The 55,380-nt window shown below is 65.4% G+C and carries 56 protein-coding genes (1 of these 56 only partly in view); 27 read left to right on the top strand and 29 right to left on the bottom strand.

Annotated features, from left to right (window positions below; translation table 11 throughout):
• From cpaB to BUE39_RS11945, 5 genes are all read right to left on the bottom strand, one after another.
• On the bottom strand, positions 1–293 hold the start of the coding sequence (gene cpaB, locus BUE39_RS11965; RefSeq protein ID WP_073428878.1) for a Flp pilus assembly protein CpaB. The gene continues 541 nt to the left of window position 1, outside the view; the window shows 293 of its 834 coding nt (coding positions 1–293); the start codon lies at positions 291–293; its stop codon lies beyond the left edge, outside the window.
• 37 nt (positions 294–330) lie between these two features.
• Positions 331–1,728, bottom strand: coding sequence for an ATPase (locus BUE39_RS11960; protein WP_073428877.1), 1,398 nt, complete (start codon positions 1,726–1,728; stop codon positions 331–333).
• Between the two features lie 90 nt (positions 1,729–1,818).
• The gene (locus BUE39_RS11955; protein ID WP_073428876.1) at positions 1,819–2,352 is read right to left on the bottom strand and encodes an A24 family peptidase; all 534 of its coding nucleotides are present in this window, start codon (positions 2,350–2,352) and stop codon (positions 1,819–1,821) included.
• A gap of 27 nt (positions 2,353–2,379) precedes the next feature.
• A complete protein-coding gene (locus tag BUE39_RS11950) occupies positions 2,380–2,565 on the bottom strand; it encodes a Flp family type IVb pilin (RefSeq protein ID WP_073428875.1) in 186 nt (61 codons plus the stop codon).
• A 108-nt stretch (positions 2,566–2,673) separates the two neighbouring features.
• Complete coding sequence (locus BUE39_RS11945) at positions 2,674–2,844, bottom strand: Flp family type IVb pilin (RefSeq protein ID WP_073428874.1); 171 nt, start codon at positions 2,842–2,844, stop codon at positions 2,674–2,676.
• Positions 2,845–3,923: 1,079 nt separating this feature from the next.
• Between BUE39_RS11945 and BUE39_RS11940 the strand changes: the two genes are divergently transcribed.
• The 7 genes from BUE39_RS11940 (at position 3,924) to BUE39_RS11910 (ending at position 10,536) form a co-directional block, all read left to right on the top strand.
• On the top strand, positions 3,924–5,165 hold the full coding sequence (locus BUE39_RS11940; RefSeq protein ID WP_073428873.1) for a glycosyltransferase family 87 protein: 1,242 nt from the start codon (positions 3,924–3,926) through the stop codon (positions 5,163–5,165).
• Positions 5,162–6,436: a glycosyltransferase family 87 protein gene (locus BUE39_RS11935; protein WP_073428872.1), complete on the top strand. Its 1,275-nt coding sequence runs from the start codon at positions 5,162–5,164 to the stop codon at positions 6,434–6,436. Before BUE39_RS11940 ends, BUE39_RS11935 begins: the two co-directional genes overlap by 4 nt.
• Positions 6,437–6,494: 58 nt before the next feature.
• Positions 6,495–7,544 (top strand): glycosyltransferase, encoded by a 1,050-nt coding sequence (locus BUE39_RS11930; protein WP_073428871.1) that lies wholly within the window; start codon positions 6,495–6,497, stop codon positions 7,542–7,544.
• A gap of 15 nt (positions 7,545–7,559) precedes the next feature.
• Positions 7,560–8,294 (top strand): class I SAM-dependent methyltransferase, encoded by a 735-nt coding sequence (locus BUE39_RS11925; RefSeq protein ID WP_073428870.1) that lies wholly within the window; start codon positions 7,560–7,562, stop codon positions 8,292–8,294.
• A gap of 19 nt (positions 8,295–8,313) precedes the next feature.
• On the top strand, positions 8,314–8,691 hold the full coding sequence (locus tag BUE39_RS11920) for a GtrA family protein (RefSeq protein WP_073428869.1): 378 nt from the start codon (positions 8,314–8,316) through the stop codon (positions 8,689–8,691).
• A gap of 194 nt (positions 8,692–8,885) precedes the next feature.
• Positions 8,886–9,821 (top strand): YihY/virulence factor BrkB family protein, encoded by a 936-nt coding sequence (locus tag BUE39_RS11915; RefSeq protein ID WP_084561397.1) that lies wholly within the window; start codon positions 8,886–8,888, stop codon positions 9,819–9,821.
• A 103-nt stretch (positions 9,822–9,924) separates the two neighbouring features.
• Positions 9,925–10,536 carry a ParB/Srx family N-terminal domain-containing protein gene (locus tag BUE39_RS11910; protein WP_073428868.1) on the top strand — a complete coding sequence of 204 codons (612 nt, stop codon included), beginning with the start codon at positions 9,925–9,927 and terminating at the stop codon, positions 10,534–10,536.
• Positions 10,537–10,579: 43 nt separating this feature from the next.
• Here the strand turns inward: BUE39_RS11910 and BUE39_RS11905 are convergent, their stop codons facing one another.
• On the bottom strand, positions 10,580–10,795 hold the full coding sequence (locus BUE39_RS11905) for an HlyU family transcriptional regulator (RefSeq protein WP_073428867.1): 216 nt from the start codon (positions 10,793–10,795) through the stop codon (positions 10,580–10,582).
• 195 nt (positions 10,796–10,990) lie between these two features.
• On the opposite strand from BUE39_RS11905, the gene BUE39_RS11900 reads away from it, so the two are divergent.
• From BUE39_RS11900 to BUE39_RS11890, 3 genes are all read left to right on the top strand, one after another.
• Positions 10,991–12,091, top strand: coding sequence for a glycosyltransferase family 4 protein (locus BUE39_RS11900; protein WP_073428866.1), 1,101 nt, complete (start codon positions 10,991–10,993; stop codon positions 12,089–12,091).
• Positions 12,092–12,174: 83 nt separating this feature from the next.
• Positions 12,175–13,962 carry an HAD hydrolase family protein gene (locus BUE39_RS11895; RefSeq protein ID WP_073428865.1) on the top strand — a complete coding sequence of 596 codons (1,788 nt, stop codon included), beginning with the start codon at positions 12,175–12,177 and terminating at the stop codon, positions 13,960–13,962.
• Between the two features lie 100 nt (positions 13,963–14,062).
• Positions 14,063–15,307 carry a phosphatidylserine decarboxylase family protein gene (locus BUE39_RS11890; protein ID WP_073428864.1) on the top strand — a complete coding sequence of 415 codons (1,245 nt, stop codon included), beginning with the start codon at positions 14,063–14,065 and terminating at the stop codon, positions 15,305–15,307.
• 51 nt (positions 15,308–15,358) lie between these two features.
• Here the strand turns inward: BUE39_RS11890 and BUE39_RS11885 are convergent, their stop codons facing one another.
• Positions 15,359–16,351: a chemotaxis protein CheB gene (locus BUE39_RS11885; RefSeq protein WP_073428863.1), complete on the bottom strand. Its 993-nt coding sequence runs from the start codon at positions 16,349–16,351 to the stop codon at positions 15,359–15,361.
• A gap of 301 nt (positions 16,352–16,652) precedes the next feature.
• Between BUE39_RS11885 and BUE39_RS35410 the strand changes: the two genes are divergently transcribed.
• The 3 genes from BUE39_RS35410 to BUE39_RS11870 all read left to right on the top strand — a co-directional run bounded on the left by BUE39_RS35410 (position 16,653) and on the right by BUE39_RS11870 (position 17,871).
• Positions 16,653–17,066 (top strand): DUF6566 family protein, encoded by a 414-nt coding sequence (locus tag BUE39_RS35410; protein WP_235004864.1) that lies wholly within the window; start codon positions 16,653–16,655, stop codon positions 17,064–17,066.
• Positions 17,063–17,539 carry a hypothetical protein gene (locus BUE39_RS11875; protein ID WP_073428862.1) on the top strand — a complete coding sequence of 159 codons (477 nt, stop codon included), beginning with the start codon at positions 17,063–17,065 and terminating at the stop codon, positions 17,537–17,539. Before BUE39_RS35410 ends, BUE39_RS11875 begins: the two co-directional genes overlap by 4 nt.
• An 86-nt stretch (positions 17,540–17,625) precedes the next feature.
• Complete coding sequence (locus BUE39_RS11870; protein WP_073428861.1) at positions 17,626–17,871, top strand: hypothetical protein; 246 nt, start codon at positions 17,626–17,628, stop codon at positions 17,869–17,871.
• 9 nt (positions 17,872–17,880) lie between these two features.
• Here BUE39_RS11870 and BUE39_RS11865 read toward each other — a convergent pair whose 3' ends face one another.
• Positions 17,881–18,579 carry an extensin-like domain-containing protein gene (locus tag BUE39_RS11865; protein ID WP_073428860.1) on the bottom strand — a complete coding sequence of 233 codons (699 nt, stop codon included), beginning with the start codon at positions 18,577–18,579 and terminating at the stop codon, positions 17,881–17,883.
• 24 nt (positions 18,580–18,603) lie between these two features.
• Positions 18,604–18,921, bottom strand: coding sequence for a four-helix bundle copper-binding protein (locus BUE39_RS11860; RefSeq protein WP_073428859.1), 318 nt, complete (start codon positions 18,919–18,921; stop codon positions 18,604–18,606).
• Between the two features lie 325 nt (positions 18,922–19,246).
• Between BUE39_RS11860 and BUE39_RS35155 the strand changes: the two genes are divergently transcribed.
• The 4 genes from BUE39_RS35155 (at position 19,247) to BUE39_RS11850 (ending at position 22,810) form a co-directional block, all read left to right on the top strand.
• Entirely contained in the window at positions 19,247–19,399 is a 153-nt protein-coding gene (locus BUE39_RS35155; RefSeq protein WP_167363281.1) for a DUF6496 domain-containing protein, read from the top strand.
• A 40-nt stretch (positions 19,400–19,439) separates the two neighbouring features.
• On the top strand, positions 19,440–19,565 hold the full coding sequence (locus tag BUE39_RS35895; RefSeq protein ID WP_268801993.1) for a hypothetical protein: 126 nt from the start codon (positions 19,440–19,442) through the stop codon (positions 19,563–19,565).
• 397 nt (positions 19,566–19,962) lie between these two features.
• Positions 19,963–21,021 (top strand): ABC transporter substrate-binding protein, encoded by a 1,059-nt coding sequence (locus BUE39_RS11855; RefSeq protein WP_073428858.1) that lies wholly within the window; start codon positions 19,963–19,965, stop codon positions 21,019–21,021.
• A 103-nt stretch (positions 21,022–21,124) separates the two neighbouring features.
• Positions 21,125–22,810, top strand: coding sequence for a GMC family oxidoreductase (locus BUE39_RS11850; RefSeq protein WP_073428857.1), 1,686 nt, complete (start codon positions 21,125–21,127; stop codon positions 22,808–22,810).
• A gap of 30 nt (positions 22,811–22,840) precedes the next feature.
• On the opposite strand, the gene BUE39_RS11845 is transcribed toward BUE39_RS11850, so the two are convergent.
• From BUE39_RS11845 to BUE39_RS11820, 6 genes are all read right to left on the bottom strand, one after another.
• Positions 22,841–24,268: an aldehyde dehydrogenase family protein gene (locus BUE39_RS11845; protein ID WP_073428856.1), complete on the bottom strand. Its 1,428-nt coding sequence runs from the start codon at positions 24,266–24,268 to the stop codon at positions 22,841–22,843.
• Positions 24,269–24,295: 27 nt separating this feature from the next.
• On the bottom strand, positions 24,296–25,090 hold the full coding sequence (locus BUE39_RS11840; RefSeq protein WP_073428855.1) for an ABC transporter permease: 795 nt from the start codon (positions 25,088–25,090) through the stop codon (positions 24,296–24,298).
• A complete protein-coding gene (locus tag BUE39_RS11835) occupies positions 25,087–25,995 on the bottom strand; it encodes an ABC transporter permease (RefSeq protein ID WP_073428854.1) in 909 nt (302 codons plus the stop codon). Before BUE39_RS11835 ends, BUE39_RS11840 begins: the two co-directional genes overlap by 4 nt.
• Entirely contained in the window at positions 25,992–27,383 is a 1,392-nt protein-coding gene (locus BUE39_RS11830; protein WP_084561396.1) for an FAD-dependent oxidoreductase, read from the bottom strand. Before BUE39_RS11830 ends, BUE39_RS11835 begins: the two co-directional genes overlap by 4 nt.
• A 4-nt stretch (positions 27,384–27,387) precedes the next feature.
• A complete protein-coding gene (locus BUE39_RS11825) occupies positions 27,388–28,101 on the bottom strand; it encodes an HAD-IA family hydrolase (RefSeq protein WP_073428853.1) in 714 nt (237 codons plus the stop codon).
• 108 nt (positions 28,102–28,209) lie between these two features.
• Positions 28,210–29,286, bottom strand: coding sequence for an ABC transporter ATP-binding protein (locus tag BUE39_RS11820; protein ID WP_073428852.1), 1,077 nt, complete (start codon positions 29,284–29,286; stop codon positions 28,210–28,212).
• Between the two features lie 101 nt (positions 29,287–29,387).
• Here BUE39_RS11820 and BUE39_RS11815 point away from each other — a divergent pair, with 101 nt between their 5' ends.
• On the top strand, positions 29,388–30,362 hold the full coding sequence (locus tag BUE39_RS11815; RefSeq protein WP_073428851.1) for a LysR family transcriptional regulator: 975 nt from the start codon (positions 29,388–29,390) through the stop codon (positions 30,360–30,362).
• A 118-nt stretch (positions 30,363–30,480) separates the two neighbouring features.
• Here BUE39_RS11815 and BUE39_RS11810 read toward each other — a convergent pair whose 3' ends face one another.
• Positions 30,481–30,867, bottom strand: a complete 387-nt coding sequence (locus BUE39_RS11810) for an RcnB family protein (protein ID WP_073428850.1) — start codon at positions 30,865–30,867, stop codon at positions 30,481–30,483.
• A gap of 166 nt (positions 30,868–31,033) precedes the next feature.
• On the opposite strand from BUE39_RS11810, the gene BUE39_RS11805 reads away from it, so the two are divergent.
• Entirely contained in the window at positions 31,034–31,612 is a 579-nt protein-coding gene (locus BUE39_RS11805; protein WP_073428849.1) for a GNAT family N-acetyltransferase, read from the top strand.
• Here BUE39_RS11805 and BUE39_RS11800 read toward each other — a convergent pair.
• From BUE39_RS11800 to BUE39_RS11790, 3 genes are all read right to left on the bottom strand, one after another.
• Complete coding sequence (locus BUE39_RS11800) at positions 31,602–32,600, bottom strand: NADP-dependent oxidoreductase (protein WP_073428848.1); 999 nt, start codon at positions 32,598–32,600, stop codon at positions 31,602–31,604. The genes BUE39_RS11805 and BUE39_RS11800 overlap by 11 nt on opposite strands.
• A 76-nt stretch (positions 32,601–32,676) precedes the next feature.
• Positions 32,677–33,486: an oxidoreductase gene (locus BUE39_RS11795; protein ID WP_073428847.1), complete on the bottom strand. Its 810-nt coding sequence runs from the start codon at positions 33,484–33,486 to the stop codon at positions 32,677–32,679.
• Positions 33,487–33,614: 128 nt separating this feature from the next.
• The gene (locus BUE39_RS11790; RefSeq protein ID WP_073428846.1) at positions 33,615–34,223 is read right to left on the bottom strand and encodes a TetR/AcrR family transcriptional regulator; all 609 of its coding nucleotides are present in this window, start codon (positions 34,221–34,223) and stop codon (positions 33,615–33,617) included.
• Positions 34,224–34,353: 130 nt separating this feature from the next.
• Between BUE39_RS11790 and BUE39_RS11785 the strand changes: the two genes are divergently transcribed.
• The 7 genes from BUE39_RS11785 to BUE39_RS11755 all read left to right on the top strand — a co-directional run bounded on the left by BUE39_RS11785 (position 34,354) and on the right by BUE39_RS11755 (position 40,733).
• Positions 34,354–34,749 carry a hypothetical protein gene (locus BUE39_RS11785; RefSeq protein ID WP_073428845.1) on the top strand — a complete coding sequence of 132 codons (396 nt, stop codon included), beginning with the start codon at positions 34,354–34,356 and terminating at the stop codon, positions 34,747–34,749.
• Positions 34,750–34,921: 172 nt separating this feature from the next.
• A complete protein-coding gene (locus BUE39_RS11780) occupies positions 34,922–35,413 on the top strand; it encodes a hypothetical protein (RefSeq protein WP_318268165.1) in 492 nt (163 codons plus the stop codon).
• 301 nt (positions 35,414–35,714) lie between these two features.
• The gene (locus tag BUE39_RS11775; protein ID WP_073428990.1) at positions 35,715–36,101 is read left to right on the top strand and encodes a VOC family protein; all 387 of its coding nucleotides are present in this window, start codon (positions 35,715–35,717) and stop codon (positions 36,099–36,101) included.
• 123 nt (positions 36,102–36,224) lie between these two features.
• Complete coding sequence (locus BUE39_RS11770) at positions 36,225–36,629, top strand: DUF1801 domain-containing protein (RefSeq protein ID WP_073428844.1); 405 nt, start codon at positions 36,225–36,227, stop codon at positions 36,627–36,629.
• A gap of 324 nt (positions 36,630–36,953) precedes the next feature.
• Complete coding sequence (locus BUE39_RS11765) at positions 36,954–38,429, top strand: esterase-like activity of phytase family protein (RefSeq protein ID WP_073428843.1); 1,476 nt, start codon at positions 36,954–36,956, stop codon at positions 38,427–38,429.
• Positions 38,430–38,825: 396 nt separating this feature from the next.
• Positions 38,826–39,479, top strand: a complete 654-nt coding sequence (locus BUE39_RS11760) for a peroxiredoxin (RefSeq protein WP_073428989.1) — start codon at positions 38,826–38,828, stop codon at positions 39,477–39,479.
• Between the two features lie 243 nt (positions 39,480–39,722).
• Entirely contained in the window at positions 39,723–40,733 is a 1,011-nt protein-coding gene (locus BUE39_RS11755; RefSeq protein WP_073428842.1) for an ABC transporter substrate-binding protein, read from the top strand.
• 97 nt (positions 40,734–40,830) lie between these two features.
• Here BUE39_RS11755 and BUE39_RS11750 read toward each other — a convergent pair whose 3' ends face one another.
• The 9 genes from BUE39_RS11750 to BUE39_RS11710 all read right to left on the bottom strand — a co-directional run bounded on the left by BUE39_RS11750 (position 40,831) and on the right by BUE39_RS11710 (position 53,696).
• A complete protein-coding gene (locus tag BUE39_RS11750) occupies positions 40,831–43,818 on the bottom strand; it encodes an ATP-binding protein (RefSeq protein ID WP_073428841.1) in 2,988 nt (995 codons plus the stop codon).
• Between the two features lie 256 nt (positions 43,819–44,074).
• Entirely contained in the window at positions 44,075–44,989 is a 915-nt protein-coding gene (locus BUE39_RS11745) for a helix-turn-helix transcriptional regulator (RefSeq protein WP_073428840.1), read from the bottom strand.
• 241 nt (positions 44,990–45,230) lie between these two features.
• Positions 45,231–46,052 (bottom strand): alpha/beta fold hydrolase, encoded by an 822-nt coding sequence (locus tag BUE39_RS11740; protein WP_083082953.1) that lies wholly within the window; start codon positions 46,050–46,052, stop codon positions 45,231–45,233.
• 317 nt (positions 46,053–46,369) lie between these two features.
• Positions 46,370–48,658: a xanthine dehydrogenase family protein molybdopterin-binding subunit gene (locus BUE39_RS11735; protein WP_073428838.1), complete on the bottom strand. Its 2,289-nt coding sequence runs from the start codon at positions 48,656–48,658 to the stop codon at positions 46,370–46,372.
• Positions 48,655–49,170: a (2Fe-2S)-binding protein gene (locus tag BUE39_RS11730; protein ID WP_073428837.1), complete on the bottom strand. Its 516-nt coding sequence runs from the start codon at positions 49,168–49,170 to the stop codon at positions 48,655–48,657. The genes BUE39_RS11735 and BUE39_RS11730 overlap by 4 nt, the downstream gene beginning before the upstream one ends.
• Entirely contained in the window at positions 49,167–50,480 is a 1,314-nt protein-coding gene (locus BUE39_RS11725; protein WP_073428836.1) for a c-type cytochrome, read from the bottom strand. Before BUE39_RS11725 ends, BUE39_RS11730 begins: the two co-directional genes overlap by 4 nt.
• 105 nt (positions 50,481–50,585) lie before the next feature.
• Positions 50,586–51,803, bottom strand: a complete 1,218-nt coding sequence (locus BUE39_RS11720; RefSeq protein WP_073428835.1) for an MFS transporter — start codon at positions 51,801–51,803, stop codon at positions 50,586–50,588.
• Positions 51,804–51,897: 94 nt separating this feature from the next.
• Complete coding sequence (locus tag BUE39_RS11715; RefSeq protein WP_073428834.1) at positions 51,898–53,046, bottom strand: FAD binding domain-containing protein; 1,149 nt, start codon at positions 53,044–53,046, stop codon at positions 51,898–51,900.
• The gene (locus BUE39_RS11710) at positions 53,043–53,696 is read right to left on the bottom strand and encodes a DsbA family oxidoreductase (protein WP_073428833.1); all 654 of its coding nucleotides are present in this window, start codon (positions 53,694–53,696) and stop codon (positions 53,043–53,045) included. Before BUE39_RS11710 ends, BUE39_RS11715 begins: the two co-directional genes overlap by 4 nt.
• 118 nt (positions 53,697–53,814) lie before the next feature.
• Between BUE39_RS11710 and BUE39_RS11705 the strand changes: the two genes are divergently transcribed.
• Positions 53,815–54,735 (top strand): LysR family transcriptional regulator, encoded by a 921-nt coding sequence (locus BUE39_RS11705; RefSeq protein ID WP_090518752.1) that lies wholly within the window; start codon positions 53,815–53,817, stop codon positions 54,733–54,735.
• A 16-nt stretch (positions 54,736–54,751) separates the two neighbouring features.
• On the opposite strand, the gene BUE39_RS11700 is transcribed toward BUE39_RS11705, so the two are convergent.
• Complete coding sequence (locus BUE39_RS11700; protein ID WP_073428831.1) at positions 54,752–55,270, bottom strand: Dps family protein; 519 nt, start codon at positions 55,268–55,270, stop codon at positions 54,752–54,754.
• Positions 55,271–55,380: the final 110 nt, after the last annotated feature.

Raw genomic sequence — 55,380 nt, 5'->3', positions numbered from 1 at the left:
AGCTTCGATTCGATCACCGGCTCGCCGCGGCCGAGACTCGTGCGCACGACGCGGCCCTCCAGCGCTTTCGGATCGGTGAACGCGCCGGGCGGCACGCTGCCCGTCGGCCAGTTGACGGTGCGGATCAGGCCGGCGTTGAGCGGCTCGCCGAGATTGACGTCACCCGCGGCGACCGCGATCGGCGTGATGGCGCTCGACGAGGTTTGCATCAGCCACCGCGAGGCGAAGACCACGGCAGCGAGACCCGCCAGGACGGCGATGGCCAGCATGACTAAAGCGCGACTGTTTTTCATGGTGATACTCCTGCGTAGGTCGTTGGACACTTGCCGGTCAACCGGCGGCCAACTGTCGGCCCGGCCGGTCGGCCGTGGGTGGGTAAGAGGCGTCGTGGTCGGTCGCGATGCCGAAGTAGTTATGCCAGGCGTCGCGCAGTCCTTCTTCCGTTACTTCGCGCGCCGCGCCCCGGTAGTGCGCCGCGGCGGAAAACAGATCGAGCAGGTCGCCGGGATAGCAGGCGAGGAACGGTCTGCCGCTCGGGAAGTGCAGGTTGTGCAACAGGTAATCGAATACGGCCTGGCTCGCGGTGAGTTCGAGCGCCGCGCAGCGGGCGTTGAAGACCGCGTGGTAGTCGTCGACCGATAACGGGCCGACGTACAGCTTCGAGCCGAGCCGGCGCAGGAAGGCGTCGTCGAATTCGCTCGGCGTGAGGTTGCTGGAGAACACCGGCCAGACGTCGAACGGCGCCATGAAGCGCGAGCCGGATTGCAGCGTGAATTGATCGACGCCACGATCGAGCGGCATCAGCCAGCGATTGAGCAGTTCATGCGGCGCGATGCGCTGGCGGCCGAGGTCGTCGACGATATAGAGCCCCATGCTCGCCTTCATGTGCGGCGGCGCCTGATAGAAACCGGCCGCGGCGTCGTAGCGCAGGTCGAGCCCCTCGAGCGTCAACTCGCCGCCGGAGATCACCACCGGGCGGCGGCACATGCGCCAGCGCCGGTCGGCGGTCGACGCCGGCTCCTGCTCGGGCGCGTCGCGGTGCACGAGCGGGTCGTAAAGCTGGATGATTTCGCCGCCCACGAAGAGCGCGTAGGGAATCGGCACGTTGCCGCGCAACAGCAGGCCGAGCCGCTCCGCGAGAAAGGTCTTGCCGCTGCCCGCGAGGCCGTGCAGCAACAACGGCCGTCCCGCATTGAGCGAGGCGGCGGCGGCGTCGAGCAGCGCCGGATCGATGACCACGTTGTGGAACGCCGCCCGCACCTCCGCTTGCGTGATGCGCAGCCAGCGCACCGAATGTTCGCGCACGCTTTGCACATAGCTTTCGAAGACGACGGGTGCGGGGCCGCAATAGCGGCAGCGCGCCATGTCGTCCTGCGCGAGCGTGCGGCCGCTGTCCGTGAGACGAACCTGCACGTCCATGTCGGTCGCGCCGCGGTGTGTGATTTCCAGAAGATGCTCGCGCACGAGAAAGGCCAGCACTTCATCGAGCACGCCGATGGACAAGCGGTGCCGCTCGGCGAGTTCGGCGAAGCTCGACTTGCCGTACAGCAGCGCTGACTTGAGCACGAGGCGGCTCACGAATTCCAGAGGCAAGCCCGTTTCGGCCAGCGTGCGCGGCGCGCGCAGCGACACGGCGGATTCCTCCGCGCGACGCCCATGCGAGGGCGCCGGCTCGGGAAGGCGCGTCACCTGGGCAAGCGTCGCGCTTTCGATGTTGTGCTGGTTCATCGCTCTTTTCTCCAGCGCCGTTTGCCACTGGCGCTACAGGCTGTACCGCTGTTAGCTGCCTCGTATCGAAGGCAACCCCGGATTGCTCGGCTACGCAGCCGATGCGAACAACACACCTAATGTCCCGGCGGCAATGGCGACGCCGTAGGGCAGTGATCCAACCGATTCGACCTGCAGGTGCTCACGATTCCTCGCCCGTTGTGCGGGGCGCCACGCGCTCGTCGTCATGCACCAGAGATTCACGAGCAACTGCCGCATGCGGCCTTGACGCAAGGCGACCCACAGCGACCAGATTCCGCCGATGACGAACGTCGCCAGCGCGATGCGCACGGTCAGCGCCGGTCCGACCCAGGCGCCGATCGTCAGCAGCAGCTTGACGTCGCCGGCCGCCATGCCGCGCAGCAGATAGAACGGCAGCAGGACCGCGAAGCCGGTCAACGCGCCCATCAACCAGTCCGCGCCGCCCGCAAGCGGGCCTTGCAGCCAGAGCTGCACCACCAGCGCGGCGGCGAGGCCGAGCGCGATGATCCGGTTAGGTATGCGCCGGCTGGTGATGTCCGTGCTGGCGGTCACGATGGCCAGCGCGATCACGCATGCGGGAATGGGTTGGGGCGGCAGTAACATGACGTGTCCGGTCTCGTTCTTCTGCGTTCATGCAAGCGCCGCCGCGACCTTCGTCGCGATGCGCTGATAGAGATCGCTCACGGAGCTGCCCAGTGAAGCGACAGCGCCGAGGACCGTCACCGCGATCAGCGACGCGATCAACGCGTACTCGATCGAAGTCACGCCGCCTTCGTCTCGCAGAAGCTGCTTCACTACGTCGCTCCATGCATGCATGGCGATCTCCTGAATGGGTTCGTTGCCGGGTCCCGTTTGGCAACGGGCCCGCAACGATCTTAAGGAAGACGGGAGAGACGGAAAAACCGCTCACCCGTCAATCCCGTCTCACAGGTCGTTTCCGATCGTGGTGAACACTGAGTCCAGCTTTTCGCCAACGGTCTTGACCGCACCGATGATGACGACCGCGATCAGCGCGGCGATAAGTCCGTATTCAATGGCGGTGACACCATCTTCGTCACGAACGAAACGCTTGGCTTGGGCGATGATGTTTTGCATGGCTAACTCCTTTGGATGGCAACAATAAGCCCTTGACCTGAACAGGCTGAGGGAAGGAACTACAAAGGAACTACAGGGCACTACGGAAAAAACCGGCGTCGAATCTAGACCTGACGTGTCGGTGCGCGCGCAAGAGCGTGCAAACCGGGCGGGGCCGAGGATTCCTTGCGAGGAAACGGATAGGGGAGCGTGAGCGCGGCGATCGGCCTGGCGCACGGTCCATGAAGATCACCTTCAGCGCGTTGGTGCGCGCCGCGGACGATCGATGCAATGGCAGCAGGGAACGTAGCGTTCGAGTCGCTGTTGCGACGGTGGGTCCGCCGCTTGGTTTGATGGTTCTTCATCTCGTGGTCCTCTGCTTCGTTGCTCGTTATTGGCTTCCGGTGTGAGCTGGAGCCCGCTAGTCAGTCGGCGACCACCCTCTGTTCCATCCACACGCGCTGTGATGTTCTTGCAGCAGCGCATGCGGACGAACTTCCCCGTGGCTGACTTCCGTCGCGGTTCAGGCTCTCGCTCGTCGCTGCTGCCTGAATCGCATCGGTCGTCACGTCGTCGACTTCCGCGCTTTCCCCTTTGCAAGCTCCAGGCCAGCGACCCCAAATGCCAGGAAAGACGGCGTTGACGCCGATTCGCCCGCGCTTCGGTTGCGTTCCTGAAGCACAGGTTGTCTCCGATCTGCGACGTTTTCGGGTGCCGGCCGGCCACGCTGAAAAACCCGAAAAGGCCCGCCAATCAAGGCGCTGCGCAAAATTTCTAGCGATTTACCCTGGGACGAGTTCAACGCCTCGGCGGTCGATATCGGGAGGTTTTCAATCGGCTTGCCAGCCCAAACCGTTGCATGCGTGAAACATGACCTCTTCGGCACGCTCGAAATCGCGTCGAATTTCCGCTTCGAGGGGTTGATTTCGGACCTGCCTCGGCTGGGGAGGAAAACGATGGGTTGAAAGTCTGAATATTTCCTACAACAATGAATCGACCGTAAGCGCGCGACGTTCACTTCGTTAGCTTAGGAATAGAAAGAAAAAACGAATCGACCGGATGAGTAGAAAAACATTCGGACCTCATGTGAGGCGGGGATCATGTACTTTGCAGATCGGGGACCACTCGATGCGGACCGTCGCATCCACGGCTGGCTGACTCGCGAGCGCGTGCTGCTGTACAGTTGCGCGATGCTCGTCGTGTGCGCCATCGTATTGGCGGCCTGGGCCTGGACCAGTCACGGCTTCATGGCGGATAACACTACGCGTCCGGGCATCGATTTTTCGGTGTTCTGGACCGCGTCGCACATGATGCTGAACGGCACGCCGGCCGCCGTCTACGACTATCCGACGTTTGCACGCGCCGAGTCGGCGCTATTCGGCGCATACGTCAATCACGGTTTTTTGCCGTGGCTCTATCCGCCGACGCTGCTGCTGCTCGTCGCACCGCTTGCCCTTTTGCCGTACGTCGTTTCCTATGTGCTGTTCATGGGCGTTTGCGCATGGCTTTTCGCAATCGGCACGCTCGGCGTGAGCGGCCTCGCCGCGCACTTCCATCGCCCGCGAATCGCGGCGCTCGTCGTGCTTGCCTATCCCGGTGTGTATATCGCGGCGGTCGTCGGACAAAACGCGCTGCTCACCGCCGCGCTGATGGCGTTCGCCGTTCGCTGGAATGAGAAGAATCCGGTACTGGCCGGCATTTGCATCGGCTTGCTCGCGATCAAGCCGCAATTGGCCGTGTTGTTCCCGATCGTGCTGATCGCGACGCGCGCCTGGAAGACGATGGGCGCAGCCGCGATCACCGCCGCCACGTTTGCGGGCGTCAGCGTCCTCGTGTGCGGCACGCAATCGCTCCACGCGTTCATGGCCAGCGCCAGCTTCGCGCGAGAGATGGTGCTGGAGAGCCGCATGCTGTACTGGTTCGCGTCTCCGACGCCGTTCGCCACGATGCGTCTCGCGGAAGCATCCATCGTCATGGCTTATGTCGTGCAAGGCGGCGTCGCGCTGATCGCTGCCGCAGCCACCTGTTACGTATGGCGGCGCACGCCCGACCTGCGCATGCGAGCCGCGGTAATCGCCGTGGCGACGATGCTCGCCAATCCCTACCTGTGGTTCTATGAACTGACGTGGCTCGGCGTCGCGCTCGCCTGCCTGGTGGTAAGCGGTCTGGAAAAGGGCTGGCGGCGCGGCGAGCAGACCATGCTGGTGATCGCGTGGCTGCTGCCGATCTACGAATACCTCAATCGCCTGACACTGCTGCCGCAAATCGGACCGATGGTGCTGCTGCTGGTGCTGCTCGTCATCGTGCGGCGCGCGCGGCTTGACACAGAGGTGACGGCATGAATCCGCACGCGTTCCGTCATGCGCCGTCGAAGTCACGGCCTTTGCCCGCATTGCAAATGGCGGGTCCGCGGCGGCGTCCGCATTGGCTCAATGCAAACCGGCTGCGGCTCTATCCGCTCGTCGTGTTCGCCTGCTTCGCATTGTTCGTTGCGATCTATCTGTTCCGCCTGAACACGCAGAGCGGGATCAGTCCGCTCATGGTGGACTTCCTGCCATTCTGGAGCGCGGCGGTCATGGCTCTGCAGGGGCATGCGGTCGACGCCTATAACGTGCACGCGCTTTCGCTGATCGAGATCGGCGCGATGCCGCATTTCGCGACGGTCGACGGCATCCTGCCGTGGCTGTACCCGCCCAATGCGCTGCTCATGATCGTTCCGCTCGCGCTGCTTCCTTATAAGCTGGCGGCGGTGGTGTGGCTCGGCGGCGCGTATCTGCTGTTCGTCAAGACGATTCGCACGATCTTGCCGGACCGGCAGGCCCTTCTGCCCGCGCTGTTCTTTCCGGGCGCGCTGTTCGTCATCACCGTCGGGCAAAACGGTTTGCTGACGGCCGCGCTCGCCGGATGCGGCCTCGTGTGGCTGCGTCGCCGCCCGGTCGCGGCGGGCATCTGCTTCGGCCTCTTGTGCATGAAGCCGCAACTGGTGGTGCTGTTCCCGCTGGCGCTGCTGTGCTCTCGTTCGTGGCGCGCGCTGGCCGCGATGGTGGTGACGGCGGGGGCCACACTCGGCTTCTCGCTGCTCGCATTCGGCACCGGCACGCTGGGCGCATTCCTGCATAACACGGGGATCGCCACCTACAGCATCGAATCGGCGCACGCGACGCTCGCCCGCATGCCGACCCTCTTCGCGCTCGCGACGCTGCTGCACGCGCCCGCGCTGCTCGCTTATGCGGCGCAGGGCGCGTGTGCGCTGCTCGCCGCGGCGGCGGTCTGCTACGCATGGGGACGCGAAAGCTCGCACGCGCTGCGCGCCGCCACGCTGGTCTGCGCGAGCCTGCTCGTGAGCCCCTATCTTTACGACTACGACCTCGCCTGGTATGGCGTGTTGATCGCGTGGTATTGCCGGCATGCGCTGGCCGAAGGCTGGCGGCGCGGCGAACGCGAATGGCTGGTGGTCCTGTGGATCGCGCCGCTTGCCGGCATGCTGATCGTCGCCATGGGGCCGTTCCAGTTCATGCCGTTGATCTCGCTGACCACGCTCGCGATGCTGGTCGGGCGCATCGCGGTCGAACGGCGCGCGGCGCCGGTCTTGCAAGCTTATGTGGACGAGTGAGGAACGAGTAACGGCTCATCCGCACGAGGCGTCAAATCAGAATTACGGGGAGGTCATCATGCTTGAACATAACAATATTCCATTGATTTCACTGGTGGTGCCGTTCTACAACGAAGGCGAGGCAGTCGGCCATTTCTTTAGCGAGATCGTTCCGGTGCTCGAAGGCATCGAATCGACGCGCTTCGAAATCGTCTGCATCAACGACGGCAGCAACGACGGCACGCTCGACAAACTCATCGCCGCCAGCGTGCGCGACCCGCGCATACGCGTGATCGACCTCACGCGCAACTTCGGCAAGGAGGCCGCGCTGACGGCCGGCATCGACGAAGCGTGGGGCGACGCGGTGATTCCCATCGACGCGGATTTGCAGGACCCGCCGAGCCTGATTCCGGTGATGATCGAACACTGGCGCGCAGGCGCGGAAGTGGTGGCCGCCAAGCGGGCCAACCGCGCATGCGACACCTTCGCGAAGCGCACCGCCGCCTCGATCTACTATCGCGTTCACAATGCGCTTTCCGAAGTGAAGCTGCCGGAAAACGTCGGCGATTTCCGTCTGATGGACCGCCAGGTGGTCAACGCGCTGCGCAATTTGCCGGAGCGGCGGCGCTTCATGAAGGGGCTCTTCGCATGGGTCGGCTATCGCACCGTGATCGTCGAGTATCAACGCGAACCGCGCAGCGCGGGCCGTTCGAAATTCTCCGGATGGCGCTTGTGGAATTTCGCGCTCGAAGGCATCACGAGTTTCAGCACCGTGCCGCTGCGCAGTTGGACCTATATCGGTCTCGCGATCGCGACCGTGGCTTTCGTGTACGGCGGGTTCATCATCGGCCGCACGCTGTGGCTCGGCAATCCCGTGCCGGGTTATGCGTCATTGCTTTCCGTGATGCTGTTCATGGGCGGCATCGAGTTGATCGGCATCGGCGTGGTCGGCGAATACATTGGCCGCATCTACTACGAGACGAAGGGGCGGCCGGTCTATCTCGTGCGCCGCCGCTATCAGGAGAACAGCAAGATCAGCACGCTGCCGGTCGGGCGCAACGGTTCGCGCGCGTCGAACATGGTACGGATCGACGCGGCACGCAAGCGCGTGCGCTTCGCGAGCCGCTGAACGGAGGCGCGAATCATGTCCCCCGACGCTTATCTTCAGATGGCCGAGACCGAGTCCGAACATTGGTGGTTTCGCGGCCGGCGCGACGTGTTGCGTTCGGTGTTGCGCCGCCTCGCGTTGCCGCCGCGTGCGCGCGTGCTCGAAGTGGGTTCGGGCACCGGCGGCAACCTCGACATGCTGGCCGGATTCGGCAGCGTGAGCGGAATGGAAATGGACGAAACGGCGCGCAGGCTGACCGCGCAAAGCACCGGCGCGCGTTTCGATATCCGCGCCGGGCGATGCCCCGACGATCTGCCGTTCCACGGCGAGCGCTTCGATCTGATCTGCTTTTTCGATTGCCTCGAACACATCGCCGACGACGTCGCTTCGCTCGAACGCATGCGGGACGTGCTGGCCGTGGGCGGAAAGGTCGTGGTGACGGTGCCGGCCTATCAATGGCTGTGGAGCGCGCACGACGTGCATCTCCATCACCATCGGCGCTACAGCCGGGCGACGCTGGCGGCGTGCGCCGCAAAAGCGGGGTATCGCATCGAGCGCATCACGTACTTCAACACGCTGCTGCTTCCGCTCGCGATTGCCGTGCGTTTTGTCGATCGCCTGTTCAGGCGCGGCGAGTCGAGCGGCGACTCGGTGCCGTCCAGTGCGGTGAACGCGCTGCTTTACCGGATCTTCCGCGCCGAGCGTCACTGGGTTTCACGCGGCGCATTGCCGTGCGGCGTGTCGCTGCTCGCCGTGCTGAGCGCGAAGTGACGCACAGGGTGAAGCACCCATGACGAAGCGCACGGAGTTGATACGGCTGATGCGCTTCGGCGTATGCGGACTCTCGGCGACAGGCCTGCATATCGCGATTGCCGTGGTGTTGATCTCGCGCGCCGGTGTCTCGCCGACGCTCGCCAACACGGTCGCGTTCGCCTGCGCGACCTGTTGGTCGTATCTGGTGAATACGCTGTGGAGCTTTTCGTCGTCGCTTCGCGTGCGCAACGTTTGGCGATTCATCGCCGTGTCGCTCGGCGGTGCCGCTTTGACCGGCCTTGTATCGACGCTCGCGCAAGTTGCGGGAGCGGGGCCGTGGATCGGGATTGCTCTCGTGGTTTGCGCGGTCACGCCGCTTTCCTTTCTCACGCACCGTCGCTGGACGTATCGCTAGCGCGCGGCGGCGCGCGCTTATCTCGTTGGTCTTCAGCGCCGGCTTCGCGCGGCGGGCATGCGGGATGCTCGCCTGCCAGCCAGGTGGAGGCGAGGCGCGGCCCCGGAACGATCGTATCCGTCATGATGCGGGCGAGCAGTGCGCGGGGGTGCCAGGCGGCTCGCCCTTTCCATCGCTAGACAGTGAGCCGCGCCATGACTTCGAGACCGCTGCAATTCGCGCACAAGCCAGGAGGCACACGCAATTTGCGGGGCGTCGCCCTAACGGCGCTCAAACGCTTTTCATCCGACCGCTGCACGACACTCGCCGCGAGCATCGGCTTCTATTCGGCTTTCTCGCTCGCGCCGACGCTGCTGATCGTGCTGACGGTGGCCGGCTGGTTTTTCGGCGAGTCGGCCGCAAGCGGCAGGCTGTTCGCACAAGTGCGCGACGTCATGGGCAAGGACGCGGCAATGGCGATGCAAACCATTGTCGAACATGCTCACCGCGCGAGCGGCGGCGGTCTCGCCGCGCTCGTGTCGACGGGGCTGCTGATCGTCGGCGCGTCGGCCACCTTCAGTTCGCTGAACACCGCATTGGATGTCGTTTTCTCAGCGCGACAGCGCTCGGGCATGGCGGGGCTCGCGCTGCTCGTGCGGGCGCGGCTCATCTCAGTGGGCCTGGTGCTCGGCGTCGGCTTCCTGCTGGTCGTCTCGCTCGTGCTCGATGCGGCGATCGCTTATGTCGGACATCGGATACTCGGTGACTCGCCGCTGGCCGTCGCGGCGCAGATCGCGCAGACCGTGTTCGGCTTGCTCGTGCTATGGGCCGCCTTCGCCGCGCTATTGCGCTGGCTTCCGGATACGCGCGTGCGGTGGACTCAGGCATTGAGCGGCGCGGCGGTGTCGGCGGTTCTCTTCACCGTGGGACGGCGGCTTTTCGGCATCTATCTGGCTTATGCGGGCACGGCGAACTCATTCGGCGCGGCGGGCTCGCTTGCGGTCTTGATGATGTGGCTTTACTTTTCGGCGGCCGTATTCCTGCTCGGCGCGGAGATAGCCGCCGCGATGGGCGAGCGCCGCGACCCTCGCGACGATCGACGGAATGCGAAAAAACCTCCCGGCAAGGTAACGGGCAGCGCTCACGAGTGACGGCCGGGTGCGCCGTCGCTCGCGCTGCATGGCGTCGGGCGGGAAACCCGGCATCGGCTAAACGTTGCTTGCATGACAGGCGATAGATCACGGCGTAACACGAATGAAACCCGCGATGCTCTGGCTACCATTGATCCTCTTAAGACCGACGCAGATAACGGTGGGTCTGATCTACGTCGCCGTCAAGATCGACATCATGCGGCGGATGGAGGACGGCGCGCGCAAGCGCTTCATGGAAAAGCACGCGATCAAATGCGCGCGCGCCGCGGACGGCTCCTTGCATATCGTCGATCATCATCATTGGGCGCGAGCCTGGCATGACTGCGGCATCGAGAAGGTTCCCGTCGAGATCGTGGCGCACTTGCCCACGGATTGCTCAAACGGCATCCGGGCCGCGCTCGCTGAAAGAAGCTGGCTGCATCCCTATGACGAATTCGGGCGGCGTCGCGACGCCAGCGAGCTTCCCGTCACGGTAGGACTGATGCGCGACGATCCGTATCAAAGTCTTGCGGCGTTGACGAGACGCGCCGGCGCCTATCGCAAAGCTCACGCGACGTGCAGCAGCTTCATCTGGACGGACTTCATCCGCGGCGCCGTGCAACTGGAGGGAAGCGACACCGTTGCTTTCACGAGCGCGCTTCTGGCCTCGATAAAAGCCGCGCGCAGCGATGCGGCGCGAGCGCTGCCGGGGTTCATCGGCAATCGCGATCAGTAGGGCTTCGTTGCGCGCTACCGCTTAACCCGCGCCTAACCCGCGCTCAACCGTTCTCATCGACCCATTCGATCGCCCAGCGCCGCGCGTATTCCATCGCATCGCGTTCCGAAGGAAACTGCCCCAGGTCGCCTGACCATTTCTGCTCGACCAGTTGCGTGCCGTCGGCGGAGCGGCGCAACAGTTTCGCGCGTGCGAAGTAGCGGCCGCCTTCGCTCAACGGCGTGGCGTCGATATGAAAATCCTTGTAGTCGAATTCCATCGCTTCCCCGCCGTGCTGTTGCGATACGTGTTGGCGCAGCAAACGTTGCGCCCGTCACGGCTCTTCACCGCTGACGCGTATCTTTTTCCACCGACTCGCGGCATCCGCGCTTCGCTCGGGGCATCGCACCGCCCGCGTCGCTGGCACACGCCATGCGCGTTTGCCGGCATGGGTGGCCTTCAGCAAGGAATCGGAATGCGAGTCGCACAGGTTTCTCCGTTGTACGAGCGCGTGCCGCCGCTGGCCTATGGCGGAACCGAGCGCGTGGTCGGCTGGCTGACCGACGGCCTCGTCGAACGCGGCCACGACGTGACGCTGTTCGCCAGCGGCGATTCGTCCACCGCTGCGCGCCTCGTGCCCGGCAGCGCGTGCGCCGTGCGGTTGATCGAGAACAGCGCCGACGCGCAGGCGTTTCACTTCGCGATGCTGGAAGAGGTGGTGCGGCGCTCCGCCGAGTTCGACATCGTGCATTTCCACACCGATTACCTCGGCTTCCCGTTCGCGCGCCGGCTGGTTTGCCCGAGCGTGACGACCTTGCACTGGCGCATGGACGTGCCCGGCCTGGCCGACCTGTACCGCCAATTCGCCGACATACCGCTGGTCTCCATCTCGAACGCGCAGCGCGCGCCGGTGCCGTGGGCGAACTGGCGCGCGACCATCGGTCATGGCTTGCCCGAGCGGCTGTATCGCTTTCGCGCCGAAGCGGGCGGCCATGTCGCATTCCTCGGCCGTATCGCGCCGGCCAAGCGGCCCGACCTGGCGATCGAGATTGCCGCGCGCGCCGGTGTGCCGATCGAGATCGCCGCGAAAATCGACAACGGCGACCGCGACTACTACGAGGAGCGCATCGCGCGTCTGTTCGACATGCCGCACGTGCGCTTTCGCGGCGAGCTCGACGACGCGGGCAAGAGCGACTTGCTCGGCGGCGCGCGCGCGTTGCTGTTCCCGATCGATTGGCCCGAGCCGTTCGGTCTTGTGATGATCGAGGCGCTGGCATGCGGCACGCCGGTGATCGCGTTCGGCAACGGCTCGGTGACGGAAATCATCGAGGACGGCGTGACCGGCTTCATCGTCGATTCGGTCGAAGAAGCCGCCGCGGCGGTGAAGCGTGTCGGCACGTTGAGCCGCGTGCGTTGCCGCGAGGAATTCGAGCGGCGCTTCACGGTTCAGCGAATGGTCGACGCATACCTCGGCGTCTATGAAGAACTCCGCAACGCGCGCAGAGCCGGCGAGTCCCGGGGTACGCGCGAGGCGGACATGCCCGCGCCGATGCAAGCCGCTGCTGCGCCTAAGTGAGTCGAATGAGTGAGTCGAATGAGTGACTCCAATGAGTGAGTCGAACGAGTGAACCGAATGAGTCAATCGAAGGAGGAAAGAGGATGCGATTTTTCGCCGTTGCGACCGACTACGACAACACGCTCGCTTCCAACGGCCGCGTCGGCGACGCGGCCTGGGCCGCGCTCGACCGGCTGCGGGCCTCGGGGCGGCAAGCCATTCTCGTCAGCGGACGGGAACTGGATGATCTTCTGACTATCTGTCCGCGGCTCGACGTGTTCTCGCGCGTCGTCGCGGAAAACGGCGGCGTACTGTACGACCCGTCGAGCGGCGAACGCCGCCTGCTCGCGCCCGCGCCGCCTCCGCGCTTCGCGGAAGAATTGTGCAAGCGCGGCCTGCGCGATTTCAGCGTCAGCGAAACGCTGGTTGCGATGATGCGGCCCAACGAACAAACCGCGCTCGCGGCCATTCGCGATCTCGGCCTCGAATTGCAGATCGTTTTCAACGGCGACGCGGTGATGATCGTTGCGCCCGGCGTCTCGAAGGCGAGCGGACTGCAAGCGGCGTTGAACGATCTCGCGCTGTCGCCGTTCAACGTGGTCGCGATCGGCGACGCCGAGAACGACCATGCACTACTCGCTGCGTGCGGTTTTCCGGTGGCCGTGGCGAACGCATTGCCGGCCTTGAAAGAACACGCGGTATGGGTCACGCGCCAGGCGGCCGGCGCGGGTGTCGCCGAGTTGGTCGACGCGCTCGTCGCCGACGATCTGCGCAGCCATGCGAGCCCCGCGATGCGCAATCAGGTGACGCTCGGCCAGCGCCGTGACACGCCCGACGAAGCGCCGCTCGGCTTCCCGGCGCACGGCACGATGGCGTTGCTGGTGGGCGAGTCGGGCTGCGGCAAGTCCACCGCGACCGCCGGCTTGCTCGAACGGTTGACCGCCGCCGGCTGCCAGTTGTGCATCGTCGATCCCGAGGGCGACTACGGCGGCGACGACAGCATCATCGCCGTGGGCGACGCGCACACCGCGCCGCCGCTCGACGAGGTATTGCAACTCTTGCGGCGGCCCAGCGTGCCGGTTGTCGCGGCCAATTTGCTGCGGGTGCCGCTGGATGAGCGGCCAGGCTTTTGCGCGGCCTTGCTGCTGCACATCCAGCAATTGCGTCTGCAAACGGGCCGCCCGCATTGGCTCGTGTTCGAGGAAGCGCATCATCTGTTTCCCGCGGACTGGGCGGGCGTCGCGCAGACGATTCCCGAGGCGCTCGAAACCGCGCTCGCGATCACGGTGTCGCCCGATCAGGTGTCGCCCGCGTTCCTGCGCCAGGTGAACACGGTGCTCGCGATGGGGCGCGACGCCCGCGCCGCATTGGCGCAATTCGCGGCGGCGGTCGGCCGTCCCGCGCCGACGTCCACGGCGTTGCCGTCCAAACCCGGCGAAGCGTTGTTGTGGCGCGTCGACGACGAGGCGCAGCCGCCTTGCGTCGTTTTGCTCGAGCCGGGCAACGAGCATCGCCGCAGACATCGCCGCAAGTATGCCGAGGGGATGCTGATTCCCGAGCGCAGCTTTTACTTTCGCGGCCCGCAAGGCGCGCTGAATCTGCGTGCGCACAATCTGATTCTGTTCCTCGAGATCGCCGAGGGTGTCGACCCGGCGACGTGGCAATTCCATCTGGAGCGCGGCGATTATTCCCGCTGGTTCGAGAACGAAATCGGCGATGCCGAATTGGCGCAGGAGGCGCGGCAGATCGAACGGGATCGTCACCTCAGCCCGGCGGAGAGCCTCGACTTGATTCGAGCCGCCGTGCAGGCGCGCTATACGCAGCCGGAAAATCCGTCGCTGCCGGCCATACTGTCCAGTTCGACGCAAACGGGACAGGCGGCGGGCGAATAGACAAACGCGCCGATAGATTTCAGCGTTCAGCGGCAAGCACATCGCCATGCGGGGAATGGATTTTGCAGCGCCTCGGCAATCTCATTGCCGGAGCCCGCCGATGACCAGTGAATCGAAGAAACCGCTCGAACAACGGCGCCGCCTCGGCGGATGGCTGCCCGATAAGGAAGCCGAACTCGTCGCGTTCAGGAAGGAACTCGCGCGGCGGGCGCGGCAACGCGCGGCCAGCGCGCCGCGCGCCCACGTGGTCGATGAACTGCGTGCGTTGATCGAAGGCGACACGGTGCTGCGAATGAATCTGAGCCGGGCGATCGACCAGGCGCAGTCGGCCGGCTACGAACTCGGCTATTCGACGATCGGCGAGCTGATCGACATCATCGACTACGTGACGACGTATGCGCCGCCCTTCAGCGAGTCGAGCCTGATTCACTGTCCGCTCAACGCGCTGCTCGACTGGCCGATGTGCATGCCCTCGGGGTATGCCGTGTTTCGCGACCCGGCGTTCAACGCGCGACTCAAGCGCGTTCTCAATGTGTGGTGCGGTTTCCTGAGCGGGCCGCATTCGAGAATGCATCTGAACGGCTCGCCGGATGGATGGTTCTGCGAGGAGGCGCAACAGCGGCTGGGCATCTCGCAGTTCCTGTGCGATCCGCACGAACCGCATTGGGGCTTCGCCTCATGGAACAGCTTTTTTACCCGCCAGTTCAAGCCCGGCGCGCGCCCGCTCGCCGAAGCGGCGGATAGCAAGATCATCGTGAGCGCCTGCGAGGCATCGCCGTATGAAGTGCGGCACGGCATCAGGTTCGAGGACAGTTTCTGGCTGAAGTCGCAGCCGTACTCGGTCAGGGAAATTCTCGAACGCAGCCCGCGCGAACTCGCCGAACGCTTCGTCGGCGGCTCGATCTATCAGGCTTTCCTCAGCGCATTCAACTATCACCGTTGGCATGCGCCCGTTGCCGGAACGATTCGTGAAGCGTACCAGGTGGATGGGACCTACTATTCGGACGCCGAGTCGGAAGGCGAGGACCCCGGCGGGCTGAACGATTCGCAGGGCTACACCACGGCGGTCGCCGCGCGCGCCGTGATCGTGATCGACTGCGACGATCCGGCGATCGGGCAGGTGGGCTGCGTTTTCGTCGGCATGGCCGAGGTGTCGTCGTGCATGATCGACGTGTTCCCAGGCCAGCACGTGAGCAAGGGCGAGGAACTGGGCTTCTTCCAGTATGGCGGCTCGACCTACTGCCTGATATTCGAACCGGACGTGATCCGCGGCTTCGTCGTGCAACCGCCTTTCGACGACGCGCAGCCGATCCGGGTCAACGCGCATCTCGCGACAGCGCGATAGCGCGATAGCACCGCGGCAGCGCTGCGAAAGCGCGCGGCCGGAGAGGCGCGCTCAATCGATTTCGGCCGCCGTCTGCGCGATGCTGCGCACGGCGCTCACCGCCGACTCCAGCCGTTGCAGGCTCGCGCGCAGCGGCGCGACGCTGCCGTCGCCGTGCTTCTCGCTGTGAGCGAGCGCCTCGCGCAGCAGAACCACGCGTTCCTGCAAGCGGCGTATCGACGCCCACAGCGCGTCTTCCGTGCCGTCTTTCTGCGCATGAGCCAGCGAGAGTTCGGAGAAGGCGTGGCCCGTATGGCACCTGAAGCGCAGCGGCTCGCCATCGTCGAGCCGCCACAGAATGCCGCCGCATTCCGGACAGGTGAGCGCGCTGCGTTTGCCGATCGCATCGAGATCGGCGGGCTCGGAGCGCAGGCCCAGCGCGATGCGGCTTTCCAGCGCGGCTTTGTCGGTCGAGTGTTCCATCGTCGGGTTCTCGGGAGCGGGGGCCTTCACCGCGGCAACGATCGCATCGCCGAGCTTGTCGATCGGCGCGATGACGTCGACGCGGGTGGCCCGCAATGCGCTGCGCGGCATCGACGGGGCGACGCAGTCAGCCGGGTCCTGAACCATCGCGACGCCGCCGGCGGCCGTGATCGCGCGCAAGCCGGCTGCGCCGTCATCCAGATCGCCGGTGAGCACGACGCCGATCGCGCGCGAGCGATATTCGACGGCGGCCGAGCGGAACAGCGGGTCGATCGCCGGCCGGGCGAAGTTTTCCTTGGGGCCGTGCGAGAGCCGCACGCGGGTCTGATGAATCAGCATATGACGGTCGGGCGGCGCGACGTAGACCGTCGACGGCAGCACCGCCTCGCCATCGCGCGTATCGGCGACGCGCAACACGGTCTCCCTCTGCAACAGTTGAGGCAGCACGCTGTCCCAACTGCCGATGTGCATCACGATCAGCATGGCCGCGTCCATGTCGGGCGGCAAGGATCCCACCAGCGTTTTCAGCGCCGCGAGACCTCCAACGGAGGCTCCGACGACGACGACTCTTTTTGCAGTCATGTCGGCCTTATGTTCGTCATCTTTGAACCGATGACTCGCAATTTTCGATCCGCCAGGTATGAACGCCGTCGGCAAGCCCTGGCAGCGCCTGAAAGCGGGAGACGCAGCCCGCCGCGGCACGCGCCGGCCATGCGCGCAGACGACTGCGGCTTGCCGGCACTTTGCAAACCTTACCCGGTTGCGGTGAGGAGGCTGGTGGAGCGGCTCCTGGCCGATCGACGGGCCGCTTTCGGGCCATCTCGGCTTCGCGGCACAAGCGTTGCTCCACGGCGGATGAAGCGACCGCAATGTGGAGATGCGCATGGCACACCGGGACCCGTCCCGCACGCAAGACGGCGCGCCGCCCATCGACGCCGCGAACGGACCCTCCGTGAGTAGGCCCGCGACGCACGACAGCCCGCGCGCGAACGAAGACCCGCCTGTCGGGCCGGCCGTCCCCGGCGAAGCGGGTGGAACGATGCATCTGACGCATCGGGGCGTCGACATGACGGTGAGCGCGCGGCAGAACCCGCAAGGCGCATGGGTGGACGTGATCGTCGCGTCGCAAGCGGGCAAGCCGTTCGCGTTGCCCGACGCGCAGCCCATCACGCCTGAATGGCTGACGCGCGAGGAAGCGTTGCGCGCGGGTGTCGAACGCGGCTGCTTCCTGATAGACCGATGCCTGCGCGACAGCGGCCCGGACCGCGACGTGCTCGATTGGGAGGCCAGGCAATGACTCTTCTCGCCAGCATCATGCGCCGCGCGCTCGTGTCGGGCAGCGCGGCGGGCAGTGCCGCGGCCGTCGCCGCCGCGGCGCGCGCGCCCGCGGAAGGCAGCACGCCCTTCGCGCCGATCAACGCGGTAACGCACAGCTTGTGGCCGCGGCGGGCCTTCAGCGAGACCGGGCCGAGCGCGCGTTTCACGCTGACCGGCCTCGCGATTCACCAGGCCGCGGCGGTGTTCTGGGGCCTGCTGTTCGAAGCCCTGCTGGCCCGCCGGCAAAACACGCACGGCGCGCGTCCGGGCGCCGCGGCGATCGCGGCGGCGGCCGGCACCACGGCGGCAGTGGCTTACGTGGTCGACTATCACGCGGTGCCGAAGCGGCTCACGCCCGGTTTCGAGGCGCACCTGTCAGGGCGTTCGATGTTTCTGATCTACGCCGCGCTTGCGGCCGGTTTCGCGGCGGCCGCGCTTCGCCGCAAAGAATAAACAGCGTCCACGGCAAAGCGGAACGCCGACCCTTCCCGCGCCGGCGCATCTTGCGATGCTTGCGGGTTCGCATCAAGGAGACCGTCATGGAGTTCAAGTACAAGTCCTGCACGATTCACGCGACCGCGAGCCTCGACGGCGACGCGATCGTCGCCAATGCGCGAATCTATATGCCGTCAGCGGACGATTGCCCGGCCGGCGATACCCATGAGATGGAGTTCCACCGCGATTTCCTCGATGAACACGAGGCGATCGAATTCGCGCACGAGCGCGCCGTCGCGTGGCTCGACGAACATTGGGACGCGGAGCTGGACCGTCCGGTTGGCGCCTAGCGAGGCGCGCTAGCTGCATAGCCGATAGGCGCCCATGTCCAGATGGAAATGCGCGCGGTGCAACGCGTCGTAGTCGGGGCCGAGCACGGCATTGAACACGCTGCAAGCGCCGTCGTGCGCAAGCTTGACGAACGCGCCCGCGCGCGTGTCGCTCGCCCAGCCGCGGGCGACCGTGATCCGCGTGCCGTCGGTCAGCACGAAGCCCTCGATATCGATCGCATTGGCGAACGCATGCTGGCTGAGCGAGCCTTGCGCGGCACGGGCGACGTTCCTGCACGCGTAGCTGCCTACGTGCAGAATCTGCCGCACGTCCTCGCCATACACCGCGCGCGCGGCCGGCTGCAAGTAGTGGCGGTCGTACATCGCAAGGCCGAGTGCGAGCGGACAGGTGGCAAGAAAACGGCTGCTCACCCGCGCTTCGTCCAGGCGCTCGACGCGCAGCGCGTCATGCAGCGCGCAACCTTCGGGCGTGGCCTGATCGGCGACCGGCGCATACGTCAGATGCGAGGTGTTCAACGCGGCGCGGCAGGCCTGCGGATCGCGCGTCGCGCGCCACAGCTTCCACGAAGTCAGCGGGCCTGGCGGCGCCTGAACGTTCAACGGTGCAAACGGATTCCAGCGCTCGGGGATCGATACGCGCTGAGTGGCGACGAGCCACGCTCCCACGAGCGCGGCGCCGGTCAATGCCAGCAGGACAAGGCGCAGCATGCGCTCACAGCGACGCGGCGGCGCTCACAGCGCGCGGCACGCTTCCGCGCACGCACGGCAGGCGTCGCTGCATGCCTGGCAATGCGCCGGAGGATGACGGCCGCATTCGTCCGCGCATGAATCGCAGATTCGCGCGCACAGGTCGCAGAAATCACGCATGAATTCGGTGTCGCGCGCGAGCGCCGCCGACGTGAACCGGCACAGCGATGCGCAGTCCAGATCCAGCCGGATGCACTTTTCCATCTCGGGCAGCGCGCCTTCGGCGATGCACGCCGAAGCGCAGTTCTCGCACGCCCTGGCGCACTTGTCGAGTGCTTCGATGCAGCGGTCGGCGTCGTTCATGGTCGACTCTCCTAGGGTTTGGCGGCGCGGGGCCGCGAGCGTTGTAAGTACTTCCCGGGCGGTTGAATATTTGACCGCGCTTTGAAATCACAGACGCGCGATCGATGTGGCGTATCGACCCACGCGGCCGATTCCTCGCCGGATGCCCGTTGCAGGCAAGCAGCATCGACTGTTCCCACGCGGCGCATCCCGCGCATTTGGCACGCGCATTGCTCGTCAACAGGCGTGACATGTCGAGCGATCGAGCGTGCCTCGCGCGCCCGACGAACAGGTGCCGGCCGGCATCGTGAAGCGCGCAGTTTGACGAACTCAACTGGAGGTCATCATGCCGTTAAAGAGAGGAACTTCAAGAGAGACCGTCTCGCACAACGTCAAGACGGAAACCAAGCATGGCAAGTCGCAAAAGCAGGCGGTCGCCATTGCGTTGAATCAGGCGCGCAAGTCGGGCGCGAAGATCCCGAAGAAGAGCGGCAAGTGAGTGCCGCCGCTCGCGCGTCATCCTCAACACGGGAGTCGTTATGAGCAATACCAAGCAGTCCAACACCCAGCCGGCCAACCCGAAGGAGCCGGCCAAGGAAAAGGCCCAGCAGCAACAGAACCAGCAGAAAGCGCCGCAGCACCAGGGCGGCCAGCGGCAGCCTTGAGTCCAACGGGGAAATGAGCGGTGCGCCGTAGCGGGCGCACCATGAGTCGCGCGCGGCGCTTGAACGGCCGCGCGTTTTTATTGGTACTTTCCCCAGCGCCGCTGGGCTCATCGGCCAACCTGGCCCAGGCATGCGTCGCACGATCCCCGCTCCTGCTTAGCAGGCTACGGGTCATTCGATCGTCATAACGTGACGTCATGGACCCTCAAACAATTCCGGCGTTGTCGCGGCAAATTAGACTCACTATATTTTGATCAAACGCGCGGTATAAGGCCCGCTCCCCTTTGCGTTTCCCGCATCGCCGCCGTTTTCGCCGCCGGCGCGAGGCGCCGACGAAAGCCGCATTACATAGACGATATTTTTCGCTCACCCGCTCACCCGTATCGAGGACAAAGTCGTGATCAAGAAGCCAACGTTGCGCCCGCTTGTCGCTGTTCTGATCCTTGGGGTCGCGAGTCTCGCGACTGTGTGTCCGACGCCCGCCTTCGCCGCGGGAAAAATCACGTTCGTCTCGCAAGGCGGCACGTATCAGGAAGCGCAGACCAAGGCGATTCTCGACCCGGCGGCGAAGCTGCTGAACATCACCGTCAACCAGGACAGCATTCCGGACGCGTGGCCGCAAATCAAGGCGCAGGCCGCCACCGGCAAGCCGATCTGGGACGTGGTGGATACGCCGACATCCAACTGTCTGCGCGGCGGCCGCGAGGGTCTGCTGGAAAAGCTCGATTTCTCGAAGATCCCGAACGGCGCCGCGATGCCGGAGAAATACCGCACGCCGTACTCGGTCGCCTATGAGTTCTATTCGACGGTGATCGGCTACAACAAGAAGACGTTGAAGAAGGTGCCGCAAAGCTGGGCCGATTTCTGGAACGTGAAGGCGTTTCCCGGCTCGCGCGCGCTGCGCAACGATCCGCAGACGGTGCTCGAAGCCGCGCTGCTCGCCGACGGCGTGCCGCGCGACAAGCTCTATCCGCTCGACGTCGATCGCGCGTTCAGGAAGCTTCAGCAGATCAAGCCGGACGTGACCGTGTGGTGGACCTCGGGCGGGCAGTCCGCGCAATTGCTGCACGACGGCGAAGTGGACATGACGATGATCTGGAACGGCCGCGCGAGCGCCGTGCGCAAGGACAATCCCGATGTCGACTTCACCTTCAACGACGGCATTCTCCAGAACACGCAGTTGTGCGTGCTGAAGAACGCGCCGAATCTCGCCGACGCGATCAGGTTCGTCAACGCCGCCGTCTCGCCGGAATTGCAGGCGAATCTGCCGCGTTATATCGACTACGGTCCGGGCAATCCGGCCGCCTTCAAAACGGGCAAGATCGACGCGAAGCGCGCGAGCGAACTGCCGAGTTCGCCGGAGAACGCGGCGAAGCAGGCGCTCATGTCGGAAGATTGGTGGGCCTCGGACGCGGGCATCCAGGCGAAGGCGCGCTGGCTCAAGTTCATGCAGTGAGGCGGGTCTAACGCATTGACCGGCGCGCGGGCCGCTGAACCCAGCGGCTCGCGCGCAAGGTCGTTTCCTGTCGCAGCTTCCATCGCCCGCGCATTCATCGAACGTGATCGACTATCTGATTCTCGGCGGCGGCTCGGCCGGCTGCGTGCTGGCCGCGCGCTTGTCCGAAGACCCCGGCAAGACGGTTTGCCTCATCGAGGCGGGCCGCAATATCTCGCGTACGGACATGCCCGCGGCGGTGCGCAGCCGCTATCCGGGCCGCGCTTATCTCGACACGGCGAACATCTGGCGACGCCTGAAGGCGCGCATGAGCGCGTCGGCGACGACACGCCGCTACGAACAGGCGCGTTTGCTCGGCGGCGGCTCGGCGATCAATGCGCTAATGGCCAATCGCGGCGCTCCCGCCGACTACGACGAATGGCACGCGCTCGGCGCGCACGGCTGGACCTGGAGCGCGTGCCTGCCGTATTTCCGCAAGCTCGAACACGATTGCGACTTCGGCGGCGAACTGCATGGCGCGAGCGGTCCGCTTCGCATTCAGCGCGCGAAGTGGGCACGCATCTCGCCTTTCGTGCGCGCGGTGCTCGCCACGCTCGACGCACGCGGCCACGTGCGGCGCGACGATCAGAACGGGGCGTGGGAGGACGGCACGTTCATCGGGGCGATCGCGGTGAGCGAGGCGGGCGAGCGCATTCCGACTTCGGTCTGTTATCTCGACGACGCCGTGCGGGCGCGGCCCAATCTCACGATCCGCACGGGCAGGGTGGTCGAGCGTGTGCTGTTCGACGGCAAGCGCGCGGTGGGTGCGCGCATCGTCGGCGGCGAAGCGAACGACGGCGCGGCCGAGGATGTGCTGGCCGCGCAGGTGATCGTTTGCTCGGGCGCGATCCACAGTCCCGCGCTCCTGATGCGAAGCGGCATCGGACCCGCCGCCGACCTCGCGGCGCTCGGCATCGAAGTGCGCGCGGATCGGCCGGGCGTCGGCGGCAATCTGATGGAGCATCCGTCGATCGCGGTCTCCGCCGTCTTGCCGCGCGCGGCCCGCACGCCGTTTCCCGATGAACATCACGAGCAGGCCATCGTGCGCTTTTCGTCAGGCGTGCGCGATACGGTGCCCGGCGACATGCACGGCGCGATCCTCTCGCGTTCGGGCTGGCATTCGGTCGGTTATCGGCTCGGCACGATCTTCTTCTGGGTGAACAAGTCGTACTCGCGTGGGCGCGTCACGCTCACGTCGGCGGACCCGCATGGCGAGCCCGCCGTCGACTTCAACATGCTGTCCGATCCACGCGATCTCGAACGGCTGAAGCTCGCGCTGCGCTTCGGCGCAACCACGCTGGCCGATCCGATGATGGCGCAACATCGCGCCACGCTGTTGCCTTCGAGCTATTCGCCGCGCGTCGCGAGCGTGGCCGTGCCGGGTGCATGGAACGCGTTGCAGCGCGGCACGCTGAGCGCGCTGCTGGATATCGCCGGTCCGCTGCGCGGGTGGCTCGTGCGGCGCGTGGTCACCCAAGGCGTGACGCTCGACGATCTGCTCGCCGACGATCACGCGCTCACGCGTTTCGTCACGCGTTCGGTGGGCGGCACGTGGCATCCGTCGGGAACCTGCCGCATGGGCGCCGCCGACGATCCGCTCGCCGTGTGCGATGCGCGCGGCGCGGTGTACGGCGTCGACGGGCTCTATGTGTGCGATGCGTCGCTGATGCCGTCGATACCTTGCGCCAACACGAATGTGCCGACCATCATGATCGCGGAGCGCATCGCGGACAGGCTGCGAGGGCGCTGATCGCCCCGCGCGCCTTCGCTTAAGTTGCCATCAATCGCCAAACCCCACGATTCCCTTCACTTCGAGAAACGCCTCCAGGCCCCACTCGGCGTATTCGCGCCCATTGCCCGACTGCTTGTATCCGCCGAAAGGCGAGCCCGCATCCCACGACGGATAGTTCAGGTACACGCTGCCCGCGCGCAACCTGAACGCCACGCGCCGCGCGCGTTCCAGGTCGGCGGATTGAACATAGGCCGCGAGGCCGAAAGGGCTGTCGTTGGCCATGGCAATCGCCTCTTCTTCATCGCGATACGGCATGATCGCGAGCACCGGTCCGAAGATTTCCTCGCGCGCGATCGTCATCGAGGGCCGCACGTTCGCGAACACGGTCGGCTGCACGTAATAGCCGCGTTCGAGACCCGGCGGACGGCCGAGGCCACCCGCCACGACGCGCGCGCCTTCCTCGATGCCGGCCGCGATCAGCCGCTCCACCCGCTCGAACTGCACGCTGCTGACCACCGGTCCCATGGTCGTGCGTTCGTGGTCGGCGGGGCCGACGCACTGCGCCTTAGCCGCGCGCCGTGCGATCTGCGCCGCTTCGTCGTGACGCGCCGCGGGCACGAGCATGCGCGTCGGCGCGTTGCACGACTGACCGCTGTTGCCGAAGCACGCGTTGACGCCCGCGGTCACGGCCGCTTCGAAATCCACGTCGTCCAGCAGGATGTTGGCCGACTTGCCGCCGAGTTCCTGGTGCACGCGCTTGACGGTCGGCGCGGCGAGCTTCGCGATCTCGATGCCCGCGCGCGTCGAGCCGGTGAACGACACCATGTCCACGTCGGGATGCGCGGCAAGCGCCGCGCCGACGCTCGGCCCGTCGCCGTTGACGAGATTGAAGACGCCGGGCGGCACGCCCGCGGCGTCCAGGATCTCCGCGAACAGCAGCGCGTTCAACGGCGTGACTTCGCTCGGCTTGAGCACCATCGTGCAGCCGGCCGCGATCGCGGGCGCGGCCTTGCAGACGATCTGATTGATCGGCCAGTTCCACGGCGTGATGAGCGCGACCACGCCCACCGGCTCGTGATTGATGAGCGTGGTGCCTTTCTTGCGCTGCCAGGCGAAGCTCTCGCAAGTGCGGATCAGTTCTTCCAGATGCCGCCGGCCGATCCCCGCCTGCCACGCATGCGCCATCGCGCGCGGCGCGCCCAACTCGCGCGAAATCGTCTCGCCCATTTCGTCGTGGCGTTCGAGAAACACGTCGAGAATGCGGCGGATCAGCGTGAGGCGCTCGGCGGGCATGGTTTGCGAGAACGAGGTGAACGCATGCTTTGCGGCCGCCACCGCGCGATCGATGTCGGCGGGCGTGCCCATCGCCACTTCGGCAATCGCTTCCTCGGTGCAGGGATCGATGACGGGCAGGCGAGCGGCGCCCGACGGCTCGACCCATTTGCCGTCGATATAGAACTTCAGTGCATTGGTCATGGCGTAGAGGGTTTTTGAAGGATGGGTTCAGGCGCGCGCCGCGCTGGAGCGGCGGCTCACCACGACGATCATCACGAGGCACAGCGTCAGCGCGGTAAGCATCGTGCTGATCGCGGCGATGGTGGGGTCGATCTCGTCGCGCAAGGTGACGAACATGCGGCGCGTGAGCGTCTGATTGGTGCCGCCCGACACGAACAGCGCGACCACGGTTTCGTCGAGCGCCTGGATGAACACGAACACCGCGCCGGAAATCACGCTCGCCTTGATCTGCGGCAGCGTCACCGCCATGAAGCTGCGAAAGCGGTTCATGCCGAGGCTGCGCGCGACCATCTCCTGGGTGCGGTCGAAGGTGCGCAGATCCGCGCCGACCGAAATCAGCACATACGGCAGCCCGAGCATCGTGTCGGCGAGAATCAGGCCGCCGAGCGTATTCACATAGCCCGCCTGCGAGTAGACGAAAAACACGCCCACCGCGACGATGATGATCGGCACCATCAACGGCAGCATCAGCAGCGTGCGCAGATAGCGCATGATCCAGTGCGTGCCGTTCTGGATCGCGTAGGCGGCGCACACGCCGAGCGGCGTGGCGATCAGCGCGGCGGCGCTCGACGCGATGAGCGTGGTGCGCGCGGCATCGATCCACGCGGGGTTGTCGAAGAACGAGTGATACCAGCGCAGCGAGTAGGCGGGCGGCGGGAAGGTCATGAAGCGCGTGTCGGAGAACGACAGCGGCACGACGATCAGCACCGGCACCATCAGGAACAGCAGGATCAGCACGACCGTTGCGCCGAGCACGATGCGTCCGAACGAGAGCCTGTTCATTTCGCCCCCAGGGTTTTTTCGAGCGGCACGACGCGGCTCGCGGCATAGAAGATCGCGCCCACGCAGACGAGCAGCACGACGCTCACCGCGCTCGCCGCGCCCCAACTGTTGTAGATCTCGACGTTGCGGCTCACCACCATCGACACCATGATCGACTTGCCGCCGCCCATCAGTTCAGGCGTGATGTAGAAGCCGAGGCACAGCACGAATACGAGCGTGACGCCGGCGAATACGCCGCTCATCGACAGCGGCAGGAACACGCGCAGGAATACGTGCAGCGGCGAGCCGCCCAGGCTCGCGCCCGCTTGCGAGAGATTCGGCGGGATTTTCTGCATCGCCGAATAGAGCGGCAGCACCATGAACGGCAGCAGGATATGAACCATCGCGAGGATCGTGCCGAACTGGTTGTACGCGAGTTGCACGGGCCGGTCGATCAGGCCCGAGGCGATCAGCGCCTTGTTGACGAGCCCCGTGCGCTGCAACAGCACGAGCCACGCATAAGTGCGCACGAGCACGCTGGTCCAGAACGGCAGGATCACCATGCCGAGCACGAGCGCGCTGAGTTTCGGCGGCAGCGAGGCCGCGAGATACGCAACCGGATAGCCGAGCGCCAGCGTGATGACGGTCACGACGATGCTCAGCTTGAACGTGAGCAGGAACGTGTCGACGTAGGCGCCCGTGAACATGCGCCGATAGTTGTCGAGCGTGAAGCCGTCGTGCCAGATGGATTGCCACGACAGCCACGCGAGCGGCACGACGAGCAGCACCACGATCACGAGGAGCGCGGGCGTCATCAGCAGAAGCATCGTGCGATCCTCGCGCCGCTGGTGGCGCGTGGCGGGATCGGACTCGGTGGCCTGGATCAAGGTGGGTTCCTGGAGCATCCGCTTGGCGGTTGTCATCATGCACCTACAGCGTCGAGAAACTGATACCACGCGGCGACGAGCCTCACGCCCGGCGCGCGCAGCGAATGAAAGGGCACGGGGCGCAGGCCGGGCGCGGCGAGCAGCGAAAGCTCGGGCGTCTCGCCGAGCGCGAGCGCGGCGGCGTGTTGTCCGAGCAGACTCGCCATCGCGACGCCTGCTCCGTTATACCCCAGACAAAAGGTCGTGGCGTCGTCGCTGCGGCCAACGTGCGGCAGCGAGTTGAACGTCATGCCCACATAGCCCGACCAGCGATACGCCACGCGCAGGTCCGCGAGTTCGGGAAACAGCGCGACCATCGCGCGCTGCAACGCGTCGAAGCCGGTCGTTTGGCCTTCCTTGCCGAACGCGTCGCGTCCGCCGAACAGCATGCGGCCGTCCACCTTGCGGAACCACTTCATCATGCGCCGCGTTTCGGTGTAGCTGCGGCGCTCGACCATCAGGCGCGCGTCGAGTTCGGCGGGAAGGCGTTCGGTGGCGATCATCGCGCTGCGAAACGGCACGAGTTCGCGTTGATAGGGCGAGGTCGCGGGCGTGAGGTCGGAATAGGCATTGGTCGCGACGATCACCTGTTTCGCGCGCACCGTGCCGCCGGGCGTGCGCAGCGTGACCCGCGTGTCGCCGGGCGCGCGGCGCATCTCTAGCACCGGCGTCGATTCGTGGATCGGCACGCCGCGCCGCGCGATGCCGCGCGCGAGGCCGCGCACGTATTCGAGCGGCAGGATCGTGCCGGCGTCCGCGCTCAGCACGCCGCCGACAAAGCCCTTGGAACCCGTCTCGCGCGTGACTTCATCGCGCGATTGCACGGTCATCGAGGTATCGCCGAGGGTCGTGCGCACCCAGTCGGCCTCGGCGCGGATCGACGCGAACGCGCGCTCGGTGTGCGCGCAGCGCAGGCTGCCGGTGTGCTCGAAGCGGGCGCGTTCGAGCCCGAACTCGTCGAGCAGCGATTCGACGACGCGCACGCCGTCGTGCGCGAGCCGGTGCATGCGCTTCGCGGTGTCGAGGCCGTGCAGCGCGTGGATCGCCGGAAACGACAGCCTGAACTTCGACGACACCACGCCGCCATTGCGCCCGCTCGCGCCCCAGCCGACCGGGTTCGCATCGAGCACCACGCATTCGACGCCGCGCTTTTGCAGCGCATAGGCGGCCGCGAGGCCCGAGTAGCCCGCGCCGATCACCGCGACTTCGACGTCGAGATCGCGCGTCAGCGGCGTGCCGAGCGCCGCGCTTTCATCGGGCGATGCGGCGGCGAGCGCGCGCCAGAGCGAGTCCGGCTGGTTATGCGGCTGGTTATGCGGCTGGTTATGCGGCTGCTTATCCGGCTGCTTATCCGGCTGCTTATCCGGCTGCTTATCCGGCGCGGGCATGGCGTTACGCGGCGAGGCGCGCTTCGGCTTCGACGGCGTCCGCGAGCGCGGCGAGCGTCGCGAACCTGAACGTCGGCGTGGTGACGGCCTCGGGCACCGGCGTCGCGCCGAAGCCCTTGCTGCCCTGACGGCGCTCGATCCAGCAGGTCGCGTAGCCGAGCTGCGTGGCGATGCCGATATCGTGGTACTGGCTCTGCGCGGTGTGCAGGATCTCGCTGAACTTGTAGCCGAAGGCCGCCTGGCGGCCGCGGTTGTACGCGAAGAACTGCGGGTCCGGCTTGGCGACGCCGGTTTCGTCGCAGCACACGGTGTCGTCGAACGGATCGCCGAGCGTGTGCGCATACGCCGACAATGCGACGCGGTCCGCGTTCGTCATCGCGACGAGGCGGTAGTGCTTGCGCAAGCGCTTGAGCGCCGCGACGGAATCCGCGAACGCGGGCCATTCGAGCACGTCGCGCTGGAACGCGGCGGCCGATTGCGGGTCGTCAGGCAAATTCAGTTCCTTCGCCAGCGACAGATACACGTTCGCCATTTCGTGGCTCGAACGTCCGGGGAACGCCGCGCGGCCGCGCATGTACGGCTCGAAGATCTGATCGTCGCTGAGGTCCTTCGCCGCCGCGCCGCCGAGGCGCCGCACGGAGGCGAGCACGCCGCGCTCGAAGTCGATGAGTGTGCCGACGACGTCGAACGTCAGGACCTTGAAATCGGTGAGCTTCATGAAATCATCCTTTTGCGGTTTGCTGTGATGCGGAGAGGGAAAGGCCCGCGCGCGGGCGGCTGGAAAGGTTGGATTGGCGCATAGGCGTGCAGGCGTGTAGGCGTTGGTTCAGGCGGGCACCACGATCGTGTCTTGCGGATCGAGCGTGACGCTCATGTGCGCGCCCGGCTGCGGAATGCGGCGGCGCGCATCGTGGCCGCCCGGCTGCCGGAGACTGATGGCGGTGCCGTCGGCGAGCGCCGCGAACACGCGCAGGCTTTCGCCTTGATAAAGCACCTCGGTGACGCGGCACGACAGGCGGTTCACGCCGTCGCGCGCGTCGCCGTTGTCGATCACGAGCTTTTCGGTTTGCACCGCGAGCAGCAGCTTGTCGCCGCGCGGCAGCGGGTGCGCGGTGCGCAGCACCGTCTCGCCGAGACGCACGGCGTCGTCGCCCGCGCGCGTCACGTCGAGCAGCGTCGCCTCGCCGATGAAACTCGCGACGAACGCATCGCACGGACGGTCGTAGAGCCGTTCGGGCGTATCGATCTGCACGAGCCGGCCGTTCTTCAGCACCGCGACGCGGTCGCTCATCGTGAGCGCCTCGCGCTGGTCGTGCGTCACGTAGACGATCGTCGCGCCGAGCTTGCGATGCAGCCGCCGCAACTCGATCTGCATGGTTTCGCGCAGTTGCTTGTCGAGCGCGGAAAGCGGCTCGTCCATCAGGATCAGTTGCGGCTCGAACACCATCGCGCGGGCGAGCGCCACGCGCTGGCGCTGGCCGCCCGAAAGCTGGCCGATGCCGCGGTTCTCGTAGCCGGAGAGTTCGACCATCGCGAGGGCGTCGGCCACTTTCCTCGCCCATGTGTTTTTCGGCTGACGGCGCGCGCGCAGCGGAAACGCGACGTTCTCGCCGACGCTCATGTGCGGAAACAGCGCGTAGTTCTGAAACACGATGCCGATGTCGCGTTTATGCGGCGGCGCAAATGTAATGTCGCGCTCGCCGACCCAGACCGCGCCCGAGCTCGGCTGCACGAAGCCGCCGAGAATGCCGAGCAGCGTGGTCTTGCCCGAGCCCGAGGGGCCCAGCAGCGAGACGAATTCGCCGGGGGCGATCTCCAGCGAAACGTCGTCGAGGGCCACTACCGGGCCATAACGCTTCGCTGCCGATCGGATCGAAACACCTGTTTTCGCTCGTGCGTCCATTGCGTTCTGTCTCGCTGAAGAAGCCTGCGTTAGGGAAAATATAGGCTGCGTCTATTTTGGCGGCAATTCCCAAATTGTTGGAGAAGGCATAACATGAGGTCATGCCTAACCTGCGTAAAAAACTGCCGAGCGCCAATGCGCTGTTCGTGTTCGAAGCCGCCGCCCGCTGCGGCAACTTCACGCGCGCGGCACAGGAACTGTATGTCAGCCAGCCCGCGGTGAGCCGAATGCTCGCGCGCATGGAGGACCATCTCGGCGTGCGCCTGTTCGAGCGCGTGCGCGGCGGCATCGAGCTGACCGAGAACGGCAGGATTCTTTACCGGAAAATTTCCGAGGGCTTCAACGGCATAGAAGGCGCGATCCGCGAGATCGAGGCGAGGGCGACCGGCGTGGAGTCGGTCACGTTGTCCGTTTCCACGGCCTTCACCACGCACTGGCTGATGCCGCGCATGAACCGGCTGAACCAGGCGTTTCCGAATGTCGACCTGCGCTTTCAACTGATTTCAGGGCGCATCGGCGGGCCGCTCATCGACGTCGATCTCGGCATGCGCTTTCTGCGCGAGGACGAGATCGGCGAGAACAGCGTGCTCGTGATGCCGGAGACGCTGCTGCCGGTGTGCAACCATCGCTACCATGAGACGGCGTCGACCGAGGCGGGCCGCGAGCACGGCGACACGGTGATCGTGATGGACGACGGCGAGCGCGGCTGGCATGAGCGCTTCGGCGAGTTCGCGGCGCACGGGCGGCATCCGGCGAGCATGCTGAGCTTCAACGATTACGCGATCGTCGTGCAGGCCGCGTTGCTCGGGCAGGGTGTGGCGCTAGGCTGGCTCAACGTGGTGTCGCACTGGCTGCTGGAAGGCGCGCTGTTGCCGGCCGAAGAACAGGTGATCGTCACCAACCGGCGCTGCTGCCTGGTGTGGCCGGAGGGCCGGCCGTTGCGGCCGGTCGCGGCGGAGGTGCGCGACTGGATCATCGGCGAGACGCGCGCCGACGTGCGCGCGGTGGATAGCCGATATCCGAAGCTCGGGTTGCGCGGGTTGCTGGGTGACGCGGGGCTCGCGATCGGGTCTTGATGCGGGCCGCGTGGTTCGATTCCGCGCCGCGCCGAAGAAGCGGCGGCGGCGCGGCTGGCAGATGAGGTGAGGTGAGGCGAGTTGCGGTAGGCCGCGGCGGGCCTACCGATGCGCTAGATCACGGGCCGACCCGCAGAACCACGCCGGACGAAATCTGCACCATCAGATAGTCGCCGCCAATGCCGACCCACGAATAGCCGCGTGGAGGCGGAGCAAGGTGGTAGTCGCGCCAGTTGTCGATCACGTACTGGCGATCGCGGTATTCCGGAGGCAGGCGATCGCCCTTGCGCCAGTGCCCGGGCGCGTTCGCCGAATTGCCTGGACCGTCGGCGCCGTGTCCGGGCGGCGCGTCTTTCGGGCCGTGCCCCTTCGATCCGTGACCATGATCGCCTTTACCCGAGTTGCCGTGGCCGGACTTGTCGTGCGGCGGTTGTGCGCTCGCGAGCGACGATGCCAGCATGCCCGTGACTATCAGCGACGCGAGAAGCATGCGCGATTTCTTCATTGCTTATCTCCTGTTAGGTGGTTGCCCGACGGCCCAGGCATGAAGCAGCATCCCGGCGACAGTCATCGGACCTCAGAAGCACTGGGTCAGGGGCATGATAGCGAACTGTCGGGGATTGATCTACTTGTGTTGGGTGAGGGTGGACACATTGCAAAGGAGCCAATGAGTGGCCGAAATATCGAGTAATGCCTTGAAAGATGGCCTGACTTCCGCGCGCTTGAAACTCGTGCGGGCGGAAGCCGCGTTCGCGCCGGAGCTTCGTGATTACTCCCTTCGCAATCGCGAGCACTTGCAGCCTTGGGAGCCCGCACGCCCGGATTCCTTTTTCGAACTCGAGGCCGTCAAGAACCGACTGGGCGCGATGAGTCGTGACAATGCCTTGGGCAATGCCGTTCATTGGTTGCTAACGCGTAGGGACTCGGCGGAAGTGATCGGCGAATGCCACTTCACGAATATCGTCCGTGGTCCATTCCAGGCATGTCATCTCGGCTTTTCTCTCGCGAAACATGCGCAAGGTCAAGGGCTGATGCAAGAAGCCCTTACGGTAGCGATACCGCATGTGTTCAATGACGTCGGATTGCATCGCATCATGGCGAACTATCGGCCTGAGAACATACGCAGCGGGCAATTGCTGAAGCGGCTAGGGTTCGAACGCGAGGGACTCGCGCGAGCGTATCTGAAGATCAACGGCGCGTGGGCCGACCATGTACTCACGTCGCTGATCAACCCGAGTGCTACATCTTGACGACCACCTTTCCCTTCACGCGTCCTCTCTCGACATAAGCCAGCGCCTCGTTGGTCGACTCGAACGGGAAAACCCGATCGATCACGGGCTTTATCGCACCTGCGTCGACGAGCGCGGCGATCTGACCGAGTTGCTCCCCATTCGCACGCATGAAAAGAAACGAATAGCTGACGTGATGACGTTTCGCCGCCTTTCTAATGCGGTAGCTCAGAAAGCGCATCGCCGTTTTCAGGAACAACGAGGCACCTATCTCTTTGGCGAAATCAGGATCAGGCGGACCCGCGATTCCAATGAGTTTGCCCCCCGGCTTGAGCACTCGCAGCGACTTCTCGAGCGTGTTTCCGCCTTGTGTGTCCAGCACCACGTCGTAGTCTTTCAGAATGGCCGCAAAGTCGTCTTTCTTGTAATCGATGACGACATCCGCGCCGAGTTGCTTCAACCACTCGGCATTCGCCGCGCTCGCCGTCGTTGCGACAGTCGCGCCCACATGCTTCGCCAGTTGAATCGCGAAGGTGCCGACGCCGCCCGAGCCCGCATGGATGAGTACTTTCTGCCCTTTCGCGAGTTGGCCTTTTTCGATCAGCGCCTGCCAGGCGGTCAATCCCACCAAGGGCATTGAAGCCGCTTCTTCCATGCTGAGTGACGTGGGCTTGAGCGCCACGCCGTCTTCCTTGACCGCGATGAATTCCGCGAAAGTGCCGATGCGGTCCTTATGCGGTCGCGCAAAGACTTCATCGCCCGGCTTGAATCGCCGCACGTGCGGTCCGACGCGGACCACCACTCCCGCCAGGTCGTGGCCTAAAATCAATGGCAAACGATAAGGCAGGAGGAGCTTGAATTCCCCGTCTCTGATCTTCGAATCGAGCGGGTTCACGCCGGCGGCGTGAATCTGGATCAATACGTCGTCCTCGCGCAGTTCGGGAACCGGCATATCGCCGGCCCGTACGCCATTCTTGCGTCCATATCGATCGACGACGAATGCCTTCATCACAGTTCCTTATTGCTCATTGCATCACATTGTTTCGCGGGTTGCGGCTTTAAAACGGGAGAGACAGTCACGCGGCCTACGTTGCCAGCCGCAAATCCTTGCGAACGCCGGCGTCCACCAGGCCTGCAGGCGCGAACCTGCGTAGCAATTGCAGACGGCCGGCGAGTCCGCCGGCCGTATAGCGCAGCTTCGGGCGAGCCGCGCTGGCGGCCCGCAGTACGGTTTCGGCCACGACCTCGGGACCGTCGGCATTCTCGACCACCTCTTTCACCCGCTTGTCGACGGCCGAGCGCACCTCGCGATATTCGTCGAGCGGGGCGTCGGGCGCCATGAAGTTCGCGTCGAAGGCCGTCTTGACGTAGGCGGGCTCGATGACCGAAACCCGAATGCCCTTGGTACGCAACTCGTGGTCGAGCGACTCCGAGTAACCCGCGACCGCGTGCTTGGTGGCGGAATACAGCGCCATATAGGGCATCGGCAGAAAACCCAGCACGGAGCCGATGTTGATGATGCGGCCGCTGCCGTGTCGGCGCATATGGGGCACCACGGCGCGCGTCATGCGGACGATCCCGAAGAAGTTCGTATCGAAGATCGCTCGGGCCTGATCGATCGAACTCTCTTCCGCGGCGGCCGGGGCGACGCCGAAGCCCGCGTTGTTCACCAGCAGGTCGATGCGGCCGTGCAGGCGCAGGACTTCGCTGACCGCCGCTTCCACCGATTCCTCGCTCGTCACGTCGAGCGGCAGCATCTCGAAGGTCCGTTGGCCGCCTTGCGCACCGCGCCGGCTCGTGCCGTAGACCGTGTATCCGGCCTGCGCGAGCCGCTCGGCCGTGGCTTCGCCGATTCCCGACGACGCGCCGGTAACGAGCGCTATTCTGGTTTCCATGATGTTCTTCCGATAGTGAGCGATGTGAGCGATGTCCGATACGTGGGCGGCGGGGCTTTCATCCTGCCATTTGTATGATTGTCATCATATTTCAGGTGCAGCGAAAACCGGCGCCGGGCCGGGCGGATTCACACATCAGTGGGCGCGAGTTTTTTCAATGCGGTTTCAAGAAAACTATCCGTGAGCTTCGGATCGTCGACGGCGCGCGCCAGCATCAGGGTGCCGACCATCGTGGCGACCGTCATCAGCGCCTGTTCGTGTGCGCCCGGTTGGCCCCAGTCGGGCAATTGGCGCGCGACGACATCGATCATTTCCTTGATGCGGCGGGTGGCCGCGCGCCGCACGACGGGCGCCTGGCGCGGCATCTCCGAGCCGAGCGCGGAGACCGGACAGCCCGTTTCCACGCTTTGGCAATGCTCTTTCGACAGATACGCGCGCACGATCGCCGGCAACGCCTGGTCGGGCGCCACGGAGGCCGCGATATGTTCGGATATGGCCACGGCTTCGGCGCCGGCGCGGTCGGCCGCTTCGGCAAGCAGCACTTCGCGCGACGGAAAGTGGGCATAAAAGCCGCCATGCGTCAGGCCGGCCTCCTTCATGATGTCGGCCACGCCCGTGCCGGCGTAGCCGCTGCGCCGGATCGCGCGGGCGGCCACCTCGACGATGCGCTCGTGTGTGAGTTCCTTGCGGCTGGCGGTATTCCGCTTGACTGGGGGCTTCTTCATGATGGTCATCATATACTAGTTTCGACACCTGCGTTTTTTCCGCGCGACGGCCGGCGCTCAAGCCAACGCTTCGGCAGGGCTGCCGGCTGGTCGCGATGACTTTACAATCCTGCGCTTAGATCCACAAAACGGGAACCGCGCCATGAAGTCCATCATCGCATCGTCGCTTATCGCAGGCATCGCCGCGATGAGCGCGCACGCGAACGCCGAAACGTCGACCGGCAATGAAACGCCGAAACAGCAGTGCGCGATTGCCTACGTGACCGGCATTGGCGGGACGGCGCAAAGCCTTCGCGAATACCTGTCGAGTTCGAACCGGTATCGCTATCTGGCCGAGAATCCGATTCAGTGCAAACTCTCCGATGAGGGCCGCGCGTCCGGCTGCGTCGGCGTCACCAGCCTTCGGCACGAGAGGGTGAGCGTGTACGACGACAGCGACGACGCGACAATGACCGTGGTGGCGCGCGTGGAACTCGACAGGGGAACGTATCCGGTGATCATCGTCGTGCCGAGGCAAGACGTGAAGTGCGAGGAGTGAATGCGCGGAGCGGCCGCGGCCGCCGTTCATCCAATCGCTCAATCGTTCAATGGTCAGAGGCCGATCGTTAGCGCAATGCCGGCGCGAAACCGCGATCGACAAGCAGTCCAAGGAGGGAAAACCCGTGTCCAGGACATCCGCATCCACGCTGTTTCCGGTCTTCGAGCGCGCGGTGATCAGCCTGTATGACGGCGGCGTGCTGTCGCCCGCGGTGCTTGAGCGTGTGATTGGCGCGTTCGCCCAGACCGACATCGACTGGCGCACGACCCCGACCGCGCGCTCCGTCGACGGCCGCACGCTGCGCGACATCGTTGCTCAGACGATGCTTCCGGGCGATGCGCCAAAATCGGCGTCGAGTTCGTTTGCGGCCGTGATCGGGCACATCGCCGGAGCAAAAGTATCCGAGGACGACACGCAGGCAACCTCAGAAGAGCGTGAACCGTCGCGCGGCAAACCAAAGAAATCGGCTCGATCAGACGAAGCCGGGAGCAGCGACGAGGACAGCGACAACAACGACGCAAGTTCGGAAGAACTACTCGCCCAATTGTCGGGTAACGCGCCAAGGGGTAAGCGTAAGGCCGAGGGCAAGGCCAAGGCCGCCGCCGACTCGACCCGCTTCAACCCGCTTCTGAACGCGGCGCTGCCGCACAAAAAGAAAGACTGACGGCGCGCCCTTCGCGGCATCGCAACGGCGGTTCCGCACCCCCGCGCTAACCCATGCGAGCGCAGACCGCGCATCATCCGCGCGTTCGCCGGAACATTCGTGAATGTGAGCAACCGAAGCCGCTACGGTCTCCGTTTCTCGTCGAAGCCGCGGCTTCATGCGGGCTTCACGACCCATCGGCGCATGCGCTCAATGCGAGTTGTTGAATGCGAGCTTCCGCTTATATTCTGACGTCATCGGCGCTGGCATAGGGCCGCCGCCAATGAACGAGAGACCGATGATGACCGCCTTTATCGACAGCATGAAACTCAACCACTTGAGCTTCCCCTCAGCCGACACCCCCGCGACCGCCAGGTTCTTTGAACAGCACCTGGGTTTCACTATCGCGGGAACCTGGGACCAATCGTACATTCTCAAGCGCCCCGGCTTCGACGTGGTGATCGATCACGCGAGCGGCGATGCGCCGGCATGGCCCAAGGCTTTCCATGTCGGCTTCGAATTGCCGAGCCTCGATGCCGTTCACGCGTTGTATGAGCGCTTCAAGACGGAGGGTGTCGAGATGGAGACCGAAGTCTTCAACAATGGCCGCGGTTCGCGCTTCTTTTGCCGCGCGCCGGGCGGCGTGATGTTCGAAATCAACACGCGCCGCGACGCCGCGCCGGAATATCGCGGCACATTCGACGACTGAAAAATGATCCATGCGTAGCTGAAGCGCTGGGGCCGGGGACATTCAGCGCGCGTGCTCGCAAGCGGTGTCGCCGGCGTATTACTATCGTGGTCCCATGACACGGATTTCGAGGTGAGAAGAACCATGAACCCATCGGAACGCATCGACCAGATGATCGCGGAACTCACGGACTGGCGCGGCGAAACGTTTGCCGGCATCCGCAAGAGCATTCTCCAGGCCGACCCGCAGATCATCGAGGAATGGAAGTGGATGGGAAGCCCGGTATGGTCCCGCGACGGCATGATCGCGGTCGCCAACGCGCATAAAGGCAAGGTGAAGCTGACCTTTGCCCACGGTGCGAATCTTCCCGATCCCGACCAACTCTTCAACGCGGGACTCGAAGGCAACGCGAGACGCGCAATCGACTTTTTCGAGGGCGACAAGATCAATGCGCGCGCGCTGAAAAATCTCGTGCGCGCCGCTATCGATTTCAATCACACCAGCTTGAAGAAGAACGCGCCTGCTCGGGCCAAAAGTGCGCAAAAGTGAAAGACCCGAAGCAATGGCCGATTGAATCGGCCATTGCCGCACGCACGTTTCGTCAGCCTGCTGATATGTCCGTTCACCACGCCCGCGCAAAGCGGTGATTCGCCGATTCGGCTCGACCGGTTCGCGCCGCTGGCCCGGTCACGCATAACGGTCATTATTCAGTCACAAACCTCACGCACTATTACCGCCGGCCTTCAACGGCCCACCGAGCTGCGCGCTGGCCCTCCCTGACCACCCCCGAAGATCCACGCGAGCCACGCACGCATGGGCGACGCTTAGCGCCAGACACGTCCAAAACAAGCATTCCCTTCAAGGAACATCATCGTGTCTCGTTCAAGACTTCTTGCCCTGACGGCGATCGCCTCGTCGCTCCTGTTCGCCACGGCGGCGCATGCAGCCGTGGACCTCATCGCGGTCGGTCAGTTGAGCGGCTTGAGCGGCGATTTGTCGAAGGAAACGGCGGCGCCGCTGGAGAACGGCGCGGCGGGCAATCTGCTGGGCGGCCTGGGTTCGGGCATCGCCTACGCGGGATGCCATACGTTTGTCGCGGTGCCGGACCGCGGCCCGAATGCCGTGCCGTACAACGCGGCCATCGACGACACCGCGTCGTACATCAACCGCTTTCAGACCTTGCGCCTGCGCCTGAAACCGGGTGCGGCGGGCGCTGCGCTGCCGTACACGCTGACGCCGAAACTCATCGGCACGACGCTGCTTCACGCGTCTGAAACGCTCGTCTACGGAACGGGCGCCGCGGCCGGCGTGCCCAACGGCGCGCCCGCGCTGAACCGCCGCAACCGCACTCACTACTTCACCGGCCGCTCCGACAACTTCGACCCGACGCGCCTGTCGACCAACGATCTCGACGCACGCTTCGATCCCGAAAGCGTGCGTGTGAGCAGCGACGGCGAAAGCGTCTTTATCTCCGACGAATACGGTCCCTACGTCTATCGCTTCGATCGCCGCAGCGGCCGCCGCACCGATAGCTACAAGCTGCCCGATACGTTCGCGGTGTCGACGCTCGCCGCCGTCGGCAGCGACGAAATCTCGCAGAACACTTCGGGCCGCGTGGCGAACAAGGGGATGGAAGGTCTCGCGATCTCGCCGGACGGCAAGACGCTGTTCGGCGCGATGCAAAGCCCGCTGATTCAGGACGGCGGCACCAGTGGCGGGTATACGCGCATCGTCAGGATTGATTTACGCAGCGGCAAGACCACGCAGTTTGCCTATCCGCTGACGAACATCGGTACGGCGGCGAAGCCGAAGTATCCGACCATCAGCGACGTGGTGGCCGTCAACGACCATGAATTGCTGGTCGACGAGCGCGACGGCAAGGGACTCGGCGACAACTCCACGGCGGCCTTCAAGAAGGTGTTTCACATCGACCTGACAGGCGCGCAGGACGTGAGCAACGCGAGCAGCGAGGCCGGTCTCGCGCCGTATGCGGTGCGCAAAGCCTTGTTCCTCGACGTGGTCGCGTCGTTGACCGCGCACGGCTACAACGCGAACGACATTCCGGCGAAACTGGAAGGCCTGGCGTTCGGCCCCGACGTGGTGGTCGGCGGCGTGAAGAAGCACACGCTGTTCATCGCCAACGATAACGACTTCCTCGGCACGGTCACCGATACGAATCATCCGGCCGGCATCGCGAACCCGAACCAGTTCTTCGTGTTCGCATGGGATGCGAGCGAGTTGCCCGCCTACGTGCCGCAGACGCTGCCGGGCGCGGACGACGATCGTCGCGGCGACGGTCATGGTCATTCGGCTCAGGCTTGCGGTCGCGACGGCGACGACGAGCGTTGAGCCAAGGCGCGGCAAGCGCCCCGGCGTTTTGCCGCGCGCCGGTTTTCCGCAAGGCTGAAGCCAGCGCCACGCATCGTCGATGAGCGGATCCGTCACCATAATGGCGGTTCCGCTCTGCATAACAGCCGCGATATCCGTCCTTTTTGTTCTACGCTATAAGCGCGACGCGCAGCGCGTCCTGGCGTTCGTCCCGAGGTTCGGCCGAGGTTCGTCACACCCCGCGGCGGGTTTCTTTCAGGGAGCCGCCGCACGCGCTGCGCCCGCTAACGGGCTCCTGCGCCATGCCGTTCGATTAGCGGGAGCCCGATCGTCAGTCAGGCTGCTCGCCTGATTGCCAACCAACCAGCCGGGGCCGCCGACGGTGTACCCCGGCAGCACGCTTCATGGAGGATGACGATGTCGATTCGACTAGGCGAAGAAGCTCCGGATTTCACCGCGGAAACCACCGAAGGGACGATCCATTTTCACGAATGGATCGGCGACCATTGGGCGATCCTGTTTTCTCATCCTAAGGATTTCACGCCGGTTTGCACCACCGAACTCGGATACATGGCCCGGCTGAAGCCGGAATTCGATAAGCGCAACACGAAGATCATCGGTCTTAGCATCGATCCCGTCAGCGATCACGAGAAATGGGTCAAGGATATCGAGGAGACGCAGGGTCACGCGATCAACTACCCGTTGATCGGCGACGCCGACCTGAGCGTTGCGAAGGCCTACGACATGATCCATCCGAGCGCGAGCGGCGGCCCGCGCACCGCCGTGGATAACGCAACGGTGCGCTCCGTGTTTCTGATCGGCCCCGACAAGAAGGTCAAGGCGATGCTCGTGTATCCGATGAGCGCGGGGCGCAATTTCGACGAAGTGCTGCGTCTGCTCGATGCGCTGCAGCTCAACGCGAAACACACGGTGGCGACGCCGGTGAACTGGAAACCGGGGGAGGACGTCATCATCCCGACCTCCGTTTCGAACGACGACGCAGCGAAGAAATACCCGCAAGGCTTCAAGACGGTGAAGCCGTATCTGCGTTACGTCGAGCAGCCGAAGTGAAACCGGCGCGCGTTAGCGCACCTCGCGGTTAAGACGAAGCGCCGTTCTCCACAGTGGCGGCGCGGCCACCGGCGCCAGGCCTTCCCGGCCTGGCGCCCCAATACGGCCGGACCATGCCCGCTCGGCGAACGCCCGCGGCATCCAGAGCCAAATAGCGGTTCGAGATAACGTTATCGGAATCGAATCATTCTCAAGGCCCGCTTCGCTCGTTACGCTTGGCGAACTATTGCAAAGCGAGGGCGTATGGCCGCTTCTGTTCCCACATCGTTTTCCACGCGACGGCGCACGCTGAAGCTATTAGGCGCGGCGCCCGCACTGAGCGTCTTCGCCGTGACCGGCGCGTTGCACGCGCACGGCGCGCAGGCCGCCGAAGCCGCCGCCACTTCCATCACGCTCGTTCTCGGCGACCAGGCCGGCGGCACGCGCGCGCTGGCGGAAGCGACGAAAGTGCTCGACGGCGCGCCCTACGCTTTTCGCTGGGCCAACTTCCAGGGCGCCGCGCCGCTCTTCGAAGCGCAACGCGCGGGCGCGGTCGATCTCGCGCCGGCGGGCGACTTGCCGGTGCTCGCGGCGGCGGTGGGCGATCCGAGCTTGAAGATCGTCGCGACGCGCGTGGGCTCCGGCGCGCAACTCGGCATTCTGGTCGCGGCGGATTCGAAGATTCGCACGGTCGCGGATCTGAAGGGGCGCACCGTGTTCGTCTCCTCGGCGCGCGGCAGCATTTCGCAGTTTCAGTTATACGGCGCGCTGGCTGAAGCGGGGCTCTCGAAAGAAGACGTCAGCGTGCGTTTCATCTTGCCGGTCGATGCATTTGCCGCGTTCGCATCGGGATCGATTGAAGCATGGGCGACGTTCGATCCGTACTACGGCATCGCGGTGCAACGCGGCGCGCGGATTTTGCGCGACGGCACCGGCATCAACAGCGGTCTCGGTTTCATCACCGCCTCCGGGGCCGCGCTCGCGGACACGCGCAAACGCGCGGCGATCGCGGACGTCCTGCTCAGGCTGCAACGCGCGGGCGATTGGGCGCTGGCGAACCCCGACGCCTACGCGCAAATCTACGCGACGCTGACGCGCTCGCCGCTCGATGCCGCGAAGCGGATCACGCAACGCGCGTCGCTGAAACAGCACTTCATCACCGAGGCGGATATTGCCGCGCTGCAAAAGGTGGCGGACAGCGCGAACCGCGACGCGATCCTGCCGCGCCGCATCGACGTGCGCGCGATTGCGGACACGCACATCGCGAACGTGTGAACTGTGGCTGAGCGCGTTCGCGTTCACGCGCCGGGTGTGGCCGGTTGCACGTGAGCCGGCCGGCGAGCGCAACGGCCGCCGCAAGGGCCACCGCTATCTAGCCGGCGCTAGCGGGAGCCGCCAAAGCCGCGCGCGTGTCGAGCGGCGGCATGGTGTCGAACGCCGCCCGGCGAAGCGGTTTGCCTGAGCGCGAGCGCAGCGTCCCGATGGTCTCGAACAACGCATCGACGTCGGCGCTGCCGGATGCCGCGTCGAAACAGAGCGCGATTCGTTCGAGCAGTTCAAGCGCCGCCTCGGTTCGGCCTTCGTCGCGCAGCAGCGCGGCGAGCGCCATCGAGGCGCGCAGTTCCCACATCCTCGCGCCCTGCGTGCGGGACAGTTCGATCGCCTTCGCGAAGCATGCCGACGCGTCACTGCGCCGCGCGTTGGACGCATTCCCCGCATAGGCCTGCGCGCGCGCTTCGGCGTGTGCCGCAAGCCCCAGCACGCGCCAGATTTCCGGCAGGAAAATCAGCTCGCCGTTGCTTTCGCAGAATGCCAGCGCTTCGTTCAATCGGCTGCGGGCTTCGTGGATCTGCCCGGCCGTGACGAGCGCCTCGGCGTAGGCGACGATGAACAACGTGATCAAACGCCGGAAGCCGCGCGCGATCAACGCGTCGAGCGCCTGCGCGAGAACCGGCAGCGCCCGCTGCGCGTGTCCGTCGAGAATGTCGCGATACGCGGACAGGCAGTCGCAGTAATCCAGCCACACCTCGGAGCGATGCAGCGCGGCTTGCGAGCGCATGATCTCCAGATAGGCCGCGCCGCCGCTCAGATCGCCCGACAACAACGCCAGCGGCGCCGCCGCCGCGCCGAGCACATGCGTGAGCGACGGTTCCATCGTATGGGGGCGCACCAGGCTCACGAGTTGATCGACGAGCGCCAGGGCCTCGCCGACATTCCCTTCGAGCCACGCGATTCGCGCGAGCGTGCCGTTGCAATAGACGAGCGGATCGACGGCGAAGCTGCCCACCCGCTGCGCTTTGCCGTCGAGCGAGACGATACGTTGCCTGACGTCGAGCAGCGCCTGCCGGGCTTCGCCATGCCGGCCGAGACAATGCAGCGAAATGGCCACCAGTTGATCCGCCAGGATCTGTTGCCACGGGTTCTCTTGTGCTTGTGCTTGTGCCTGCGCGAATTGCTGGAACCGCTTCGCGTACTTCATCGATTCGTGGATGTTTCCACCGGACATCATCGTGTTCCAGAGGCCCCATAGCGCGCGGGCATGAAACGCTTCGTCGCCGCACGCCAGCGCGAGCGCGAGCACGTCGCGCCACAATTCCGCCGACCGCCCAACCGCGCCGTGAATGTAGGGCAAGGCCGACGCCAACGCCGCGCGCACGCGCATTTCGCTGACGGCGGCGACCGATGCGGCGGGGAGCTTGTCGAGCGCGTCGACCGCTTGCCCGGTGCGCGCGCAGCACTCCGCGATCATGCCGGCGTCGAGCAGCGCGCCGGCCAGATTCGACGCGAGTTCGACGCCGAGCCGCACGTCGCCCTCCGGGGAGAACGCCCAATCCAGGGCGCTGCACGCGTCGTCGAGCGAATGCTGGAACACCGCCGCGTGATCGGCGGCGCTCGAATCGGTGCTGCTCGCCGCGCCGGCAGCCGTCCGCGCCGGGCGAGCCTGCAAGCAGCAGGCGAGATAGCGCGCATGGCGCGCGGCCAGATCCTGCCGCTCGCCTTCAGCCTGGAGCTTTTCGAGCGCATAGGCGCGCGTCGATTCGGAGAGGCGATACCGCGCCACCGGACCGTCGAATTCGACATTCACCAGCGATTTGGCGAGCAGTTCGCTGATGCCGTTGATCGCGCTCGCGACCGTCAAGCTGGCGTCGCACACGACCGCGCACATGGCCTCGAACGTGAACAGGCCGCCGAACACCGCGATTCGTCTGAACAGCGACTGCGCGCCGGCGTCGAGCAGCGCGAAGCTCCAGTCGAAGGTCGCGCGCAAGGTTTGATGGCGCGGCAGCGCGGTCCGATAGCCGCCCGCGAGAATCGCCATGCGATCGTCCAGCCGCTGATACACGCCTTCCACGCCGAGCGCCACGACGCGGGCCGCGGCCAGTTCGAGCGCGAGCGGAATGCCGTCGAGCCGCCGGCATATCTCGCCGACCAGCCGCAGTTCCGCACGCTCCGCGCCCACCTTGCGCTGCAACGAGTTGGCGCGCAGCAGAAACAGATTCACGGCCGACTGCTGCAAGATCTCCGCGTCGCTCGAATCCGGTTGCGGCACGTCGAGCGGATCCACCCGGAAAATCGCTTCGGGCATGATGCGCAGCGGCTCCCTGCTCGTGACGAGCACGCGCAGCGAAGCGCATTCCGCGACCAGCGCCTCGACGACTTCCGCCACCTCGTCCACCAGGTGCTCGGCGTTGTCGAGCACCAGCAGCCGGCGTTTTTGCGCGAGCGCGGCGGCCATTTGTGCAACACCCGGCGCAACGCCCGGCGCGGCATCTGCCGCAGCCAGCCCGCAATCTTCGGCGATGGCGGCGAGCACGCCGCCGTGCGCGGTGAGCGCGGCGAGTTCCACGAAGCACACTTCGACGAAATCCGCGGCGGCGTGACGGGCCGCTTCGATCGCGAGACTGGTTTTGCCGATGCCGCCCGCGCCCACCAGCGTCAGCACGTGCGCGTGCGCGAGCATCGCGCGGATTTGCCGAACCGCCGCCTCGCGGCCCACCAGGTGCGTCTTGGGCGGCGGCAACGGGCATGCGGCAGGCGCGGGCGCGAAGGATTGCCCGGGCGCCGACCGGTTCGATCGGCGCACCAGTTGATAACCGCGCCCTGGCACGGTGAGAATCAGATCGCGGTCCGCGCCGAGTATTTTTCGCAGCGCGGAGAGGTGTACCTGAATGTTGTTTTCTTCGACTATCGTGTTGGGCCAGACCGCGTTCATCAACTCGTCTTTCGTGACGAGGCGCCCGCCCGCCGATGCGACCACCGCGAGGATATCGAACGCACGGGAGCCGAGATGCACCGGTTCGCCGTCCTTGCGCAACGTGCGCATCTCCAGATCGATGTGAAAGCGGCCTAATTCGATCATGTCGTTTTCAGGTTCCGGGCAATGAGCGTGATAAGGCAACGGTGCGGCTCGATCGTGGCGTCACCCGCCTTTGCATGATTTCCATCCGGCAATGCGCGCTCGAACGGCCATCGTCGACGTGATCGAAAGTACCTTGGCGAATTGCGCGTGTCTTGTCGGTTAGTGCGATGCTTTGTATGAAAGTCCAATGGCATGAAACAACGGCGGCGCTCGATCGTTCAATCGGCGCCGGCTCGACGCATGCGTTGCAAGCGGGTCAGTTGCAGGCTTGCCGGCGCCACGCGCCGGGCGGCACGCCGACCCATTGCGAGAATATTCGCGTGAAATGACTCTGATCGGAGAAGCCGCAGGCGATGGCGATTTCCGACAGGGAATAGTCCGAATGCTTCAGCAGGTCGCGGGCGCGGTCGATACGCCGTTCGAGCAGCCATTGATGCGGCGTGCGATGCGTGGTCTCGCGAAACGCGCGAATGAAGTAGCTGCGTGACAGATTGCACGCGCTTGCGATTTCCTCGATCGAAACGTTGCCTTGCGACTTCGCGAGCAGCATGTCCTTGGCGCGTGCTTCCTGCAAACTGGAGAGGCGGCGGCTTTTCTTCTCCGATTGCGGCGGCGCGTTGCCGTACCGATCGAGCAGATGGGTTCCGATGGTGACGCCCAATTGTTCGGCGAAGAGCGGGCTGGCCTCGCTCTGCCGGTCGAGCGTGAGCGCCAGCACCTGGGCGAGATGGCCGAGCACCGGGTCCTTGTGCCCGGCCAGCGGCGCGAGCCGCGGCACGCTCGCGCCGCTTCGCTCATAGCAGGCGTTCGCCATGAAAGCGCGCGACAGTTCGATCAGCACGAAATCGAAGCCGCTTTGCAAGTCGGCTTTATAGTCGTCCGCGAAGTCGCGAATGTAGATGCTGTCCTGTTCGAAGTCGTGCGAGGTCCAGCGGTGGCCCGAGAAAATACGCCGGCGATGCCCGGTTTTCAGCGACACGCCAATCAGAAAGCCGCGCTCCGAACCGTGCATGGCAACGGCGCTGGCCTTGTTGTCGCGCGTGCATTTGCGATGGAACCTGAACTCGCCGGTGTCGAGTTCGAGATCGCGGTACAGGTGGCTCGACAGGCAGCCGAGCGAGTCCTTCGGGCGTGCGGCCGTGGCGGCGGATGTCTGAGTATCGTCAAGCATGGATCGTCACCTCGATTCGTCGCGCAGCGGTCCCGCTACCTCGGTAATTTAACCGAAAATAACGAAATGTAATTATTCGTCATTATGGCTTACCGGTCGCAATCGGTCGAATGACGAGTTCAATCTCCAACGCACGCGCGGCGCGTTTTTCCGGCGAGCCAGGTTCGCCAGGAAAACGCGCCGCGCATGGGCAACGAGCGTTGCCCCGATTCATCCCGGGATCAGCGCCCGGGCTTCGGCATCAGCTTTGCAAGAACTCCAGCAGATCGGCGTTGACCTTATCCGCCAGCGTCGTGCACATGCCGTGCGGCGCGCCCGGATAAACCTTCAGCGTGGCGTTCTTCACCAGCTTCGCCGAGAGGCGCGCCGAGTCGTCGATCGGCACGATCTGGTCGTCGTCGCCGTGCAGGATCAGCGTGGGGACGTCGATCTTCTTCAGGTCGGCGGTGTAGTCCACCTCGGAGAACTGCTTCACGCATTCGTACTGGCCGAGTATCGAGCCGAGCATGCCTTCGCGCCAGAACTCGTCGATCGTGCCTTGCGAGGTCTTCGCGTTGGGCCGGTTGAAGCCGTAGAACGGCATGGCCAGGTCCTTGTAGAACTGCGAGCGGTTCGCCGCCACGTTCGCGCGAATGCCGTCGAACACGGACATCGGCAGGCCGTTCGGGTTGCTCTCGGTCTTGACCATGATCGGCGGCACGGCGCCGATCAGCACGGCCTTGGCGACCCGCGAGGTGCCGTGGCGGCCGATGTAATGCGCGACTTCGCCGCCGCCCGTCGAATGGCCGACGAGCGTCGCGCCCTTCAGGTCGAGCGCGTTGATCACCGCGGCCAGGTCGTCGGCGTAGGTATCCATGTCGTTGCCGTGGGACGGCTGATCGGAGCGGCCGTGGCCGCGGCGGTCGTGGGCGATGACCCGATAGCCCTTCTGCACGAGGAAGAGCATTTGCGCGTCCCACGCGTCGGCGTCGAGCGGCCAGCCGTGCGAGAACACCACGGGCTTGCCGGCGCCCCAGTCCTTGAAGAAGATCCGCGTGCCGTCTTTTGTGGTTACCGTGTTCATCGTGTGTCGCTCTCCATGCTGTGAGTGGGATGCACTGCCTGCGTGCGGATTGCCGCCGGCCGCCGCGGCGGCCATCGCGACGCCCGGCGCGGCCATGGCGGCGACTGCCGCGCCGGCCGCGCCAGCGCCCGCAACCAGCAGTTGCCGACGATTCGCCGAGGGGATTGCGGATGGGTTAGCCAAATTTCTCTCCAGTCTTGACGTTGATGAATCGCTGTTCTTGACGATGCATGATGCGACATCGCAGGTTTCAATCGTAAGACTGCGCGCACTGTATTGAACTTCAGATTGCTTAAATCTTCTTAACGGGCATGCCGTCAGGCGTCGATCCGGCGGCGCAGGCCGTCTCCGGCGAGCGGCATGTCGCGCAGGCGCTGGCCGGTCGCGTCGAACAACGCATTGCCGAGCGCGCCGGCGGTCGGCCCCATCGACGCTTCGGCCGCGCCCAGAAACGGTGCGCCGGGGCGGTCGAGCAGGTGCACGTTCAGGCTGCGCGGCACGGCGGAGAACCGCAGGATCGGATAGCTGCTCCAGTCGAAGCTGCGGATGCGCCGCGTGTCGAACTTCAAGGCCTCGTAGAGCGTCCAGCTCGCCGACTGGATCACACCGCCTTCGATCTGGTTGCGGATGCCGTCGGGGTTGACGATCTGCCCGGAGTCCACCGCCACTTCCGCGTGTTCGAGCGTCACCTGACCGGTCTCGCGCACGACGGCAACCTCGACGGCGATCGCCACGTACGCCATCAGGTTCTTGTACTTGCCGAACGCGAAGCCGACGCCGTGATTGGCCTTGCGCGGCGCGCGCGGCCAGCCGAATTTCTCGGCGGCGAGGCGGATCACGTCGCGTGCGCGCGGGTCATGCAGATGCTTCAGACGGAACGCGACCGGATCGGCGCCCGCCGCGGCGCTGAGTTCGTCCATGAAGGACTCGATCGTGAACACGTTCATGTGCGCGCCGAGCGAGCGCATCGCCGAGGTATGCAGCGGCATGGTCGGCGAGAAATGGTTCATCACGCGCAGGTTCGGAAACGTGTACAGCGGAATCGCGTTGCGGTCGCCGCCGCCTTCGGGCTGCACCATCGGCACCGAGGGCGCCGGCGTGAACGGCTTCTCCAGCAACTGCGCCGGAATCAGCCGGCCGGCGTTGACGATCCGCTCGTTGTGCGAGCTGCTCCACAGCGCGTAATCCCAGTCGACGATGCCGCCGCCGGCGTCGAGCGAGGCCTTCGCTTGCGTGACCATCGCGGGCGTGTAGTGGTCCCACGTGTGTTCCTGTTCGCGCATCCATTGCACGCGAACCGGGCGGCCGGCCATGTCGCGCGCGATCAGCGCGGCGTGCGCGGCGACGTCGTCCGCGCCGTTGTGGCCGTAGCAGCCCGAGCCTTCGACGTGGACGCAGCGCACGTTCTCTTTCGGCAGCGCGAGCATTTCGGCCAGCGCGTCGCGCAGCGGATAGACGCCTTGCGAGTGCGTCCACACGGTCATGTGGCCGTCCTTGAACTGCGCGACCGAGCACGACGGTCCGATCGAGCCGTGCAGCATGTAGCGCTTGGTGTAGGTCGCGCTCAGCGTTTTGAGCGGCGCGCCCGCCGGGCCATGCGTGTTGGCGATCTCGATGTGTTCGGTGGAAATCTGTTTGAGATCGCGGTGCACGGTGGCGGGATCGGGCAGCGCGTGCCCCGCGCTCCACTGGCTGCCCGCCGCGAGCGCGCGTTGCGCCTGCACCGCCTGCCATTCGCCGCTGGCGACCACGGCCAGCATGCTGCCGTCGCGGATCACGTCGACCACGCCCGGCATCTTCAGGACATCGGGCGTGTTGGTGCGCAGCAGTTGCGCGCCGTACACCGGCGGCAGCACCACGCGCGCATGCAGCATGTCCGGCATGACCATGTCCTGCACGTAGCTCGGGCCGCCCGTCACCTTGCCCGGTATGTCGAGACGCGGCAACGAGGTGCCGATCACGCTGAAGGTCGCGGGATCTTTCAGCGGCGACTCGGGTGTGGCTACGCGATGCAGGTCGACCAGGCCGACGGCTTCGCCATAGGTCATCGATCTTCCATCGGGCGCCTTGATGATCGCGTCGTGCGCGCTCAACGCGCTGCCGCTCACGCCGAAGTGTTTGGCCGCCGCGCCGACGAGCAGCCCGCGGACCTGCGCCGCCGCGTTCAGCAGCGCGCTGCCGCTATCGGCGATGGTGTGGCTGCCCGCAGTGAGTCCTTCGTCGGGCGACGCGCCGGTGTCCGCGGTCAGGAAGGTGATCAGCGACGGCGCCATGCTCAGTTCCTCGGCCGCGACCTGGAGCAGCGCGGTGCGCACGCCCGTGCCGAGTTCCACCTTGCCGGTATAAACGGTCACCCTGCCGGCGGGATCGATCTTGATCCACGCGTCGAGATAGGGATTGGTTTTCAGGCTGCCCGCCAGCTTCTCGGTGGCTTTCGCGATGTGCACGGCGGCGCCTTCGTCGGCGATCACTTGCTGCGCGAGCGCCTTCGCGCCGGGGAACAGGCTGAAGCTCACCGCTAGCGCGCCGGACATCATGAAACGGCGGCGTCCTTCGTCGATGCCGTTGATGTCGTCGATCCTGTCGATCTTGTCGTGGACGCTCATTGCGTGCCTCCGTGGTTCGCCGTGCGTGGTGGCTTCGCGGCGGGCACGCCGTCGCCGGCCGGCAGATGCGCAACCTCGCGGATCGCCGCGAGAATGCGCATATGCGTGCCGCAGCGGCACAGGTTCGGCTCCATATGCTCGCGCAATTCGCTTTCCGTCGGATGCGGATTGCGATCCAGCAGCGCCTGCGCGCGCATGATCATGCCGGCGATGCAATAGCCGCACTGCGCGGCCTGATGCTCGATGAACGACTTCTGCAACGGACCGGGATGCTCCGCGGTGCCGAGACTTTCCACGGTGCGCACGGGCCGCGCGCCGATCGACGAAACCGGCACCAGGCACGAGAAAACCGCTTCCCCGCCGACGATCACGGTGCATGCGCCGCATTGCCCGAGACCGCAGCCGAACTTCGCGCCGTGCAGGTGCAGACCGTCGCGCAACGCATAAAGCAGCGGCGTGGACGGGTCGATATCGAGGGCGTGCTGCACGCCATTCACGGTAAGCGTGATCATCGCGCGTTGTTCTCCTTTCTGACTTTCGCCACGGTGGCTTCGACGTCGTTCCACGGGCCGCGCTGCGAATACGCGGCGCGAATGTAGGCGGCGAGATCGGCGATTTGCCGGTCGCTATAAATCTCGCCGAAGGCCGGCATGTAGTTCATCGTGTCCGCGCCGTGCCAGCCGATGCCGCCGAGCATCATCTGGATCGCGTTGCGCGGCGTGGCGGCATTCACCGCGGTGCTGTACGCGAGGGTGGGGCGCTCGCCGATTGCCTGCATCGGCGCGGCGGGTCCGTGGCATTGCGCGCATGACGCGCCGAACAGGATCGCGCCGCGCTGCGCCGACGCGGACGTTTCGGCTTGCGTTCTGCCTTGCGTTTCGCCTTGCTCAGCAGCCTGTGCCGATACGTTCGCGACAGCGGGCCGCGGCTTCTGAAGCGACAGGATGTAGGTGGCGATGGCCTCCACGTCCTGCTCGGGCACGCTGGCGAGATCGCGCGTGACGGGCAGCATCGGGCCGGCCGCCGCGCCGTGTTCGCTCGCGCGGCCGCTGCGCAAATAGGCGACGAGCTGCTCTTTCGTCCACGGTTTCGGCGCGCCGCCGAGCGCATTGAGCGCGGGCGCTTCCCAACCGTCGACCATCCCGCCGTCGAACGCGTGGCCCGACTTCTCGCCGCCGATCGCGTCGAGCGGCGAATGGCACGAGGCGCAATGGCCGAGGCCATCCACCAGCAGCTTGCCGCGATTCCATTCGGCGTCTTTCGACGTCTCCGCGGGACGCTCGCCGGCACGCAGGAACAACACGTTCCAGAATGCCAGCAAGGGCCGGAAGTTCAGCGGGAAGATCAGGTCGTTAGGCGGCGCGCTCGCGCTGACCGGTTCGCGCGTCATCAGATACGCGTATGCCGCGGCAATGTCGGGATCGGACATGCGCGTGAAGTGGATGTACGGAAACGCGGGATACAACAGGTGCCCGTCGCGCGCCACGCCGTGACGCACGGCGCGCGTGAACGCTTCGAGCGACCAGTTGCCGATGCCGGTCTGCACGTCCGGTGTGATGTTGGTGGCGTAGATCGTGCCGAACGGCGTGGCGAGCGGCAGGCCGCCCGCGAACGGCTTGCCGCCCTTGGCCGTGTGGCACACGATGCAGTCGCCCAGCGCGACGACGCGCGCGCCCGCGAGCCTCGTCTGCGAATCGAACGATGAAGCCGGCGGCGCACTGAGCGGCGCGATTGCGGGCTTCCACATCGACCACACGGCGACGATCAGCGCGGCGACGATCAGCGCGCCGGTTGCCGCTAGCAAGATTGGCTTGCGAGTCATCAGGCACCTGTCAATGAAGTATCTCGAGCAGCGTATCGCCGCCGTCACGCGAATTCCTTAAAGCCACGCTTAAACGTTGTGAAACCGTACCGTGACCGGTTCCGCTCACGCGCTGTGCCGCGCCGCATGCGGACGGCCGATCGCCAGGTAGTGAATCAGCGCGACGAGCGGGAATGCCGTGGCGACGCCGGCGACCAGCGTCCATCCGCCGTGCTCATAGAGGGGACTCGCGAGCGCCGAGCCGAACGCGCCGCCGACAAAAATGCTCGTCATGTACAGCGCATTCAGACGGTTTCGGCTCGCGGCATGCAGCGCATAGATTTCGCGCTGGCCGAGCACCATGTTCATCTGCACGGCGAAGTCGAGCACGATGCCGGTCGCGACCAGCCCCACCACGCCCCACGCGGGATGGATCAACGCAGGCGTATAGGCGAGCGCGCCCACCACCAGCGCGATCAACGTCGCGCGCACCGTGTGGCCCGCGTCGGCGAGACGTCCCGCAACCGGCGCCGAGGTCGCGCCGATCGCGCCGACCAGCGCGAAGATGCCGATCGCGGTTTGCGAGAGTCCGAACTGCCGGGTCAACTCGATCGGGATCGCGGTCCAGAAGAGGCTGAACGAAGCGAACATCAGCGCCTGATACAACGAGCGGTGGCGCAGCACCGGCATCGTGCGGATCAGATGACCGAGCGAGGCGATCAACTGGAAGTACGTGGCCTGGTGATCCGGCTGGCGGCGCGGAATAGTGAGCGCGAGCACGCTGGTGACGATCGCCATCAACACCGCCGCCGCGGCGAATACCGCGCGCCAGCCGAAGTGCCCGGCCACCACGCTGGAGATCGGGCGCGCCAGCAGAATGCCGAGCAGCAGTCCGCTCATGATGGTGCCGACCACCTTGCCGCGCGATTCGTCCGGCGCGAGATGGGCGGCGAGCGGAATCAGGATCTGCACGGCCACGGAACTGAAGCCGATCAGCAGCGAAATTGCGAGCAACCCGTCTGGCTGGTGCGCGAACGCGGCGGCGGCGAGACTCACGATCGATACCAGCGCGGTGGCGATCATCAGCTTGCGGTTTTCCAGCAGATCGCCGAGCGGCACGAGAAAGAACAGCCCGAGCGCATAGCCGATTTGCGTGAGCGAAACGATCAGGCTCGCGGTGCCGCCGGACATGTGAATGTCCGGCGCGATCAGTTCGGTGATCGGCTGCGCGTAGTAGAGATTCGCGACGATCGCGCCGCAGCAGAAGGCGAATAGCGCGATCAGGCCGCGCGTCAGTTTGACGGGGCCTGGGCTTGCGGCGGTGATGGATGCGTCGGTCGACATGAGCAACTCCTGAAATGAAAAAGCGGGAAAGCGGAAAGAGCGGGAAAGCGGAAAGAGCGGGAAAGCGGAAAAAGCGGCGGAAAGAGCCTCGGATCTAACCGGCGATATTCATCAAACGGTCGCCGAGCGAAATGCCCAGATCGGTCATGCGCTTGCCGCGTTGCAACTGCTGGCTCTCCCAACGCGTGAGCAACGCATCGATGCTCGTGTCGGCTTGCCTCGCACCCGCCAGCGCGAGCGCGAGCGCATGCGCGTTGGCCGCGGCCTTGGCGGTGCTGCCCGCCGTATGGGGACGCGGCACCGATGCGGCGTCGCCGATCAGCACCACACGTCCGAACACCATCCTGGGGGTGCGCAGGTCGACGATCGGCTGCATGAACGGCTCGCCGGTTGCATCGACCAGCGCGCGAAACGTCGGCCCGAGCAAGGCTTTTGCATCGAGCCGAAGCTGCTCGACATCGGCGTGCTTGGCCGTGCCAGGCGGCAGCGAGAAAGCGCGCGCCGCGCCGTGACGGTCCACCAGCAGTTCATTGAGCCGGGCGCGGTCGTACTTGCGATACCACACCCAGTTCCAGCGACGCTCGCCGGCCGCGGTCGAGTCGTTTTCGCCGGGAATCAGATAGGCGAGTGCCGAGTGTTCGTCGCCTTGCTGGAACGTAAAGCGCTCGCGCAAGATGTCCGCGGCGAAGAGCGGCAGATCGGGTTCGGCGACGAGTCCACGCCATGCCGCATAGCCCGCGTAGGCCGGCACGATCTCGGGCAGCAGGCGGCGCCTGAGCGTCGAGCGGATGCCGTCCGCGCCGATCAGCAGATCGGCGCGCTCGCTGCGGCCGCTTTCGAAGCGCGCGACGATCTGCTCGCCGTCCATGCGGAAGTCGCTAAAGGTCTCGCCGGTATGCAGGCGCGCCGCGGGCAGCGCGTTTCTCATGGCGCTGTACAGCAGGCTCCATGAAGTCTGCATTTGCGGCATGAACAGTTGCTCGACGCGCCTGTCCTCGCGATCCAGATAGATGCGTTCGCCCGACGCCACGCCCGGCGGATCGGGCAGGGCGACGCCCGCGAAATGCAGCGCGTCCAGCACGTCCGGTTGCAGCACGATGCCGCCGCCGCGGCTGTCGAGCTGATTGGGCGAGGTCTCGAACACGTCCACGTCCCAGCCGGCCGCGCGCAAGGTGGTGGCCGAGAACAGTCCGCCGAGCGAGCCGCCGATCACCACGGCGCGCGGTGCGTCGAGCGCGTTCATGCCGCGCTCCGTTGCATGGCGGCACGCAGCGCGTTCGCGAACACGGCGCCCGGTTGCGCGCCGCTGATCAATTCGCCGGCAATCGAGATCGTCGGCACCGAATGAATGCCGAGGCGCTCCGCCTCGTCGCGTGCGGCCTCGATGTGCGGCGTGCCGGAAGCGGCGAGCAGATAAGCGCGAACTTCATCGGCATCGAATGCGTGTTCGGCGGCGATGTCGATCAGCGTGTCCAGCGAGCCGATGTCGCGGCCTTCCGAAAAGTAGGCGGCATAGATGGCTTGATATAGCGCGGCGGTCTGCCGGGCTCGATTGAGCGCTTGCGCGAACTGCATCAGACGATGCGCGAGCCGCGTGTTCGGCGTGCGCAGCACCTTGTCGTAATTGAACTGCGCGCCCGCCGCGAGACCCGCCGCGGCAACCTGCGCGTCCATGCCTTGCGAGCGCGCCCAACTGCCGAACTTGCGGGTGCGATAGTCGCGCCGGTTCATGCCTTCGGCGGGCATCGCCGGATTCAACTCGAACGGCACATAGTGGATCGCCACGCGCGCCTCGGCGCCCGACTCCGCGAGCGCCGCGGCGAGATTCCGCTGGCCGATCCAGCACCACGGACAAATGAAGTCGTAATGGACCTCGACCTGAATGGTTTGCATGCTGCACCTCTCGCTAAGTAACGACGACAGGTTATTCGTTGCGCGCCATTGAGTGAATACGTCTAGAATGCAATCCCCCGTTGCGTGTGACGCAACCAAACCCGCATTGAGGCCGTGCATGGACAAACTCCTGGCCCTGAATACCTTGCTCGAAGTGGCCGACGCCGGCGGCTTTTCGAAGGCCGCGCAACGTCTCGGCGTGGCGACCTCGTCGGTCACGCGTCTGATGGATGCGCTCGAAACCTCGCTCGGCACCGCGCTGCTGACCCGTACGCCGAGAAAGGTCAGCCTCACCGACGCCGGCATTGCCTACGTCGAACAGGTCGGCAAGGTGCTCGACGATCTGGCCGAGGCGGACGAAAGCGTGTTCGACAGCGGCGCGTCGCCGGTCGGCGCGCTGCGCATCGCGGTGCCCTCCGCGTTCAGCCGTCTGCGGCTCGCGCCGCACCTCGCCGCCTTTCTCGCCGAGCATCCGCGCGTGTTTCTCGACGTCGTCGTGGCCGATCACTACGCCGACCTCGCGCTCGACAGAATCGATATCGCGATCCGCATCGGCCTGCCCGATCGCGACGCGAATCTGGTCGTCAGAAAGCTCGCGGACAATCCGCGCTATGTCGTGGCGAGCCACGACTATCTCGAACGCAGCGGCACACCGCCTACGCCGCAGGCGCTCGATTCCCACGAGTGCCTGCGCGTCGCCTATGGCGGCGGTTACCGCACGCGCCAGGTCTGGAGCTTCCGCCGCGACGGCGCGGAAGAGCGCGTCGAAGTGCGCGGGCATCTGCTGTCGAACAGCATCGACATCCTGCTCGAAGCCGTTCTCGCCGGACGCGGCATTGCGTTGCTGCCGGAATGGCTCGTCGCCGCGGAGATTCGCGCGGGACGCCTGATGCGGCTGTTCGAGCAGTTCGAGGCGACGCCGCACAATGGCGACGCCGTGGTCTATGCGGCGTATCTGCCCAATCGCCGCCATTCCAGCAAGGTGCGCGCGTTCCTTCAGTTTCTCGGAGCGCGGCTTCAGTCCGCGCTGGAAGGCTGACGCACCGCGCGCGTGCTTACGAATGGCGTCCCGATTCGAACAGGAACCACACGCGCTGCTCCGCTTCGTCGATCCAGTTTTCCAGCAGGCTCGCCGTGGCGACGTCGCCGTATTCGTCGCATAGCGCATGCGTTTCGCGCATGTAGCCCGCCAGCGCCAGGTTGTCTTCGCGCAATTCCGCGAGCATGTCGCTGGGCGTGACGAACTCCGCGTCGTTATCGGCGATGCGTTGCAGCTTCGTGATCTGCCCCGCCGAGCGCAGCGTCTTGCCGCCGATCTTGCGCGCGCGTTCCGCGATCGGGTCGGTGGTCGCGTAGATCTGATCGGACTGGTCGTCGAGCAGCAGGTGGTAGTCGCGGAAGTACGGCCCCGACATATGCCAGTGGAAATTCTTGGTCTTCAGATAGAGCGCGAACACGTCGGCCAGCAGGGTCGTCAACGCGGCGGCGATGTCGCGCGTCGCGTCTTCGCCGAGGCTGGTCGGTGTCTTGAGCGGCGCGGCGCGATGCGCGGCTGCGGTCTGTGCGTCTTTCATGGCGGTTCCTTTTAGCAGGCCGTTGAAATATCCGTCGTTGATGCGCTCAGATGCATTACGACGGATGCTGGGTTTGCACTTTTGAAACGCGGAACACGATTGCGGGCATT

It is taken from the genome of Paraburkholderia terricola, assembly GCF_900142195.1.
GTDB lineage: Bacteria > Pseudomonadota > Gammaproteobacteria > Burkholderiales > Burkholderiaceae > Paraburkholderia > Paraburkholderia terricola.
This window is presented reverse-complemented; position numbering and strand designations above follow the sequence as displayed.

What these genes read in the sequence shown, in the direction of transcription:
- BUE39_RS11960 (WP_073428877.1), bottom strand. Translation starts at nt 1,728, where the DNA reads ATGAACCAGCACAACATCGAAAGCGCGACGCTTGCCCAGGTGACGCGC.
- BUE39_RS11955 (WP_073428876.1), bottom strand. Translation starts at nt 2,352, where the DNA reads ATGTTACTGCCGCCCCAACCCATTCCCGCATGCGTGATCGCGCTGGCC.
- BUE39_RS11950 (WP_073428875.1), bottom strand. Translation starts at nt 2,565, where the DNA reads ATGCATGCATGGAGCGACGTAGTGAAGCAGCTTCTGCGAGACGAAGGC.
- BUE39_RS11945 (WP_073428874.1), bottom strand. Translation starts at nt 2,844, where the DNA reads ATGCAAAACATCATCGCCCAAGCCAAGCGTTTCGTTCGTGACGAAGAT.
- BUE39_RS11940 (WP_073428873.1), top strand. Translation starts at nt 3,924, where the DNA reads ATGTACTTTGCAGATCGGGGACCACTCGATGCGGACCGTCGCATCCAC.
- BUE39_RS11935 (WP_073428872.1), top strand. Translation starts at nt 5,162, where the DNA reads ATGAATCCGCACGCGTTCCGTCATGCGCCGTCGAAGTCACGGCCTTTG.
- BUE39_RS11930 (WP_073428871.1), top strand. Translation starts at nt 6,495, where the DNA reads ATGCTTGAACATAACAATATTCCATTGATTTCACTGGTGGTGCCGTTC.
- BUE39_RS11925 (WP_073428870.1), top strand. Translation starts at nt 7,560, where the DNA reads ATGTCCCCCGACGCTTATCTTCAGATGGCCGAGACCGAGTCCGAACAT.
- BUE39_RS11920 (WP_073428869.1), top strand. Translation starts at nt 8,314, where the DNA reads ATGACGAAGCGCACGGAGTTGATACGGCTGATGCGCTTCGGCGTATGC.
- BUE39_RS11915 (WP_084561397.1), top strand. Translation starts at nt 8,886, where the DNA reads ATGACTTCGAGACCGCTGCAATTCGCGCACAAGCCAGGAGGCACACGC.
- BUE39_RS11910 (WP_073428868.1), top strand. Translation starts at nt 9,925, where the DNA reads ATGAAACCCGCGATGCTCTGGCTACCATTGATCCTCTTAAGACCGACG.
- BUE39_RS11905 (WP_073428867.1), bottom strand. Translation starts at nt 10,795, where the DNA reads ATGGAATTCGACTACAAGGATTTTCATATCGACGCCACGCCGTTGAGC.
- BUE39_RS11900 (WP_073428866.1), top strand. Translation starts at nt 10,991, where the DNA reads ATGCGAGTCGCACAGGTTTCTCCGTTGTACGAGCGCGTGCCGCCGCTG.
- BUE39_RS11895 (WP_073428865.1), top strand. Translation starts at nt 12,175, where the DNA reads ATGCGATTTTTCGCCGTTGCGACCGACTACGACAACACGCTCGCTTCC.
- BUE39_RS11890 (WP_073428864.1), top strand. Translation starts at nt 14,063, where the DNA reads ATGACCAGTGAATCGAAGAAACCGCTCGAACAACGGCGCCGCCTCGGC.
- BUE39_RS11885 (WP_073428863.1), bottom strand. Translation starts at nt 16,351, where the DNA reads ATGACTGCAAAAAGAGTCGTCGTCGTCGGAGCCTCCGTTGGAGGTCTC.
- BUE39_RS35410 (WP_235004864.1), top strand. Translation starts at nt 16,653, where the DNA reads ATGGCACACCGGGACCCGTCCCGCACGCAAGACGGCGCGCCGCCCATC.
- BUE39_RS11875 (WP_073428862.1), top strand. Translation starts at nt 17,063, where the DNA reads ATGACTCTTCTCGCCAGCATCATGCGCCGCGCGCTCGTGTCGGGCAGC.
- BUE39_RS11870 (WP_073428861.1), top strand. Translation starts at nt 17,626, where the DNA reads ATGGAGTTCAAGTACAAGTCCTGCACGATTCACGCGACCGCGAGCCTC.
- BUE39_RS11865 (WP_073428860.1), bottom strand. Translation starts at nt 18,579, where the DNA reads ATGCTGCGCCTTGTCCTGCTGGCATTGACCGGCGCCGCGCTCGTGGGA.
- BUE39_RS11860 (WP_073428859.1), bottom strand. Translation starts at nt 18,921, where the DNA reads ATGAACGACGCCGACCGCTGCATCGAAGCACTCGACAAGTGCGCCAGG.
- BUE39_RS35155 (WP_167363281.1), top strand. Translation starts at nt 19,247, where the DNA reads ATGCCGTTAAAGAGAGGAACTTCAAGAGAGACCGTCTCGCACAACGTC.
- BUE39_RS35895 (WP_268801993.1), top strand. Translation starts at nt 19,440, where the DNA reads ATGAGCAATACCAAGCAGTCCAACACCCAGCCGGCCAACCCGAAGGAG.
- BUE39_RS11845 (WP_073428856.1), bottom strand. Translation starts at nt 24,268, where the DNA reads ATGACCAATGCACTGAAGTTCTATATCGACGGCAAATGGGTCGAGCCG.
- BUE39_RS11840 (WP_073428855.1), bottom strand. Translation starts at nt 25,090, where the DNA reads ATGAACAGGCTCTCGTTCGGACGCATCGTGCTCGGCGCAACGGTCGTG.
- BUE39_RS11835 (WP_073428854.1), bottom strand. Translation starts at nt 25,995, where the DNA reads ATGATGACAACCGCCAAGCGGATGCTCCAGGAACCCACCTTGATCCAG.
- BUE39_RS11830 (WP_084561396.1), bottom strand. Translation starts at nt 27,383, where the DNA reads ATGCCCGCGCCGGATAAGCAGCCGGATAAGCAGCCGGATAAGCAGCCG.
- BUE39_RS11825 (WP_073428853.1), bottom strand. Translation starts at nt 28,101, where the DNA reads ATGAAGCTCACCGATTTCAAGGTCCTGACGTTCGACGTCGTCGGCACA.
- BUE39_RS11820 (WP_073428852.1), bottom strand. Translation starts at nt 29,286, where the DNA reads ATGGACGCACGAGCGAAAACAGGTGTTTCGATCCGATCGGCAGCGAAG.
- BUE39_RS11815 (WP_073428851.1), top strand. Translation starts at nt 29,388, where the DNA reads ATGCCTAACCTGCGTAAAAAACTGCCGAGCGCCAATGCGCTGTTCGTG.
- BUE39_RS11810 (WP_073428850.1), bottom strand. Translation starts at nt 30,867, where the DNA reads ATGAAGAAATCGCGCATGCTTCTCGCGTCGCTGATAGTCACGGGCATG.
- BUE39_RS11800 (WP_073428848.1), bottom strand. Translation starts at nt 32,600, where the DNA reads ATGAAGGCATTCGTCGTCGATCGATATGGACGCAAGAATGGCGTACGG.
- BUE39_RS11795 (WP_073428847.1), bottom strand. Translation starts at nt 33,486, where the DNA reads ATGGAAACCAGAATAGCGCTCGTTACCGGCGCGTCGTCGGGAATCGGC.
- BUE39_RS11790 (WP_073428846.1), bottom strand. Translation starts at nt 34,223, where the DNA reads ATGATGACCATCATGAAGAAGCCCCCAGTCAAGCGGAATACCGCCAGC.
- BUE39_RS11785 (WP_073428845.1), top strand. Translation starts at nt 34,354, where the DNA reads ATGAAGTCCATCATCGCATCGTCGCTTATCGCAGGCATCGCCGCGATG.
- BUE39_RS11775 (WP_073428990.1), top strand. Translation starts at nt 35,715, where the DNA reads ATGAAACTCAACCACTTGAGCTTCCCCTCAGCCGACACCCCCGCGACC.
- BUE39_RS11770 (WP_073428844.1), top strand. Translation starts at nt 36,225, where the DNA reads ATGAACCCATCGGAACGCATCGACCAGATGATCGCGGAACTCACGGAC.
- BUE39_RS11760 (WP_073428989.1), top strand. Translation starts at nt 38,826, where the DNA reads ATGTCGATTCGACTAGGCGAAGAAGCTCCGGATTTCACCGCGGAAACC.
- BUE39_RS11755 (WP_073428842.1), top strand. Translation starts at nt 39,723, where the DNA reads ATGGCCGCTTCTGTTCCCACATCGTTTTCCACGCGACGGCGCACGCTG.
- BUE39_RS11750 (WP_073428841.1), bottom strand. Translation starts at nt 43,818, where the DNA reads ATGATCGAATTAGGCCGCTTTCACATCGATCTGGAGATGCGCACGTTG.
- BUE39_RS11745 (WP_073428840.1), bottom strand. Translation starts at nt 44,989, where the DNA reads ATGCTTGACGATACTCAGACATCCGCCGCCACGGCCGCACGCCCGAAG.
- BUE39_RS11740 (WP_083082953.1), bottom strand. Translation starts at nt 46,052, where the DNA reads ATGAACACGGTAACCACAAAAGACGGCACGCGGATCTTCTTCAAGGAC.
- BUE39_RS11735 (WP_073428838.1), bottom strand. Translation starts at nt 48,658, where the DNA reads ATGAGCGTCCACGACAAGATCGACAGGATCGACGACATCAACGGCATC.
- BUE39_RS11730 (WP_073428837.1), bottom strand. Translation starts at nt 49,170, where the DNA reads ATGATCACGCTTACCGTGAATGGCGTGCAGCACGCCCTCGATATCGAC.
- BUE39_RS11725 (WP_073428836.1), bottom strand. Translation starts at nt 50,480, where the DNA reads ATGACTCGCAAGCCAATCTTGCTAGCGGCAACCGGCGCGCTGATCGTC.
- BUE39_RS11720 (WP_073428835.1), bottom strand. Translation starts at nt 51,803, where the DNA reads ATGTCGACCGACGCATCCATCACCGCCGCAAGCCCAGGCCCCGTCAAA.
- BUE39_RS11715 (WP_073428834.1), bottom strand. Translation starts at nt 53,046, where the DNA reads ATGAACGCGCTCGACGCACCGCGCGCCGTGGTGATCGGCGGCTCGCTC.
- BUE39_RS11710 (WP_073428833.1), bottom strand. Translation starts at nt 53,696, where the DNA reads ATGCAAACCATTCAGGTCGAGGTCCATTACGACTTCATTTGTCCGTGG.
- BUE39_RS11705 (WP_090518752.1), top strand. Translation starts at nt 53,815, where the DNA reads ATGGACAAACTCCTGGCCCTGAATACCTTGCTCGAAGTGGCCGACGCC.
- BUE39_RS11700 (WP_073428831.1), bottom strand. Translation starts at nt 55,270, where the DNA reads ATGAAAGACGCACAGACCGCAGCCGCGCATCGCGCCGCGCCGCTCAAG.